At 45.7% G+C, this 57,671-nt stretch carries 49 protein-coding genes (1 of these 49 running past the window's edge); 25 read left to right on the top strand and 24 right to left on the bottom strand.

The annotated features are described in order from the left end of the window. The first annotated feature begins 797 nt into the window (after positions 1-797). Positions 798-2,702: a hypothetical protein gene (locus CUJ83_RS11625; protein WP_230742486.1), complete on the top strand. Its 1,905-nt coding sequence runs from the start codon at positions 798-800 to the stop codon at positions 2,700-2,702. Positions 2,703-2,825: 123 nt separating this feature from the next. Here the strand turns inward: CUJ83_RS11625 and CUJ83_RS11630 are convergent, their stop codons facing one another. After that, on the bottom strand, positions 2,826-6,191 hold the full coding sequence (locus CUJ83_RS11630; protein ID WP_230742487.1) for a PAS domain-containing sensor histidine kinase: 3,366 nt from the start codon (positions 6,189-6,191) through the stop codon (positions 2,826-2,828). A 525-nt stretch (positions 6,192-6,716) separates the two neighbouring features. Between CUJ83_RS11630 and CUJ83_RS11635 the strand changes: the two genes are divergently transcribed. The 4 genes from CUJ83_RS11635 to CUJ83_RS11650 all read left to right on the top strand — a co-directional run bounded on the left by CUJ83_RS11635 (position 6,717) and on the right by CUJ83_RS11650 (position 11,018). Further along, complete coding sequence (locus CUJ83_RS11635) at positions 6,717-8,018, top strand: phenylacetate--CoA ligase family protein (RefSeq protein ID WP_230742488.1); 1,302 nt, start codon at positions 6,717-6,719, stop codon at positions 8,016-8,018. Between the two features lie 50 nt (positions 8,019-8,068). Further along, the gene (locus CUJ83_RS11640; protein WP_369424288.1) at positions 8,069-9,370 is read left to right on the top strand and encodes a phenylacetate--CoA ligase family protein; all 1,302 of its coding nucleotides are present in this window, start codon (positions 8,069-8,071) and stop codon (positions 9,368-9,370) included. 27 nt (positions 9,371-9,397) lie between these two features. Further along, a complete protein-coding gene (locus CUJ83_RS11645) occupies positions 9,398-9,832 on the top strand; it encodes an ACT domain-containing protein (RefSeq protein WP_230742490.1) in 435 nt (144 codons plus the stop codon). A gap of 205 nt (positions 9,833-10,037) precedes the next feature. Next, positions 10,038-11,018, top strand: a complete 981-nt coding sequence (locus CUJ83_RS11650; RefSeq protein WP_230742491.1) for a radical SAM protein — start codon at positions 10,038-10,040, stop codon at positions 11,016-11,018. Here the strand turns inward: CUJ83_RS11650 and CUJ83_RS11655 are convergent. After that, positions 11,002-11,982 (bottom strand): YkgJ family cysteine cluster protein, encoded by a 981-nt coding sequence (locus tag CUJ83_RS11655; RefSeq protein WP_230742492.1) that lies wholly within the window; start codon positions 11,980-11,982, stop codon positions 11,002-11,004. The two genes, CUJ83_RS11650 and CUJ83_RS11655, sit on opposite strands and share 17 nt — an antisense overlap. A 280-nt stretch (positions 11,983-12,262) precedes the next feature. Here CUJ83_RS11655 and CUJ83_RS11660 point away from each other — a divergent pair, with 280 nt between their 5' ends. Further along, positions 12,263-13,297 carry a hypothetical protein gene (locus CUJ83_RS11660; protein ID WP_230742493.1) on the top strand — a complete coding sequence of 345 codons (1,035 nt, stop codon included), beginning with the start codon at positions 12,263-12,265 and terminating at the stop codon, positions 13,295-13,297. Between the two features lie 165 nt (positions 13,298-13,462). Here the strand turns inward: CUJ83_RS11660 and CUJ83_RS11665 are convergent, their stop codons facing one another. From CUJ83_RS11665 to iorA, 3 genes are all read right to left on the bottom strand, one after another. Continuing rightward, positions 13,463-14,722, bottom strand: coding sequence for a phenylacetate--CoA ligase family protein (locus CUJ83_RS11665; protein ID WP_369424290.1), 1,260 nt, complete (start codon positions 14,720-14,722; stop codon positions 13,463-13,465). A 1,467-nt stretch (positions 14,723-16,189) separates the two neighbouring features. Continuing rightward, the gene (locus tag CUJ83_RS11670) at positions 16,190-16,765 is read right to left on the bottom strand and encodes an indolepyruvate oxidoreductase subunit beta (RefSeq protein WP_230742495.1); all 576 of its coding nucleotides are present in this window, start codon (positions 16,763-16,765) and stop codon (positions 16,190-16,192) included. Position 16,766: 1 nt separating this feature from the next. Continuing rightward, the gene (gene iorA, locus CUJ83_RS11675; protein WP_230742496.1) at positions 16,767-18,554 is read right to left on the bottom strand and encodes an indolepyruvate ferredoxin oxidoreductase subunit alpha; all 1,788 of its coding nucleotides are present in this window, start codon (positions 18,552-18,554) and stop codon (positions 16,767-16,769) included. Positions 18,555-18,711: 157 nt separating this feature from the next. On the opposite strand from iorA, the gene CUJ83_RS11680 reads away from it, so the two are divergent. Continuing rightward, on the top strand, positions 18,712-19,473 hold the full coding sequence (locus tag CUJ83_RS11680; protein ID WP_230742497.1) for a DUF116 domain-containing protein: 762 nt from the start codon (positions 18,712-18,714) through the stop codon (positions 19,471-19,473). Between the two features lie 308 nt (positions 19,474-19,781). Beyond that, complete coding sequence (gene mreA, locus CUJ83_RS11685) at positions 19,782-20,156, top strand: MreA family transcriptional regulator (protein ID WP_230742498.1); 375 nt, start codon at positions 19,782-19,784, stop codon at positions 20,154-20,156. A gap of 30 nt (positions 20,157-20,186) precedes the next feature. Here the strand turns inward: mreA and fae are convergent, their stop codons facing one another. Next, positions 20,187-20,681: a formaldehyde-activating enzyme gene (gene fae, locus CUJ83_RS11690; RefSeq protein WP_230742499.1), complete on the bottom strand. Its 495-nt coding sequence runs from the start codon at positions 20,679-20,681 to the stop codon at positions 20,187-20,189. Between the two features lie 177 nt (positions 20,682-20,858). On the opposite strand from fae, the gene CUJ83_RS11695 reads away from it, so the two are divergent. Beyond that, complete coding sequence (locus CUJ83_RS11695) at positions 20,859-21,086, top strand: hypothetical protein (RefSeq protein ID WP_230742500.1); 228 nt, start codon at positions 20,859-20,861, stop codon at positions 21,084-21,086. On the opposite strand, the gene CUJ83_RS11700 is transcribed toward CUJ83_RS11695, so the two are convergent. From CUJ83_RS11700 to CUJ83_RS11725, 6 genes are all read right to left on the bottom strand, one after another. Further along, positions 21,080-21,652, bottom strand: a complete 573-nt coding sequence (locus tag CUJ83_RS11700) for a DUF447 domain-containing protein (RefSeq protein WP_230742501.1) — start codon at positions 21,650-21,652, stop codon at positions 21,080-21,082. The two genes, CUJ83_RS11695 and CUJ83_RS11700, sit on opposite strands and share 7 nt — an antisense overlap. Positions 21,653-21,656: 4 nt before the next feature. Further along, on the bottom strand, positions 21,657-22,505 hold the full coding sequence (locus CUJ83_RS11705; protein WP_230742502.1) for a triphosphoribosyl-dephospho-CoA synthase: 849 nt from the start codon (positions 22,503-22,505) through the stop codon (positions 21,657-21,659). A gap of 1 nt (position 22,506) precedes the next feature. After that, a complete protein-coding gene (locus CUJ83_RS11710; RefSeq protein ID WP_230742503.1) occupies positions 22,507-23,637 on the bottom strand; it encodes a methanogenesis marker 9 domain-containing protein in 1,131 nt (376 codons plus the stop codon). 73 nt (positions 23,638-23,710) lie between these two features. Next, complete coding sequence (locus CUJ83_RS11715) at positions 23,711-24,547, bottom strand: alpha/beta fold hydrolase (RefSeq protein WP_230742504.1); 837 nt, start codon at positions 24,545-24,547, stop codon at positions 23,711-23,713. Positions 24,548-24,865: 318 nt separating this feature from the next. Continuing rightward, entirely contained in the window at positions 24,866-26,329 is a 1,464-nt protein-coding gene (gene tgtA / locus CUJ83_RS11720; RefSeq protein WP_230742505.1) for a tRNA guanosine(15) transglycosylase TgtA, read from the bottom strand. Between the two features lie 450 nt (positions 26,330-26,779). Next, on the bottom strand, positions 26,780-27,367 hold the full coding sequence (locus CUJ83_RS11725) for a pyruvate kinase alpha/beta domain-containing protein (protein ID WP_230742506.1): 588 nt from the start codon (positions 27,365-27,367) through the stop codon (positions 26,780-26,782). A 119-nt stretch (positions 27,368-27,486) separates the two neighbouring features. On the opposite strand from CUJ83_RS11725, the gene CUJ83_RS11730 reads away from it, so the two are divergent. Further along, complete coding sequence (locus tag CUJ83_RS11730; RefSeq protein ID WP_230742507.1) at positions 27,487-28,254, top strand: DUF2797 domain-containing protein; 768 nt, start codon at positions 27,487-27,489, stop codon at positions 28,252-28,254. A 359-nt stretch (positions 28,255-28,613) separates the two neighbouring features. Here CUJ83_RS11730 and CUJ83_RS11735 read toward each other — a convergent pair whose 3' ends face one another. Together CUJ83_RS11735 and CUJ83_RS11740 are read right to left on the bottom strand one after the other, a co-directional pair. Then, positions 28,614-29,084 carry a hypothetical protein gene (locus tag CUJ83_RS11735; RefSeq protein ID WP_230742508.1) on the bottom strand — a complete coding sequence of 157 codons (471 nt, stop codon included), beginning with the start codon at positions 29,082-29,084 and terminating at the stop codon, positions 28,614-28,616. An 892-nt stretch (positions 29,085-29,976) separates the two neighbouring features. Then, on the bottom strand, positions 29,977-30,975 hold the full coding sequence (locus CUJ83_RS11740; RefSeq protein ID WP_230742509.1) for a phosphotransacetylase family protein: 999 nt from the start codon (positions 30,973-30,975) through the stop codon (positions 29,977-29,979). 369 nt (positions 30,976-31,344) lie between these two features. On the opposite strand from CUJ83_RS11740, the gene CUJ83_RS11745 reads away from it, so the two are divergent. Both CUJ83_RS11745 and CUJ83_RS11750 read left to right on the top strand, forming a co-directional pair. Continuing rightward, entirely contained in the window at positions 31,345-31,989 is a 645-nt protein-coding gene (locus CUJ83_RS11745; protein WP_230742510.1) for a hypothetical protein, read from the top strand. A gap of 252 nt (positions 31,990-32,241) precedes the next feature. Further along, on the top strand, positions 32,242-32,487 hold the full coding sequence (locus tag CUJ83_RS11750; protein ID WP_230742511.1) for a hypothetical protein: 246 nt from the start codon (positions 32,242-32,244) through the stop codon (positions 32,485-32,487). A gap of 95 nt (positions 32,488-32,582) precedes the next feature. Here CUJ83_RS11750 and CUJ83_RS11755 read toward each other — a convergent pair whose 3' ends face one another. From CUJ83_RS11755 to pth2, 5 genes are all read right to left on the bottom strand, one after another. Then, on the bottom strand, positions 32,583-32,879 hold the full coding sequence (locus CUJ83_RS11755; protein WP_230742512.1) for an MTH865 family protein: 297 nt from the start codon (positions 32,877-32,879) through the stop codon (positions 32,583-32,585). A 48-nt stretch (positions 32,880-32,927) separates the two neighbouring features. Continuing rightward, positions 32,928-33,230: an MTH865 family protein gene (locus CUJ83_RS11760; protein WP_230742513.1), complete on the bottom strand. Its 303-nt coding sequence runs from the start codon at positions 33,228-33,230 to the stop codon at positions 32,928-32,930. Positions 33,231-33,391: 161 nt separating this feature from the next. Continuing rightward, positions 33,392-34,693 (bottom strand): tRNA pseudouridine(13) synthase TruD, encoded by a 1,302-nt coding sequence (truD, locus tag CUJ83_RS11765; RefSeq protein WP_230742514.1) that lies wholly within the window; start codon positions 34,691-34,693, stop codon positions 33,392-33,394. 6 nt (positions 34,694-34,699) lie between these two features. Further along, complete coding sequence (locus tag CUJ83_RS11770) at positions 34,700-35,176, bottom strand: hypothetical protein (RefSeq protein ID WP_230742515.1); 477 nt, start codon at positions 35,174-35,176, stop codon at positions 34,700-34,702. Further along, positions 35,173-35,520: a peptidyl-tRNA hydrolase Pth2 gene (gene pth2 / locus CUJ83_RS11775; RefSeq protein WP_369424292.1), complete on the bottom strand. Its 348-nt coding sequence runs from the start codon at positions 35,518-35,520 to the stop codon at positions 35,173-35,175. Before pth2 ends, CUJ83_RS11770 begins: the two co-directional genes overlap by 4 nt. A gap of 191 nt (positions 35,521-35,711) precedes the next feature. Between pth2 and CUJ83_RS11780 the strand changes: the two genes are divergently transcribed. From CUJ83_RS11780 to CUJ83_RS11825, 10 genes are all read left to right on the top strand, one after another. Further along, positions 35,712-36,896, top strand: coding sequence for an NAD(P)/FAD-dependent oxidoreductase (locus CUJ83_RS11780; protein WP_230742517.1), 1,185 nt, complete (start codon positions 35,712-35,714; stop codon positions 36,894-36,896). Between the two features lie 132 nt (positions 36,897-37,028). Then, positions 37,029-37,847, top strand: coding sequence for a methanogen output domain 1-containing protein (locus CUJ83_RS11785; protein WP_230742518.1), 819 nt, complete (start codon positions 37,029-37,031; stop codon positions 37,845-37,847). Positions 37,848-37,934: 87 nt separating this feature from the next. Next, the gene (locus tag CUJ83_RS11790) at positions 37,935-38,390 is read left to right on the top strand and encodes a DUF3795 domain-containing protein (protein ID WP_230742519.1); all 456 of its coding nucleotides are present in this window, start codon (positions 37,935-37,937) and stop codon (positions 38,388-38,390) included. A gap of 88 nt (positions 38,391-38,478) precedes the next feature. Continuing rightward, positions 38,479-39,567, top strand: coding sequence for a tRNA (guanine(10)-N(2))-dimethyltransferase (locus CUJ83_RS11795; RefSeq protein ID WP_230742520.1), 1,089 nt, complete (start codon positions 38,479-38,481; stop codon positions 39,565-39,567). Between the two features lie 156 nt (positions 39,568-39,723). Further along, complete coding sequence (locus tag CUJ83_RS11800) at positions 39,724-40,752, top strand: hypothetical protein (RefSeq protein ID WP_230742521.1); 1,029 nt, start codon at positions 39,724-39,726, stop codon at positions 40,750-40,752. 26 nt (positions 40,753-40,778) lie between these two features. Further along, the gene (locus tag CUJ83_RS11805; protein ID WP_230742522.1) at positions 40,779-41,657 is read left to right on the top strand and encodes an AAA family ATPase; all 879 of its coding nucleotides are present in this window, start codon (positions 40,779-40,781) and stop codon (positions 41,655-41,657) included. A 1-nt stretch (position 41,658) separates the two neighbouring features. After that, the gene (locus CUJ83_RS11810) at positions 41,659-42,564 is read left to right on the top strand and encodes a vWA domain-containing protein (protein WP_230742523.1); all 906 of its coding nucleotides are present in this window, start codon (positions 41,659-41,661) and stop codon (positions 42,562-42,564) included. Positions 42,565-42,812: 248 nt separating this feature from the next. Beyond that, the gene (locus CUJ83_RS11815) at positions 42,813-44,183 is read left to right on the top strand and encodes a TldD/PmbA family protein (protein ID WP_230742524.1); all 1,371 of its coding nucleotides are present in this window, start codon (positions 42,813-42,815) and stop codon (positions 44,181-44,183) included. Next, positions 44,184-45,542, top strand: a complete 1,359-nt coding sequence (locus CUJ83_RS11820; protein WP_230742525.1) for a TldD/PmbA family protein — start codon at positions 44,184-44,186, stop codon at positions 45,540-45,542. Positions 45,543-45,648: 106 nt separating this feature from the next. Beyond that, positions 45,649-46,812, top strand: coding sequence for a hypothetical protein (locus tag CUJ83_RS11825; RefSeq protein ID WP_230742526.1), 1,164 nt, complete (start codon positions 45,649-45,651; stop codon positions 46,810-46,812). A 482-nt stretch (positions 46,813-47,294) separates the two neighbouring features. Here CUJ83_RS11825 and CUJ83_RS11830 read toward each other — a convergent pair whose 3' ends face one another. Next, complete coding sequence (locus CUJ83_RS11830) at positions 47,295-48,656, bottom strand: NAD(P)/FAD-dependent oxidoreductase (protein ID WP_230742527.1); 1,362 nt, start codon at positions 48,654-48,656, stop codon at positions 47,295-47,297. Positions 48,657-48,922: 266 nt separating this feature from the next. On the opposite strand from CUJ83_RS11830, the gene CUJ83_RS11835 reads away from it, so the two are divergent. Further along, positions 48,923-50,875 carry a pyruvate kinase gene (locus CUJ83_RS11835; protein ID WP_230742528.1) on the top strand — a complete coding sequence of 651 codons (1,953 nt, stop codon included), beginning with the start codon at positions 48,923-48,925 and terminating at the stop codon, positions 50,873-50,875. Between the two features lie 21 nt (positions 50,876-50,896). Here the strand turns inward: CUJ83_RS11835 and CUJ83_RS11840 are convergent, their stop codons facing one another. Together CUJ83_RS11840 and CUJ83_RS11845 are read right to left on the bottom strand one after the other, a co-directional pair. Then, complete coding sequence (locus CUJ83_RS11840) at positions 50,897-52,507, bottom strand: OPT/YSL family transporter (protein ID WP_230742529.1); 1,611 nt, start codon at positions 52,505-52,507, stop codon at positions 50,897-50,899. Continuing rightward, positions 52,508-53,137: an ArsR/SmtB family transcription factor gene (locus CUJ83_RS11845; RefSeq protein ID WP_230742530.1), complete on the bottom strand. Its 630-nt coding sequence runs from the start codon at positions 53,135-53,137 to the stop codon at positions 52,508-52,510. Positions 53,138-53,325: 188 nt separating this feature from the next. Here CUJ83_RS11845 and CUJ83_RS11850 point away from each other — a divergent pair, with 188 nt between their 5' ends. Further along, positions 53,326-54,204, top strand: a complete 879-nt coding sequence (locus CUJ83_RS11850; protein ID WP_230742531.1) for an ion transporter — start codon at positions 53,326-53,328, stop codon at positions 54,202-54,204. Between the two features lie 1,085 nt (positions 54,205-55,289). Here CUJ83_RS11850 and CUJ83_RS11855 read toward each other — a convergent pair. Then, positions 55,290-56,117 (bottom strand): HFX_2341 family transcriptional regulator domain-containing protein, encoded by an 828-nt coding sequence (locus CUJ83_RS11855; protein WP_230742532.1) that lies wholly within the window; start codon positions 56,115-56,117, stop codon positions 55,290-55,292. Positions 56,118-56,385: 268 nt separating this feature from the next. Here CUJ83_RS11855 and CUJ83_RS11860 point away from each other — a divergent pair, with 268 nt between their 5' ends. Continuing rightward, complete coding sequence (locus CUJ83_RS11860) at positions 56,386-57,390, top strand: vWA domain-containing protein (RefSeq protein ID WP_230742533.1); 1,005 nt, start codon at positions 56,386-56,388, stop codon at positions 57,388-57,390. 159 nt (positions 57,391-57,549) lie between these two features. On the opposite strand, the gene CUJ83_RS11865 is transcribed toward CUJ83_RS11860, so the two are convergent. Continuing rightward, on the bottom strand, positions 57,550-57,671 hold the end of the coding sequence (locus CUJ83_RS11865; RefSeq protein WP_230742534.1) for a phosphoheptose isomerase family protein. 1,042 nt of this gene lie beyond the right edge of the window; the window shows 122 of its 1,164 coding nt (coding positions 1,043-1,164); its start codon lies off the right edge, out of view; its stop codon occupies positions 57,550-57,552.

A 57,671-nucleotide genomic window follows, 5' to 3' on the forward strand; every position in this document is an offset into this window, starting at 1 on the left:
AAAAAGACCGTTTTCAGACAAAAAATCACAAAAAAACCAACAAACCCCACAACCATCCGCATACCAACCACCAAAAAACACGACCACTACCAACCAAACCCAAAAAACACAAGCACGGGAACACTGGAACCACAAAATTTTGTCAGATATTAAGGGCACGAAAGCTCTAAGAATTCACTCACTAAATCTCTAAGGCTCTAGCATCACCGTCAACGCTCAAACATCCCAAACGCCCGACTCAACGCTCAAAGTGCACAAATCCACTAACTCTAAAACAAACCCCGAACATCTCTAAAGCACGAAAGTTTAAACCGCAGTTTGTGTTGCGCCTTATTTATCGTGATTATATCCGGTATGCTTCAGTCGTGTTGAACCGAAACTGCGGTTTAAACTTTAGTGTTTTGGGGAGGTTCGGGGTTTGTTTTAGAGTTAGTGAATTTGAGAAGTTAGTGTGTTGAGTCGGGCGTTTGAGCAGTTGGTGCGTTGACGGTGATGCTAGAGCCTTAGAGATTTGGTGAGTGAACTTTTAGTGCCTTTGAGATATTAAAAAATCGTTAAAAAATTTTAGTGTTTCCGTGTTTCTGTGAAATTAGTATCTACCTGCCATCCGAAAGGCCTAATTAAAATTCCCGATAATTCAAGGCTGATCTGGGGTAAAATATTTTTTCATGATTAAAAACCGCTGATAAGAATATTCAGCCCCTTAATGATAAATAACACTCCATTTCACGTATACGCTCGCGTCTATGGCCGAAACGCGAAAAAGCTTATTACGTATGATTACATTATTAGCCATTATGTCATTTCTCGAGGGAGAGAAAACGCAGCTAAACCCTGAATATTTTAAAAAGCTTATAGATACAAGGCTTTATGCGATAAAGGAGAGAAAACACCAGGACGGGGCGATAATAACATTCTACTGTCCGGAGTGTAAACATAATAACACTATCATGAAGCCGCTGTTTTTCCAGAGCCTCACAATGGACTCTTTTATGCATACGGTCTCAAGCTACAAGTTCGAGACACATAACTGCGTGTGCGGCAAAAAACTGGATTCTAATAATATCGTCATCGCGCTGTATGCCCATTATTTCCCGGATACAAGGCTCGACCTTCAGGCGGAGATCACGGCAGGCAGCGATTTCCTCGCGTTCTATAAAATGGACCTGAAAGGGCGCAGGGAACCTCTCGAGAGCATCATGGACTTCAGGCACATGTATGAGACCTTCGGGCATGTGCTGAGCGCGAGAGAATGCTGGAAGCACATGATGAAATCGGTACAGGAGACAAAAAATATCCAGCTTTATAATGTGGAGAAGGGCTACATTCTTATCGCCATGCCGGGCGAAAAGCCTTATGCAAGGGTGAACATGAGGGAGATCGCAGGTCCGGACTGGCCCGGAGAATCTGCGCGCGTCATTAAGCTAAAAGAGCTTGAAGAAGAGACCTCGGATTTCAATGAGACATACAGGGAATGGATGCCCGAGTATAAGAACGACATCAGGAGCGGCCGTATAGACGCGACGGTGATCATTGATGTCAATGCACTGCAGGAGGTCCTTGAAAGGACATTGAACGAAGAGGGCATGGATTTCGTCATACAGGACAATAATTGCTACGTCGTTAAAAAACCATTCAAGGCGTATCTTCCAATTAAGGAGATCGTTAAAGAGATCGCCTACAGGGGAAAAAGTTTCCAGGAGATCATAGAGGAGAAAGTCGATATTGCCCTTAACAGCATATACTCGGCGGAGAATATCTACAATACGATAAAAAGGGACATGCCGTCTTATGATATTTCTGTAAATGACGACTTTTTAGAGATAACTAACCCGAGGAGCGGCCTATCCGAAAAGATCAGCTTATACAGGCCGTTAAAGCGCGGCAGTATAAGGCAGATCGTCGCTGACCTCCGGGAAAATCTAAGCAAGAGTGAAGAGTTCCGGCCGTTATGTAAATGCGGCAAAGACGCTTTTATCATTAAGTCAATAGAGCCGGCCTCATGGCTTTCCGGCACAAAGGACTCTTTCAACTATCTTTATGAAGAAAAAGAGAACGCCATAGTATTATACTACATATCCTGCGGAGAGCATACAAGGCCCATAATGAAGACAGACCTGGCGGAATGGCTGGTTAACAGAAAAGACCTTGACGAGGCATTCAAGCGGGAGCTAGACAGCCTGAGGATAAACGTCGAGGCACATGCTGGCGCATATGATAAAGACGTCATCATAGGAGTGTTAAGCAACAGGGCTTGTGACATAATGATAGACCCGGCATTCGTAAAAGGCCTGACAGTCGCCCTTGACGTTGACATGGGCAACAAAGTGATAGTATACGCGCCGATGAAAGAGCTGGTGCTTATCTATAGAGAGGACGCAACCCTTGAGAACCTGAACATGGCAGTGATGGACCTTCAAAATATCGCCATGAAAAAAGACGTGAATCAGACGGCGCTGGACTATATAGAAGTGTTCGACCTCGATGAAGCACACGGCATATTCAACATCATTTCATTGCCGGATAAGCCGATAAATGAGAACGCTGAAGAAATTGCGAGCGTAGAGGCCCCCGCATACGATAAAACCCCCGTAATGGACGATGCTGAGATCATCATAGATAGTAAGCCTTCAACGGCCGTGAAAAACACTGAACAGTCAAGTATGGACAGATTCGAGGAAAAAGTAAAGGATGACAACTAAGGAGTCTGTCTCAATATTTCTTTAATTTATTATTTAATTTATTTTTAATAAAATCCACACGAAGGCAACAAAGAGAAACTGACATATGCATCAAAGAGATTAAGGAACGGTGCGCTCAGGCTCTTATGGAATATTATTTTTAACGTTGCCGTGATCTTCCGAAGGCAATAATATAACGAACCTGCAGCCCTTACTATAATCCCCCGTGACACGGTCCTCGATCCATACTTTGCCGTTAAAGTCGTCCAGAAGCATCTTCACGAGATAAAGCCCCAGTCCGCTTCCGCGTACACCGGTATTGCCGCGGTTAAGCCTGTTGAACAGTTTTGATTTCAGGCTATCGGGAATGCCGGGGCCGTTATCCTCCACCGTCACCTCATAATATTGAACTTCATCGACACATTTCTTATTGATACGGATATCGATCGTTACCAGCCCGTTGGAGTGTTTTATGGAATTTCCGACCAGGTTCATGAATACATCTTTGATAAGCTCGTTAGCCAGGATATTTGACTCGTACTGCACCACATAATTGATCGTGACATCGACCCCCGGAAAGCCAAGATATTCATTCCTGACCTCGTCGAGAACTTTACCGATGTCTATGACCTGCTTCTTCAGGTTGCCGACCTTGGCTTTTTGTATCATTCTCACGTTATCTATGAGCCGGGAACTGTTTTTGAGCATTTCATAAGGCTTTGCAAGTAAAACACTTTCGTCGCCATTGATATCCAGCATCTCAAGAGCCAGTTCCAGGTATCCTAAGGCTATCTGGTTCATATTGTTGATGTCATGGCCCATAAGGTCGACGTAAAGCTCGGCCTGGCGCTTCGCTTCATACAGTGCCATCTCCGAAAGCTTAAGCTGTGTGATGTCCCGGGATATTCCCAGGAAGGAGTTCTTATACCCTTGCGCGTCTTTTATGGGGACCAGCCATGTACCTAGCCAAAATCTGCCTTTACTCGTCCTAACTTCTTCCTCGACATATAATGGTTCACAGCTGGCTATGACCTTGCTTAAGCTACAGAGATGGTCTTTTAACCTGTCGTTACCTACGACATCATTCCAGCATTTTCCGATCAGGTCTTTCGGCTGGCGTTTTAATTTTCTGGCCGCAAAATCGTTGATATATAAGATCCGGCCTTCGCCATCGCAGATAAATATCATATCATGGGCGGCCTCGGCCAGCGTCCTGTAACGCTCTTCGCTTTCTATTAATGCATTTTCTGCCTTTTTACGATCGGTGATATCCTCTACGAACACCAGCACTTTCCTTTTACCGTTATCGTCCATCGGTATCCCGATGAAGTTCCTTATGTTGGTCTTTTTACCGTAATGCGAAGTATATTCTACAGGGCCCTGGACGAACGGCTCACCCTGGAGAGCGGACTTGATCATTTCAGACATGCCGATCTCATCATAGGTTTCCAGCTCGAATATGTTCAGCTTTTCAAATTGCTCATACGTGTCGCCGGATATATGTATCATAGCCGGGTTGACATATTCGATATTCCCGGTCTCGCCGACAACGTAAATGCCAAAGGGAGCTTTTTCAAGGATGTTTTGCATCAGGCCGTTCTTTCTTTCGACCTCTTTCTCTGCAAGTTTGCGATCGGTGATATCCCGCAGATAGACGGACAGCCCGTCTGAAGCAGGGTATGCGTGTCCCTCTACCCAGATGTTTTGCGGCTGAAGATAATCTACAAAATCTACAGGGACTTTCTCTTTCATCGACAGGTAACAGAGATTACAAAAATTCGTCGCGGATAACTCGGGAAACTCCTCGCACAGGTTCTTCCCGGCCAGGTCTTTTCCGTATACGCTGAATATTCTCTCAGCCTCAGGATTTAAGTAGACTATCCTGCACCGGTCATCCACGGCAAAAAACGCATCGGATATGCTCTCTAAAATATTTATCATTTTAGAGTTAGCATGATAAAGCTCCATTTCTGCGACCTTACGCTTGGATATATCGGTATAGCATTCTATCCGGCCCCCTGCATATATCCCGGAACTGACAGGCTGGCTCCAGTGCTCAAGCCACCTTTCCTTTCTCTCGCCCGAAGGAATGATGTGACATTCGAATTTTTCTACATAAGTATTATCCGAGTATGTGGAAAGCACTTTACTTTCAAAGTTTTCGGGGTGCTCGAAAATGAATTTGATCCTTTCCCGGATCATTTGTTTTTTATCTTTTCCAAGTACATCTTCCCTTTTTATTCCGAAAAAGGTTTCCAGCGTCTGGTTTATCCACACTACCCGGAAGTCCCTGTCAAGAATGAAAAAGCCGATAGTCAAACGATCAAGAACGTCGTTTATTAGCGACCGGTATTTTTCTTCGTTTTCTTGTATCCTTTTTTCCGCCTGTTTACTATCTGTGATATTTCTCGCTATGGTGGATACTCCCGTTATCTCCCCTTCGGAGTTTAGAATGGGAAAAGCATCCAGGGAAATGTCGATGATGTCCCTGTTTTTTGTCATTCTGCGCGTATCAAGGTTTACAAAATTTTCCCCGCTAAGGATCCTGTGCAGGTATTTATTTACATCATGTCTACGGTCTTCCGGGATTATGCGATCTACCGGGCAGCCTACCATTTCACCGGCGGTGTACCCGTAAATTCTTGCGGCCCCTTCGTTCCAGCTTAGTATGCTCCCCGTTTTATCTAAACTTATGATAGCGTCGGTACATGACTCTACTATGGAAGCCATCTGCCTGATCTTCTCCCCGGCAGATTTTCGCTCAGTGATATCCTGAATAAAAACAGAAATGCCGTCATCATGTTTATTAGCCATTATCTCCAGCCAGATATTATCTCCGGGGATTAATTTTTCAGTTACAAATGTATTTGATCCGGACATATCTTTAAAAAAATCAATGTATAATTCGGTACCGACTATCCCGGGAAATACGTCCCATACGATATTGCCCAGTAATTCATTCTTGTCTTTGCCGATGATGCGCTCTGCAACCGTGTTAACATAAGAAAAACGCCATTCGTTATCGAATATTATGAAACCGCTTGACATACTATCGAGTATGGAGAATATTTTTCCGGTGACCTTATGCAGATCGCCTTCGGCGCGTTTCTTATCGGTCACATCGATAAACGTAGTTACGATCTCTTTTACAGAATTTGTCCCGTCATAAAAGGTCGGCTTTGAATTAAGCTGCAGCCACCTTATTTTTTTACTCGCGCTGTTTATGCCCAGGACCAGGTCTGATAAAGGTTCTCCCTTCATCAGCTTTAAGAGCCTGATCGTACTTTTCCCGGGGAAGGGAGAGCCGTCCTCATGGATCGCGTAAAAAGGCAGTTCATGTACCCTGCGCCCCATCAGAAAATCCTGCTCCATTTCAAATAGCTCGCATGCGGATCTATTCGCATAAGTTATGATGTAATTATGGTCTTGTATGATTATTCCCGAATTTACTGCGTCTAAAAGGCTCCTGAAATTTTTTGTATCTATGATCGTGGTATTGATTTCAGTCATTCTCGCAGCCACCGCTTATGTTACCCGCGCTATAGCTCATTCTTGCACATTATGCCTGCTATCTTTATCCTATTGAATTTTATACAATTCATGATAGAATTTAATAAGAGTATCCGCTTGATAGATAATAAATGTTAGGTAAAATAGACAATGTCAACGGTTTTTTGCAATCATGACGGAAATAATCTTAATATTTTTATTATTTGAACGAGAAAACCGGGCGGAGTATCCCGTCAACTTACAGACATATACGATCATCGGCTTATCCGGCGGATGTGAACTTTAAGTATATAAGTTGATGTGATGAATTCCTACCATATCACTTTCATTGGCGCCCGATCGGATAGTGAACCCATGATCTTGGAATTTCCGGGATACGGTACGAAGGATCCTTACACATATTTTATACCGCTAAGTATTTGTTCCATTTACACAAATAAACCGCCTGATATGCATCTGGTATGAATAGCTTTATATGGATAAACCGAGTTATAGGATAGCATACAACACACTTGAGGTAATTTCATGGAGTACTGGCAACCAGAGGTTGAGACCTTAGAGCGTGGTGCATTGAGGGAGCTGCAACTTAAAAGGCTAAAGAAGACGGTAAACAGCGTCTATGATAATGTACCGTTCTATAATAAAAAATTTAAAGAGTTAAACATTAGGCCAGAAGACATTAAAACGCTTGATGACATTAAAAAACTACCATTCACAAAGAAAAACGATCTCAGGGAGAATTACCCGTTCGGCCTTTTTGCCGTGCCTATGAGTAAGGTCAACAGGATACACGCGTCTTCAGGTACGAGCGGTAAGTCCACAGTAGTAGGTTATACAAAAAATGACCTGGACGTATGGGCCAACCTTATGGCCAGGTGTTTCTTCATGGCGGGCGTGAGGCCTGGCGACATTTTCCAGAATGCCGCGAATTACGGGCTTTTCACAGGAGGCCTTGGGATACATGCCGGCGCGGAAAAGCTGGGCTGTACCGTTGTCCCCAGCGGTACGGGAAGCACCGAAAAACAGATCGAGATGATTAGGGATTTTGGCGTCACGGTGTTGCATTGTACTCCTTCTTATGCATTATATATCGCCGAAACAGCAAAAAAACTGGGATATGAGCCGGGCTCGCTTCCGTTAAGAATAGGTCTTTTCGGCGCGGAGCCCTGGTCGATCAATACCAGAAAAGAGCTTGAAAGATCTTTCTGGATCAGGGCTTATGACTCTTACGGGCTTTCGGAAATGATGGGGCCTGGCGTCGCTTTCGAGTGTACCGAGCAGAACGGCTTGCACATATGGGAAGATGCGTTCATCGTAGAGATACTGGATAAGAACGATGAACCATGCGCCCCCGGAGAAAAAGGTGAGCTCGTCCTTACCACGCTTTGTAAAGAGGCGCTGCCGATAATCAGGTACAGGACCGGCGACATAACGACGATAGACGACGAAAAATGCTCCTGCGGCAGGACCTCCGTCAAGATATCCAAGTTCTTCGGCAGGGCCGACGACATGCTTATCGTCAGGGGCCTTAACGTGTTCCCGAGCCAGATAGAGCATGTGCTGATGGAAATGCCCGAGGTTGGCGAACATTTCCAGGTCGTGCTTGAGCGTGTGAACCACCTGGATGAGATGACAGTAAAGGTGGAGATGAGCGACAGGGCATTCTCGGGCGAGCTCGGCGACCTGAAAAAGGTCACCAATGCAGTAGCCGGCAAGCTGAAGAGCTCTTTGAACCTCCGTACTAAGGTAGTCCTCGTGGAAAAAGGAAGTCTGCAGAGGTTCGAGGGTAAGAGTAAGAAGGTAATCGATTTAAGGACGAGTATATAATAATAGTATTGAAAAAAGATATTAAGGATAATAAGAGGAAAAGGATGGCAATGCTTGATTATTGGAATGCTGCGGCCGAAAGGACTCCTTTCGAGGAGCTTCGGGAGATCCAGCTCAGAAAGTTAAGACAGCTCGTTGATAACGTGTACAGGAACTCGTTATTTTACCGCACGAGGTTTGACGAGGCTGGTGTGAAGCCGGAGGACATAAAAAGTCTTGACGACATTACCAGGCTGCCATTTACGTTTAAAAAAGACCTTCGCGATAATTATCCGACAAAGATGTTTTGCGCACCGCTAAACCAGGTCGTCAGGTACCATGCCTCTTCCGGCACTACCGGAAAGCCTACGGTAGTTGGTTATACAAGGGGCGACATCGACTGCTGGACGACCTCGCTGGCCAGGTCGCTTACGGCATGCGGGCTTGGCAGGGGCGACGTCATGCAGGTAAGTTACGGATACGGCCTGTTCACCGGAGGCCTCGGCATGCATTATGGCGCAGAAGAGATAGGCGCAAGCGTGCTGCCCATAGGTGTCGGCAATACCGAACGCCAGATCGAGCTTATGATGGACCTGAACACGACAGCCATCGCATGCACGCCATCTTACCTGCTCCATATGAACGAGGTCGCGAACTCCATGGGAATAAGCATAAAGGACGATACCAGCCTCAGAGTCGGTATCCTCGGCGCAGAGCCATGGTCGCTGGAGACGCGCAAACGTATAGAGGATCTCATGGACATTAAAGCATATGACATCTATGGCACATCAGAGCTTTCGGGACCGCTGTTCACGGAGTGTAAATGCCAGGATGGAATTCATATATGGGCAGACCATTTCCTGCTCGAGATCATAGATAAGAATGGCGATCCGGTGCCTGAGGGGCATAAAGGAGAGCTTGTCGTCACGACATTATCCAAAGAAGCATTGCCGCTGATAAGGTATCGCGTCGGCGATATAACGGTCATTAATAATGAGGAGTGCGAATGCGGAAGGACCCATCCCAGGATCATGAGGATCATGGGCCGTGCGGACGACATGCTGATCATTCGCGGTATCAACGTATTCCCGAGCCAGGTAGAGTCTGTGCTCATGAACATACCGGAAGTGGGAGAGCATTACCAGATAATCGCGGACAGGAACGGCGAACTTGACGAGATGACTGTGCGGGTGGAAGTCACCAGGGCGGCATTCAGCGATAAGCTGGCAGACCTGATGAAACTTGAGAAAAAGATCAAGGAAGCGCTGCAAAAAGTCCTTAACATTTCCACGAAAATAGAACTTGTCGAGACAGGCACATTGCCAAGGTCGATGGGTAAGGCACAGAAAGTAATAGATAAAAGAAAGATATGATTACTATATATTGAGGAGATATTCTTTATGAAGGGTACGATCAAGCAGATATCATTATTTGCAGAGAACAAGCCCGGAAGGCTCGCCAAGATAGCGGAGGTCCTCTCGAAGGCGAAGATCAACATACGCGCATTCAATATAGCCGAGGCAGGGGATTTCGGCGTCATAAGGATGGTCGTGGATGATGCGGATAAGGCGTTCAGGGCTCTGCAGAGCGAAGGATTCGCGGTATCCGAGACTGAGGTCATCGGTGTCCAGATGAAGGATATACCGGGATCGCTTTATGAGATCGCAAAGTCACTGGGCGAAAACAATGTCAACATTGATTATGCGTATGCCTTTATCACAAAGACCGAAATGGCACTGCTGATCCTGAGGGTTGACGACATCCCCGGAGCGCAAAAGGTACTTAATAATATCAAAGTACGCTTGGTCGATTCTTCTGAGATAAGCTCATTATGAACGTGCCGTCATGGCACGTTAATTCTTGTTTTTTTATTTGATCGTTACTGCCTGTATAAGGTCATTTATTTTTAAGGTTTTTGATTTTCCTTGAGCGGTTAAAGACTGACGACAGGGAAACATCATGAACATTATCTTATTGAAATACATTTATTTTCATGATCAGGAAAATGTTAATAATGATGTCGGGTCATAGTCTAAGCGGATGAAGAGCCTGAACATCATTAAAAGTAGGTTATTCACGCATTCTCCGCTGGTCCTTACGCATAATACCACGTCATTGTGTAATTGTAAATGCAAGACATGTGACCTGTGGAAAAAATCGCCGTACCATAAAAATGACCTTACGAAAGAAGAAGTCTTCAAGATGCTCGACGATGCGAAGCAGGCTGGTATGATCGGGTATGTCGCATGGGGCGGCGAGCCCCTTATGAGGAAAGACCTGCCTGAGCTGTTACGCCATGCGAAACAAAATGGCCTTGCCACGACGATCATCACTAACGGGTATTATCTTGAGGATAGAAGTGAAGAGATAGCCCCGTATACTGATTGCATTATCGTGTCTATAGATGCGGCGGACGAATTGCATGATGAGATGCGGGGAGTTCATGGCATAAGGGAAAAAGCCTTAAAAGGTATCGAAAAATGTAAAGGGCTAAAAATAAGGGTCATGATAAATTCCGTAATAAGCAGCCTTAATATTGATAAAGTGGACGGCCTTATCATGCTCTCTAAAGAGCTGGACGTCCCGATCGCATTTGAGCCGTTAAATGTCTATCCGGGATATAATGAGCATTTAAAGCCGGACGACGCGACCATAAAGGACGTTTTTTTAAAGATCATCGAGTATAAAAGCTCGGGCCACAGGATAGTGAACTCGAAACAATACCTGGAAATGATCAGGGAGAACTATTCAGAAAGAAAACAATACACATGCCATGCTCCTAAAGTCTTTATAGAGGTGCACCCCGAAGGGGAGATCGCCTGCTGCCTAAACCTGAGCAAGCCATGGGGGAACTCAAAGGATATCAGTCTCAAAGAACTATTCTATAGCAGCGATTACAAAGAGTTCTGTAAGGACGTGGAAAAATGCAATAAATGCGTGGTCTCGTGCGTCATAGAGTCATCGTTAGCATATTCTATGGAGCCGGTCTTTTTGCTTGACAAGGTTAAAAATCTTTTATGATCGTTGAACGTTCACCATCATTACTTTTTAGCATCAGTTTTAATTTTTTATCGCCGGTGATAATGTCATCAAGGCATGGCGTATCTATTATGAAGGATGCTATGAATGCAATATCATCCGAAGTTATTAAGATCGCGAATATGCCTGTGTCGCCGTAACGTTGATAAAGATATTCGGCGCTTTGCGTTTTTACAGGGAACTCCCCTTCGCATATCAGCGCTATACCTGGAACACTGCCCACATACGTGGCTCTCACACCGGTATAAGAAATTTTCTTTGTAGTAATGCCGGACGCCATCGCACGGGTGAGCAAATATCTGTGAAGTATCTTTTTCTCTATATCGACCATCGATCCCCTGTCCGAGGATAAGCCGGTATGGAAACGCCGGATGAGACGGTATTTTTCTTCTATGGCCCCTGTTAAGGCATTGTCCGATAGCCTGATCCGGGCAAGAAGGGAAAGCTTTTCCACGATATTATCATCCACATTATCGTGAGATGCAAAATAATGCCTGTCCGTATCCTCTTTTATCCTGAACTCCACAGTCGCCTTAATATCTCCTTTCAATATCGCATCATCAGGGATGTCCCAGACACCGCATCTTGACAGTCCTTCCTGCCCTTCAAGAAAAGTGTCTTTTAGATCATCCTTTAGCCGGCGGGCAACAACATATCCGTCGCTGTCCGGAAATATCCTGCAGACCTCAGGCTTGAAATCATGGATAGCGCACATGTTCCCCGAAAGGAAAGGGCACACACCATCAATGCCATATATAAAGAGACCTCGCCTTCCGTCATTTGTCGTTAAGGCACAGTAGCGGGATAAAAATTCTTTAATGCCGATACCAAGATTAGATGAGATATTACTTATGTCACTTGACGTGACCGGGTACAGGCCATGTTTTTTGCAGCAGTCGGCGCATTGTTTGCACGAGAATCCATAGAGCCTTGTATCGTGTTCCATAAGACGGTCCACGCTATATGACCTGTATGATATAAAGTTTATCCAAAACTACTTTTCCGATACAGTAGATTCGCATGATAATAATGGTATTTTTTTCATAGCCTTATTGACCTATGTTTATCCGACCAGTACATGTGTCTTTATATTTTGTGCCTTCTCTCCGGGCGTATAGAGTTAATATTGCTGTAAAACGTGCTATTTCCCAATAAAATCTTTGCATTAATATTTAGGCATTAGAATAGAAAATATTATTCCATAGAGTGTTGAGTGGAGGGTAGTAATGAAAAAGATCTTTTTAACCATTTCGATGGTCTTATTATTAATAGCCTCGGTCACCATTGTCGGGGCATTTAGCTTTCCGGAGGGTTTGCAGACGTCGAGCCTGATGTCTTCAGCCCCTACATCGGTTACGAGCTATTTATCTGATGCACAGAGTCCTGTATCAAGCTATTCAATGCCTGCCAGTTTACTTCAATCCGGAGGCATGACACCGGCTACACAGAGCCTTTTGGGATCATATACCCCGATACAGAGCAGCACGCCCCAATCAGGGTTCATGACATCGTATCCGGCAAGCACAGGCGGATCATTGAGTATGCCCTCGTCGACTTCGCAATCGTTCCCCACTGCATTTTCGAACGGCGATTGGGCATTGAATAATATGCAGTTCTTCAGTAAACCTGCGCCCCAGCCTGAAGCCAAAGGGTCTCTTTCACAGGAAGAGATGATGGCGATCATGGATTACATGTCAAAGCTCCCGTCACCGGACCAGATGACCCCGGTCACGAACGATACCATCACAGGAACGGACGATTCGCAAGACACGGCTGAAGACGTGCATGCGCAGTTCATAAGCGTCTCACCGGCTGTCCCGTCTGACAGTGTGATATTCATAGAAGTGACCGACATGACGCTGCCTCTTAGCCCGGGAATGGGCTTCCAGGTACCCAAGGTCGATATGGGCTATCAGTTCAGTGACACGAAGAAGAACCTGCTGCTAAGAAATAAGGCTGGCGTAGACGTTAACACGTCAAACATCGTCATAGGGAAGTTCATAGAGGACGATAATACGTACACGTACAGCTATGACTGGGATGCCGGGAATGCGCCTGACATAACACTATACGGATTAGAGATATTGTTCGTCGGCGTGGACGGAAGGGTCGCAATATCTTACGACGGTAAGATAATAGACATGATGCCCGGACAGAAGTATGAGTCCAACAATAAGGATTCGACCAATCAAAAGGTATTCAAGATAGTGAATTACGGTCTTATCCCGAGATCCGGCGTACAGGTAGTAGATGAGATATAGATGTTTTATCCGGGGCTTATGCTCCGGTAACATTTTATTTTTATTCATTTTTGACCGGTGAATAATGGTCCGCTATTTTCTACAATAAGACCGTAAGACCACGGACTTCCGGGACGGAGCTAAAGGATATAAAATAGAAAGAATGCGTCCTGCGACACATTCCATTCAATAATTTCTTTGATCTATGAGACGCTTTGTCTTCTTTTCCTGCCTCGGGAGCGTACCGACCGGCACGAACTCCAGCTCAGGCTTCAGGCCCATCAAGGTAGACGTCAGGTCCCGGATCATGACATCGCGTATCTGTAAAAGCTCTTTCGTTGACTTCTGTGCCTCGACTTTAATTTTCAGATGATCAAGCGAGCTGTAATCGGTCCTGTAAGCATATGCATACCATTCCGGCCCGATGTCAGGGTGGTTCATCAGCACCGACTCTATCTGCCCGGGGAACACATTAACGCCTCTGACTATTATCATATCGTCAGTCCTGCCGTGTACACGGTCGATAATCCTGTGGGTCATACCGCATGAACATTCCCCGATGATACGGCTAAGGTCCCTCGTCCGGTACCTGAGAAGCGGCATCCCTTCTTTCGTCAAAGGCGTCAGGACTATCTCGCCGCGCTCGCCTTCGCCGCAAGGCTCGCCGTTCTTATCGATGACCTCCAGCAGGAAATGATCTTCCCATATATGTATGCCTTCATGCTGCCTGCAGTCGATCCCGACGCCGGGGCCGCACATTTCACTCAGGCCATATATGTCGAACGCTTCAAAGCCGAAAATGTTCTCTATCTGGTTACGCATAGCGTTCGACCAGTGTTCCGCTCCGAAAACCCCTATCTTTAATCCGAGGTCTTTAGGATCTATCCCTATATCACGGCACACTTCAGCGATACGTAAAGAGTACGTGACAGTACCGCACAGAACGGTCGTGCCAAAGTCCTTCATCATCTCGATCTGCTTGCGTGTGTCGCCGGGACCTATAGGTATCACCATAGCACCCAATTCCTCGACACCATAATGAAAACCGAGACCGCCGGTGAATAATCCATATCCCGGTGTGACCTGGACGACATCTTCCTTAGTGACGCCCACGACATCCAGGCACCTGGCGAACATTTTTGCCCATACGGCAATGTCATTCTTTGTATAGAAAACTGCAGTTGGCTTGCCCGTCGTTCCCGAAGAAGCGTGCATCCTCACGATGTCCCTTTTAGGGACTGAAAGAAGGCCGTAAGGATAATTGTCCCTGATATCCGTCTTGTCGGTGAAAGGCAGCTTATGAACGTCATTGATACTTTTTATGTCGTCGGGAGTGATCCCTTTCTCATCAAATTTTTTTCTATAAAATGGATTGTTGTCGTACACCCTCTTTACGACAGCCTTTAATCTTTTCCCCTGAAGCTCCTCTAGTTCCTTTCTGGATATTTTTCTGATATCGCTATGGAGGGGATCTGCATTAGCATTATTGAATGCGGGTGTAAATGCGCTCACTGTAAGCCTCCAATGTATATATTTGTACATAGATGTATAAGTATAAGTATTAATACCTTTCTATAATCATTTTACTACTTTTGTTATACACCTGTGATGTTCTGATATAGTGACCATGTCCCATATATAACGATTTTGTCGGAAACCGGATTCCAGTATATATACACAATACATTGCAGGAAGATACCCACCATAGCAGGTGATAGGACCTTAAATTGATCAAATAAGAGGCATAATAAAAAATAGCCTATAAATATCATACTGAAAGGCGATTATTTATACACTGCGACGAATGTTTTTGCGTATGTAATAATTTTTCATTGCAGGGTTTTATTCTTCCTGCCGGAAGAAGATGTATCTACAGTGTCGTTTATCCTCTGTCCTGTGAGTTTTTTATGTATTCGTTTATTCATGATTTATAAAACTTAACACAAAGGCGAATAAGGGACGCCAGTTTCCACCACAAAGCGCACGAAGGCGATTAAGGTCCACAAATTTTTTAGATATATGCCGAATTTCTGAAAAAGTCCTTTGTGTACCCTTGTGTTCCTTTGTGTGCTTTGTGGTGGAAACTGGTGTACCTTATTCGCCTTTGTGCGCTCCCATGAAAAACTTTTTGATGGTCTCAGTTAAAATGGACATATTACATCTGTTCCGTGATCGATGCTCTGGCGTTGTGCCTGTCGGATGGCAGGTAGACACGTAACCTCACAGAAACACGGAAACACAAATTTTTTTATATGATTTTTTAAGGTCTCTAAATCACAAAAAATGCTCACCAAATCACCAAGGCTCTAGTATCACCGTCAACGCACTAACACCTCTAACGCTCGGCTCAATGCTCGAAGCGCTCTAAGTCACCAACGCTAAAACAAGACCCGAACATTCTCAAAAAACACTAAAGTTGAAAACCGCGGTTTGTGTACCCCTGATCCATCAAGGATTATATCGATCATGTAAGCGTCAACCGTGCAGTTAAACTTTCGTGCCCCTTGGAGAATGTTCGGGTCTTGTTTTAGCGTTGGTGAATTAGAGAGGTTAGTGCGTTGAGCCGAGCGTTAGAGGTGTTAGAGCGTTGACTGTGATACTTGAGCCCTTTGTGGTTTGGTGAGTAAGTTTTTGGTGCTTTTTGAGCTCTTAAAATATCATATAAAAATTTTTGTGTTTCCGTGTTTCTGTGAGGTTACGTGTCTACCTGCCATCCGACAGGCACAACCAAAAAACTTCATCTCAAAGACAGGTAGGTACAACACGTTCTTTCATTCTTAAAACCTGGGCAAAACACCGCTCATCAAAGATTTCGTGGTGAAAAATAGTGGCCCTTAGTTACCTTTGTGGTTAACATGCGCAATCTTTTTTGTCGTCAGATATAAATTAATTATCAGAAAATAAAAAAAAGTATCAGGCTTCCCGACCGAGGTCGAAAGCCTTTAAGTTCACATTGACAGTCTTGGGAGGAACTGACGCTGCGATGATCTCCCTTAAGGTTTCGGGCTTTAACGGCAGATACCGGGATATCGCTCCGATCATCACCACATTCAAAGCCTGTATAGCCCCTGCCTTTTTAGCAAGTTCCGTGTAATTCTCGGCTTTCACTTCGGAGCACAGTCCTCCGATAGTGTCGATGATCACATCCACATCCGGGTATTTTACCTTACCTGTAGCCACAATAGGCGGCACTATGCGTTCGGTATTGATCACGGCAATGCCCTTCGTGCTCAGATATTTTGCGAACCTCAAAGCCTCCACGGGTTCCATGCTCATTAGACAGTCAGCCTGACGTACCGGGATAAGGCTGCCATGGGTGCAGCCTAAACGGACGTGGTTCTCCACTGCCCCGCCCCTTTGCGCCATGCCATGCGTCTCTGCAGCCCTTACCGGAAGACCCTCGGCGACGGCTGCCTTTCCGATAATGTCGGAAGCAAGTATTGCTCCCTGTCCGCCTACGCCTACGATAATGAGGTCATACTTGCTCATTTTAATCACTCCTTATCTTTATGGCGCCGAACTGGCATATTTTGGTACATACGCCGCAGCCTGCGCATGCATCGGTGATCTTTGCCTTCCCGTTCTCGAACTCGATCGCAGGGCATCCGAACTTGACGCATCTCCTGCATCCTTCGCAAAGGTCCTCGATCACTTCCATTGGCTTCCTCTTTATACCCATCTTTTTAGCGGTTATGATGCAGGGCTGCCTTGCTATGATGACATTGACGCCGTCTGTCTGGTAAGCTTTCTTGAAAGCCGCCTTCGTAGTCTCCGGATCGAACGGGTCGACGACCTGCAAGAGCTCTACTCCGCATGACTTGACCAGCGCTTCCAGAGAGACCTCTGTAACCGGGTCCCCCAGGATCGTCGCCCCGGTACCGGGATGAGGCTGGTGGCCCGTCATTGCCGTCGTACGGTTATCAAGTATCACCACGGTGATATTGGCCTTGTTGTATACGGCGTTTATCAATCCCTGTATACCCGTATGCAGGAAAGTCGAGTCGCCTATCGTGCATGCGACCTTGTTCTTTATGCCGGAATGGCTCAGGCCTGACGCTATGGTTATGCTTGCGCCCATGCAAAGGCATGTATCGACGGCCCCCAGCTGAGTGCCGAGCGTATAGCACCCGATATCGCTAGCAAAGATAGACTCGTCCTTAAAGACGCTCTTCATGATATAGAAAGTGGAGCGGTGCGGACATCCCGGACAAAGTGCAGGCGGACGCTGCGGTATCTCGATGTCCACATTAACATCAGCCGGTTTCTGGACCGGTAATCCAAGAGCCTTTTTAATGATGCCTGACACAAGCGTTACGTCGAACTCGCCCTCGTGCGGCACTGCTCCGTTAAGCTTACCCGAGACCTTTTCAAACGGAGCGTACATCCTTACCTGCTCTTCAACCAGCGGCATAAGCTCCTCGATCACAAGGACTTTTTCTACGCTGGTCACTAATTCCCGGATAAGCGAGTCATCGACAGGATACGCGCCTATCTTGAGATAAGATACAGGGATCCCGATACCGTCCAGTACCTCTTCTACATAAACGCTGGCTACGCCTGAGGATATAATACCAAGTTTGGCCCCTTCCTTCAGGCTCAGTTTATTCCAGGGCGAAGAAGCAAGCTCCTTGCTCATCGCTTTCTGTTTTTCGTTAAGCTTTTTAAGGAGAACGCGGGTATGTTTCGGAAGAACGACAAAGCGCTCTATGTCCTTCTTAAACTCATATGCACGATCCCTGGACTGAAGTTCGTATACGTCCACATCGGATTTCGCATGAGACACCCTTGTCGTAGGACGCAGCATTACCGGCGTCTGGAACTTTTCAGAGAACTCGTAGGCATATGCGAGCATATCTTTTGCTTCGCCCGGTGACTGAGGGTCAAAGCAGGGTATCTTTGCGAACTTCGCATACATACGGCTGTCCTGTTCGTTTTGTGATGAATGGCAAAACGGGTCGTCCGCAGAGATCAGCACAAGGCCTCCGACGACGCCCGTATGCGAAAGCGTCATGAACGGGTCTGCAGCAACGTTCAGGCCTACGTGTTTCATGGTGCATACCGAGCGAGCTCCTGTCCACGCCGCCCCTATGGCCACCTCTAACGCTACTTTTTCATTGACTGACCACTCAATATGAAATTTATTCTCTTTAGCATATTGTGCAAGGGCCGTCAGTATTTCAGACGATGGTGTACCCGGATATCCTGTCGCAACGTCAACGCCGCACTCGAGCAGCCCCCGTGCGATAGCTTCATTCCCTAAAAGATAATGCTTGCTCAAGTATCAAACCTCTTATTTCATTCTAGATGCATTTTTAGTATATAAAATTACATGGGCGATGGCCGCCTTAAAAATTGATATATTTAATATAATCATATAGATATTTTTCGAGTGCGCGGAAGATATTTATAATCGACATTTACTTAAATTAAGTATCATGGACCTGATAGAGACTATAACATCCACATTTTCATTTCTTGCCACGATACTGGGGTCATTATTATTGATAGCCCTATTATTATCGATAGTTATCATTGTTATAGTCCTGATATTGCTCGCATATTCGTTCAAGACAGGCAACTTCCTGTTCCCGAACGTCATGATCATCAGCCTGGTTTTCTTTGAAGGTCCCATAAGGGCTGTGCTCAGGCTTTTGCGCATAGATGACTCGAGGATGGACAGGATAAGCATATACCTTCGGAATAAAGCGATGTGCCCGACATTCAGAAAGATACCGTATACGGAGAGGGCAATATTCATACCACAGTGCGTCCGCTCCATTAATTGTCCGGCAAGACTGTCCCCGGAGGGTATAAAGTGTAAAGATTGCGGACAATGCAGAGTATCCGAGGCGCGCAAGTTCGCGGAAGGCCTTGGCTATAAGTTTTTCATTGTTCCGGGGTCCAGTTTCATAATAAGGATGATAAAGCAATATCAGCCTAAAGCCATAATAGGCGTGGGATGCCTGTGCGAGGTCAAGGAAGGGCTCGACCTTATGCATAAGTATAAGATACCATCCATAGGGGTCATGCTGGACCATTCGGGTTGCGTCGCGACCACTTTGAACTGGGACAAATTATTTGACGTCATGAAGGTCAGCGAGAATAAGGTGGGCATCATGAGCAGCATCGGATCAAATATGCCGATGGAGGACAGCATCTGTAACACCTGCGGTGAAGGATGCCGGAAGATACCCTGAGATCATGATGGATCAAATAAGTACTTATTATTTAAAGAAAATAAATGTGCATTATTATTAATGTATAATCAGACATCATAAGTATAACTATTAAATAAATGTAATAATGTCATTTTTACATTCATAACAAAAATACATGTTACAATAAAGAGTAATATTTATTTTGTATAATGTACAAATATGTTCTCATATGGCCTATTTTTTGACATGAAAAGTATCAAAAATAGCATATCGAGCAAAAATGATATATGTATATAATTTAGTTTTAAGTAACAATTTATTTTAAGGAAATTTGAAGGGTAATAAAAATGAGACGCGCTGAAATATGTGTATTTGACGAACAAGAGGAAGAATTCATTAATTTACTTGCTAACTCGGGAATGAATAAAGCGATGGCAAAGATACTTGTATGCGTCGCTCTTTCGAAGGAGACCAGCGGTCGTGACATAGAGATCATGACGGGTATAAAATCATCCACCGTTAGCGTCATGTTAAAACAGCTAAGAGAGCAAAACCTGATAATCGCCAATAAGAAAAACATCGATGATGGTAACAGAAGCGTGTTTTACTATTCACTGGCAGGGACATTCGAAGACACAATAGTGCGGCTGGAGCAGAAAAAATTAAGCGAGACATCAAAATATATGGACCAGATAAAAAAGGTCAAAAAATATGCAAGTTGATCGCAAAAAATATTGATAGAGAGCTTATTTTTAATGCATAAAGGGGTGCTTTGATGTTTGCCTTTTTGATAAGACCTCTTCAATTTTTGGTTCTCTGTGATATGCCCTTTTAATTGCCAGTTTAGTGGCCTCATAATTATATTCGTAGATCTTTTTCTTATCCCTGGCGTTCCAGTGAATAAAAACAGATACGATGATCAAGATGTTCTCGACGTCATTTTTAGTTATGATCCCCTCTGCGACACTATCAACGACAGCTCTGGCGACAGCGGCCTGTGCCGGGCCAAATATGAGCGTTGCCTGGTTCTCATTCTTGATCGAGACCTTGTTAACCATCAATGTGGCCGGTTTAGACATCATGTTAGGTTCCAGGACGGCAAGCAATGGAGTATGCTGGCTCGACGGAGATGCAAGTGCCGAAATAAAAGCTGTTTCAAACGCGCTGCCTTTAGAGCCTACAGCAAGATCGATGTGAGCGACCTCAACTCCTTCGCCGATTAGAGCTTCGCCTATTAGCGTATTCATACTACCACAATAATATATATGCCAGATAATTATATTAATATAACTATAAATTACTTTATAAAAAGGTGAATTAAATCAAGAATTCATCAGAGTAATAACAATATACGTAGAATACATATTTATACAACTAAATATGAGAATATTTGAAGATCGACTTATCAGAAGTCAGGTGTTAAAATGGTCTTAGGAGTATTGCTCGGCGCTGTGTTCGGCGCAATTTTCGGTTATATTTTAGGCTGGATAGTTGAATTATTCCCCAACTTTAATGCGGCGCTGCTGGACGGGATCAATCTGCTTACAGGACTTGATGTCTCCGGACAGACAAGGGCCCTGTTCACAGCGATAGGCTTTATCTGCGGCATATTGTTCGGGATACTTAACGAGTTCAGAAAGAAGAACTATTGAGGATGTCCATCAAAACCAAGGATCTCCTTCAATTTTTTCATCGCCTCTAATTCTTTTGATCCGCCGCACTTATTCACTATAACGTCATATTCATGGAATTTTTTCCGGGCCTCGTCTTCCTTGAACAAATGCATCCTTGTGCCCAGTATGGCAGCATCTATCACCGCTGCAAAACCCCTGCTGAACCTGGGCACCCTGCGCTCGACGACTTTAACGTCTACAGGTTCAAGCTCGACGACACCTTCCGTTTTACACTTAAAGTACACCCAGCCGAAAGCATCTTTTAACCTTGGGGGAAGCATGCCCTGTTCGAACACAAAGAACCCGCAGTTCAAGTCTTCGAAAGCGGATGTGACATAGATGAGCGGGTCAAGGGTAAAGTTCGCGACAAGATATCCGGTCTCCTTAACATTCTTAAGTGTCCTGGTGCCCGGATACATCCTTATCACCATCCGGTCCCCTCGCCTTACTATGCCCATGGGGGCGGCATTGGGGATACCTTCGCTTGAGATGGTCGTGACAATGACTTCCGTTATTCCATCCGGCAACATTTCTTCCAATGACATCAGTTCACACCTTCAACCCGCTCAATAAAGCGATGAACAGGCCGGCTATGATTATGTCGGCTGTCGAGCCCGGGTTTATCTTTTCCATATAAAGACGGTTTGAAAGTTCGTTCAGCGTCATTCTGCGGTCCATCACATCGATCGCAAGTCTCTGGGTATAATGAGCTTTCTCCAGGTCATATTTTTTAACTATGAACGTATCAGGCTCCTCAGCCAGAAGTTCCAGATATGTCAGCACGGTAGCGTCGTTCAGTGAGCCGGTCTTGCGCTTCTCCAGTATCGACCGGCCGGCCTTGAAGCATCTTGCGAAACCGTTCACCCATTCTTTTGCCACCATATCGTTCTTCGAGGATATTTCCATTATATCATACATGGTAAGCCCGCGTTCGCGAAGCTCTTCCAGCGAACTGTCATCCCTGACGTCCAGGTCTTCGGAGTCTTTCATCCTGACAGCGACTTTGCTGAAAGCCTTATAAAAATCAACGGCATCATTGACCGTTGTGTCCCTGACAATGTCTATGGCGTTCTCCTTAAGATGATCGGTCCCGGACATCGCGGCTTTTATGAGCGGGAAAAGAAGGATATAAGCTCCAAAATGAGTGTTACCTCCCGATTGCCATTTAACGCACTCATCAGAGGCCTCGAGTATCAGTTCGCCTATGCCTCCGCCAGTGCATGCCTTTTCCATGACAGGGAACACGCCTATGGCTGCCGCTATAAAATCTTCATACTTCGTATCAACGTAATCATGGTCGCGGTCAATGTTCCCGGGTTTTGGCGTTCCGGAAACTTCAAGTGCCATGGCAAGGACCGCGCATCTGGCTATATAGGGAGGATCGAGATTCGGGCTCATATCAGGTGATAACCTTATCCTTGTCAATATTCTTTATTATCTCTTCGGAGAGCTTCTTCTTTAAAGCCACATATTCCTTAGAGTCCATACGGTTCCCTTCCATAGAATCGTCCCTGAGATAGCATGGCTTGTTGAATTTACAGCACCATATCATGCTCCCGAAGCATGTGGAATGAGCCTTATCGAGCTTTGTGTCCTTTCCGAAACCGATCTTGATCCTTGCGAACTGTTCGGGATCCAGGTTAGCGCGATTGAGCGCGGAGTGTATCGGGCAGTCCTTAATGGGCGGGCAGCACCATGTCAGCCCCCGGAGATCGCCTCCGCGGCATATATGGGAAGGCGCGTTATACCATCCGGTCTGCCTCTGCAGGTCCGCGACATAACCGGCAAGGCCCTTTATCACGCGCGGGTCGGACATCGCAGCCCTTGCCACCGATATCATATCGGAGCCCGCCGTGAGCATAGCCTGCGCCGTCTCATAGTTCTTCACAGAGTTATTGCCGATTATGAACAGGTCAGTCCCGTCCCTGAGCCTCTTGATGACATTAAGGTTAGCACCTCTTAATCCCATGGCATCGATATGTACGACGTCAAGACCGGCCTTCCTTAGCAGCCGGCAAAGATTTACCTCGTCAACGACCCCGGACCTCATCTTAAGAGAAAGCACGACGCCGGTCTTTTTAACCTCGGATACGATCTTGGCAAGCCCCACGCGGTCCTTCAGCATGATCTCCCCGACGCCTATGGCGGCCATTTCATCCTGCCTGCAGTGTGCGTTTATCTCAAGCATTGCCCCGTATTTTTTTGCAAGTTCGGCAGCCCTGACAAAAGGCTCGACACTCGTCGCACGCACGTTCAGCCCTATTGCGACGCCGCGTCCGGACACTTTCTTGAGCTCCGACTCCATCAGTTCAAATATATTATCAGAAACAAACTCCTTTCTGCCTCTTTTTACGATCTCGGCCGAAGCGTTCATTGTCGCTTCGTCGATGCTGTATCCGCCGAGGATGTAAAGACCTGCATCCAGAAAATTTTCGAAAAACTCACTGTCAGTGATACCTGCCATGGAAGCGACAGCCACCGGATTACTGAAGTTCATATATCCCACTTTGAGGTCAAAAAGGTCTGACATATCCAACACCTTGATTTTTCAATATAATATCCCACATATTGACCGCATCTAAAAAAGTACTTTTTGGTTGATGTCAGGCTTCTTCCTGGTAGTATATATCGACCTCGCCCAAAAATGTCAGAAGCGCTTTATTATAATCTTCCTTTTTCTCTATCGGCGCCATATGCCCGCATCTATCCAGCATCACAAGCCGTGAGCCCTGAATATAGCCCCGGTACCTCTGGGCGTCCGACACAGGCATTATCCGGTCCTCCTTACCCCAGATTATCAACGTAGGAGAAACTATAGCCTTTAAGGTGTCGACGTACTCCGGATGAAGCCGGGAAAGATATCTTGCGTTTTTCTGTAACGCTTTTCGATACCGCGGGTCTTTCATCATTGACCACTGTTCGTCTATCATTTTGTCTGTGATGAAGCTTTTATCATAGAACGAGTCCTGTCCGAAACTCTTGAACAGGTTCTTGTTTTTAGAGAGCAGCCAGTAAGTGACGTTCAACACGCCATCAGAAAACGGTACGCCCTTGACTCCCGCAGGCATCGGTGTCAGCCCCATGGGAGAAGTTAATACGAGCTTGATGACGTTTTCCGGATATTTAGATGCGAAGGATGCAGCGACATAACCTCCGAAAGATACACCGGCGACGTATGCTTCCTCTATTTCCAGGGCATCCATGAATTTTTTGATATACTCGACATAGTAGGGTATGCCGTATTTAGCGTCAGGCTTATCCGACGACCCGAAACCCGGAAGGTCGAGAGCTATGACCCTGAAGAAGCGCGACGCTGCTTTAATGGTCTCTTTCCATATCTCGCCGGACATTCCCATACCGTGAATGAGTAAAAGGTCTTCGCCTTTACCTTCCACCTCGTAATAAACGTTGATGCCATCTACAAGTACCGTTTCTTCCATATTAGCCACCGATCATAACATACATACCTGTATGCCGTTATTCAACCCCGTCACTTATTGCGCGCATCGATCGCTCCTAAGACCTTATTCGCAGGCTTACTTGATGCAGGTTTCACCATCAGCAAAGGCCGCGGCCCCAAGAACGGCAATAATCATAATGATGTAACTCCTCATGATATAAACGTTTGTGTCTCGATTAACACTTATGAAAAATACGCCTGTGGATGTCGTGTAATGATCGGACTGCGCCTGTAAAGACGCAAATTTAAAAATATTGTAATAAAAAAAATTAAGAAGCTTTGAACTTTAGAGCTGATGTTATCCCAGGTGAACTACCTTAGCCGCCTTTTCAATATCCTTTATCCGCGGGCTTTCCCATACTTCATCATACGCGAAAGTATGTTCCGCATCGGGATGGTCCCTGATAAAACTCAGTATGTTCTCCAGTGTCGAATCCCTCTCCTCCGGGCCCAGTTCGCTTATCGTCTCCGACTGCCCGATGGGATAAGTTTCTTTTAGCTCTTCCGGGAATACCCCGAATGGCATTTTCACCATGTAAAAATTATCATAGCCCTCGCGGCTGACGTCCTTTCTGGTAGATATAAGGATCTTTCCATTCACTGTAAGATTCTTAAGATGCCTGTTGTGCCTTATGACCTCAGGCCTCTTCGCGGACTCAGGTCCCAGGTAGAAGAACGTGGATTTTGTAGCGGGGTCGAACCTCTCGATATATGCCGAATGGTCCATCATGCGCTTTAATCCGGAAAGCATCTTTGGATGGCTTCTGCAGCGCCTCTCCACAAGCTCCATCAGGTCACCGTCAAGTATACTCTGCTTTATGAGCCTGATCTCTTCGAACGTAACGTACAGGTTATGTTCAGCCAGCAGCCTTGTACGGGTCTTTTCATCTGCCGATGCGATGTCTTTTGCGGTGTGCGACATGCACACAGGGCACGAACACGGAAGATGCTGTAACTGGCTTATGTGATACGTGCCGTCCACGGTAAGATACCTGCCGTCCTTCGCGTACAGCGCATAAGCGGCGGAGTCGAATAGATCGCACCCGAGCGATACCGCAAGAGCCAGCATCATCGGATGCCCGGCCCCGAAGAGATGTACAGGCGCATCAGAGCCCAGCCCCGTTTTGCACCTTACGATGACATCCACCAGGTCCTTATAGCGATAGTTTTCCATTAAAGGCACTACGGCCCCCAGAGGGTAAATATCGAAGTCCATGGCATAGACACGCCTGGCCGCCTCCTCCCTGAGGTCCATGTAAGTCGAACCCTGTACCGGCCCTGCAAGCATCATATTACCCGAATACTGCCTTGCCTCACCCAGCCTTTCCAGCGTTATCTCAAGCTCTTCTTTTGCCCTTTCATACGGCACGTCCGGCGCGGTGGGGATATCCAGAGGCACTCCTATATCCGTGCCGATATCCCTCTCGAAAGAGATTATTTCACTGTTGTTCACTTCAACGGAACCATAAACGGATAGCTGGAATGATCCCGAGTCTGTCATTATCGGACCGTTAAAATCGAGCATTGCATGAAGGCCGCGCTTTAAGGCATCCTGCCTGAATTTTTCTGACCGGTAAATGATATATGAGTTAGTGATGAGCATCTGGGCCCCGTACCTCTTTAGTTCTTTAGGCTCTATCAGCCTGAGGTTCGGGTTTATGACCGGCATGACCGTGGGTGTCTCCACGACGCCGTGAGGAGTGTATAATTTCCCTATCCTGCCCAGCAGGTCTTTATTGGTTATCTCGAAAACATCTGTCATCCAAATCACGTACGCGCTTAGATAGTACCTATATAATATTTAATAAAATCGATAAACAGGGACCAACGATATTACAATCGGTTGTAACAGGATGTTTTTCCATAATGGTATATCAATAAAAGTATATTTCGTTAGTTCATTAGAAAATACCAATCCATCTTTGATAAGATCAATCGCATAGTAGAAGCGATGATTTTTAAACCACACTGCACACAGATGCGAACAAAGACCACTAATTTTTCACCACAAAGCGCACGAAGGCGACCGAGGTACACAAATAACTTTTTCTGAAGATAAGTATATACTTAAACAAATTAGTGTATCCTATTCGCCTTCGTGCACTTAGTGGTTAAAAAAATAGTGTACCGTAGAGGTGAATATAAAGATAGTATAAAATAGCAGATATAGAGACATCTCGCTAGATTTTGTAAAAAAATAAAAAAGTTAGATTCACTCCCTGGATTTGTCCCTGGGCATGCAGATTATCTCTAAGATATGCAGGTCAAAGAAATTGTTCGCATGTGCAGGCTTTATCACGCATGCCGTATCCGCGCCGCCCCATGTGCCGCCTATGGCGATGATCTCATCGTCTACGGGCACATATCCGCCGTCAGCGGCCATAATGCTGATCTCCACGCACACTTTAGCGCCGACACTCACGACGCTCCTTAACGCGTCCGCAATGGACTCGACACGCGATGCGCCGCCGAGTTTCCTGCTTATTGACCGCTCTACGCCGGAAAGGGCATGTGTCTGCTGCACGTACGGCACACCCCTGGATCTTAGCTCATTGACATATTTCTCTTCGGCATCGCTGACGCCGGGCTTTGAAAACCCTACAGCGTGCCCGACAACGATCACCTTCGCGCCCGTGCCTTCGAACGCTTTTGCCGCCTTAACCCCGGTCTCGCCGCTGGAACTTGCGACTACGACATATTTAATGCCTGCCTCCTTTGCCCTCTTCACGGCAAGGGCGATAGTATCATCAGTATTCCTGTCTCCCGCTTTCTCAAAATATACGATCTCCATCTTTATCATAATAGATGTTTTAGTCGGGTGTGAAAATAAAATTTACCGGAGAATGTCTTTAAGAAAGATGTTCCATTTATTTAAACAAATTTTATATAAGTTTAGTTTGAATGAATTAATTAACGACAATGAGGATCATTGGTTATTCATCGATAGATAAGTCCCTGATAGTCTATCCGAGGCTGAAGGAAATTGACATTTCTAATGACATAGCCATGGTGCTGAAAGAGCGTGGATGCGCGGGCAGATGGGCAGGAGACCAGTATATCCCCTGTGAAAGCCATGATCATCCGTACTGTAGCAGATGCGCGGCCCCGGATCCCTGTATCATATGTAAAGGCGAGTGCCTGAAATCCATTAAGACGTGCTGTATCGAGCATTCCGTATATCTCGCGGTTTTCGCCCCCGATATTCTGAAAGTAGGAGTGTCAAAGACACACCGGCTTGAGACAAGACTGAAGGAACAGGGCGCTGATATCGGCTTTGAGATAGTCAGGCTGCCCGACGGCGAACTTGCCAGAAGAAGAGAGCAGACCATGGCGCAAAGCATTCGGGATAAGGTCTCATATAAAGATAAGCTTAACGGAATATCTAAAAGAGTGAGTGAACGGCTGTTACAGGATATCTACAGGGACTATGACGCGGAACGCGTCATGAGCTTTAAGTATTTCAGGGACGAGATCAGGATGAAGCCAATTCTGATCGAGCCTAAAGAGGAGATGGCCATTTCCGGTAAAGTCCTCGGGATCAAAGGCCAGGTACTCGTGATCGAAAAAAGGAATACTGTGTATGCCGTTAATCTTGACGACCTCATCGGCTATGACATGGAGCCCGGAAAAGGATCGATCAACCTGCAATCTTCACTTTTCGAATTTTCTGAAGAGGAGACTGTATAAGAACTGTTTTTATAGAAACTAAGTAGACCATGTCATATTTAGTCGTCTTATCAACCACAAAGCGCACGAAGTCGAATAAGGAACACTAATTTGTTAACCACAAAGCGCACGAAGGCGAACAAGGAACACAAAACTGTCAACCACAAAGCGCACAAAGGCGAACAAGGAACACAAAGGACTCTTTTAGAAGATGGCAAATACTTAAAACAAATTTGTGGTCCTTGTTCGCCTTCGTGCGCTTCGTGGTTAACAAATTTGTGGTCCTTGTTCGCCTTCGTGCGCTTCGTGGTGAAAAATAGTAGGCCTTAGAAGCCTTCGTGGTAATAATAATACTCAAAAACTGATCAGCGCATGAAAAGTCAGCGTAGGGGGGGTACGTCTGACTTTTCTGCGATAGTTAATTGTGATCCTTCGTCAATTTCGTCGAGAATACGATATTCCCGCGATACTCTGTTACCGCGCCTTTCGAGGAACCCTTCACTGTGAAGGCGTGAAAGGTATGTTGAAACTGTGCTGAGCTTTATCTCTTCCCCGTATTGTCTCCCATAACGCTCTTTCACATCGATAGTGTTAAACCATCTGCTGCGGTACTCAAATTTTAAAAATAACTTGAGCCGTTCCTTGATTGTAAGCTTATCCTTAGAAAGGTCGGCGATATCCTTTGACATCACTGATGGCCCGGGAGCCGGTGTTGACTGAGCCTCAAGGCTCTCTTTGATAGACCGTATAACTTTTGCTAATACATCGGAACCGAAGTCCGTGTTAGATCCTGAGATGGTAAAATCCTTAACCTTGCCGCTATTTTCATCCAGACTAAATTTAATTTCCATCGGCATCCATCCCTTAACTCCAATCCAATCCATCCCCGTTTTTAAGTTTTTCATACATGGACAGCCCTTGCGGACCGCCAGCGCGGGTTCATTGCCGCGATATCGTCCAATCCATCCCCTTTTTAATTGCCGTTCCTTATGATAGCGACATCCATCCCCATAGTTGCCGTCATCTCGTTTTTTCGTTTTTAAAAATCGTTTTTATTATCCAATCCATCCCTTTTTGCCGTTTAGATGATCGTAAGCCACCCGGAAGGGCAGCACGATGTTTTTGCCAATCCAATCCATCCTTTGTCCATTGCCGCTTTTCGGTCATGATGAACCCATCCATCCCCATAGACAGGTATTATCGTCGTTATCCAGCTTTCTGTTCACAATCCGAACATTCAGCTGTGAATTACTGCCGCAATTGACAAGTGAATTGTAGTATCTCTTAATATTTAAGCCTTTTGGAGATTTTAACAATTTTTATCTGTATTTAGCACTTAAACACAGATTAACACAATATATTACACAATATATGTAAAATTTTCAAGTATTTAATTGTTTACTATTTCACTAATATTTTTTATTAGGATAATAATTAGCAATATTACGCCATTTTTCTAAAAAATAGCGGTAAATATACATCCGCATCATAATCCATTTCAATTTTTTATCCTAAAATCAAATTCAATGTAAAATATGTATTATTCATAACATAAAAAAGGCCAGCTCAAAACAGATTCACAATTATTCAAAATAATGTGAACCATAGTGAATGAGAAAAATGCCCGGAAATAAAAAAGACGTTAACACTCTGTGTTTTTAAGATAATGGTAAAATAGGAAATAAATTTGTTAGTAAAAGAGTGAAATCTTAGAGTGAAATCTTATACACATCAGGCCCGATATTAACCCCATATACGGCTGAGGTCAACGTTCCTGGCGACCTCTTCTTTGATCGTCTTGATCTTTTTCTCATCCGTAGGGTCAATGCGCGCGATCATGTTATCAACAGCCTCGGACGCGGATAATGTATCTTCTTTCACGGATATCATCGGCACCCCAAGGAACCTCGCACGATTAATGACTTCCTGTGACGGCAGAAGCCCGCCTGTCAGTATGATACATGACGTGGACGTGTTAAGGGCTGTCATTAATATGTCGCTGCGATCGCCGCCTGTTATGACCGCCTTGTTCGGAACCCTCTCGAAATACTTCAAAGCAGATTCTTTTGACATGGCGCCGATAAGCGTCTTTTCCACCAGGTTGTTCAGGTTATCGTTGCCCGTAAGTACTATCCCGTTCAGCTCTTCAACTATCTCGAAAACATGGAGCGTCCTCAAGGACGGAGTATAAGGCATGGAGCCAATGACTGGTATACCCTTACCTATTAAGAAGTTTTCAAGTCCCACGTCATTACAAAGGTTCAGGATGACACCTTTTAGCGGGATATTCCTGTAGTCCAGGTAGTTCTTTATCATCGCTACCCTGTCAAGTGATTCGGGGCGGGAGTCCGTCAGCAGTATCAGGTCGGACTTTAGCGTCTCCACAATGTCATACGCGGAGATGCCATAGAGAAAACCGGTCGTAATGTATTCCATGCCCTCTATTATCATCAGTTCCTTATCCTTGCTGACCTTTTTATACGCGTCGACTATCTGGTCCATCGTTATGTTCGGAAGTTTTTCGCGAGGGAACGGACAAAGTTCGTTCGGGTTGGCCTCAAAGTCGACAAGAGATTGCATAAGGTATGCATCTTCCTCTATTTGATGCCCGTTCACAGTGATCATCTTTTCCTGGAACGGTTTAAAAAAGCCCGTGTATACCTTTGAGTTCAACGCTATGCCCAGCGTTATGACCGTCTTACCGCTTCTTGCATTTATCGAGGCAATGAAAATCGATTTCATTTTTATAGTTCACAAAAGTTAATGGGAATAATTACTATTAAACATTTTCTTGAAGCTTATGCTTTTGATTTTTGCCCTGATCCCGACGTGTGAACACAGGATAGTTGTGAAAGGTGTGTAAACACTGGCATATTAACAATTATTGACAGATCATTTTTAGCAAGCAATATAATAAAGATAATAAATGATAAAATAATTACAGAATATTTACTCATCGTAAAAGTTCCTGTTTCATATAATTACTCTTAATTAGCGCCTATTTTAGATAATCACATTTATTTTATTTTATTTCGCATTTAAAAATGATAATATATTTATCGTTATTATTAAAACATCATTTCGAATGATTAAGGAGGCGTGGTTCTAAACATGTTAAGAAAAATATTATTCGTAACAGCGGCTGCAATTGCTGTGATGATGATCGCGGCCCCCGCATTAGCATTTGACGGATGCGGTATCGGAGGGTGCGGTCTCGGATACGGAGGATATGGACTCGGATACGGAGGATACGGAGGATACGGAAGTGGCTGTGGTGCTGCTGCCAGCGCAGTAAGCTATGGCGCGCCTGAAGACTGTGTCGCTACAATATCATGTAACATCCCTGCTACGCAGATGGTGCCATACATGACCACTACGACCCAGATGCAGACATACACGTATCCTGTCACCGTCCCGCAACAGTCCGTGGTGACCGTTCCTAAGGCGGTAATAGTACCTGAACAGGTACCTGTGACAACATACAGAACAGAGTGTGCTCAGGGCGTATGCCCGGTACAGGTGCCGGCGACGGCTTATGCTCCTGTCACGTACAAGATCCCGCAGACCTATACAGTCTGCCTGGGAGGCATGGGACAGGCTGGCCCGAGCCCGGGTATGCAGTATGGACAGGAACAGTACCAGCAAATGCCACCTCAGCAGATGCCACAGGAACAGTACCAGCAAATGCCACCTCAGCAGATGCCACAGGAACAGTTCCAGCAAATGCCGCAGCAACTTCCTCAGCAACAGCAGTAGTATTGCTACAGTCAAGACAGTATAATGACCCGTAAAATGGTTGATATAATAAAAAATGTCGCTGATCATTAGTGGACATATGACCGATAGGATCGTATCAGCCATCACCCGGTAAACTACACCTGACTGCAAATGGTTGTACGGGGTGATATCGATAAAGCGTATCACCCTTCATTTTTTATTTTTTAATTTCATGTATTACGGAAAGTTATAAAAACCATGACGTATTTTAGTTTTAAAAACAGGGTCGTTATGTATATCCCAATAGCAGTACACAAGAACAATCTTGTCCTCATTGAAGACATGGATACGTTTGCGCTATACTTTTGTTCAAGCGTCAAGCAAAAAATGAAGCCGACGATCGATGACGTTAATACGGATTACGAAGGAATGTCACCGGAAGGTATCGGAGAAGGTGAGGATGAATTCAGTCCCGGTTACTCGGGGGAGGATTCTTTCGGCGGCATTGACATGCATGATGAGGATGATGACATCTAAGTCATCCCCCCTAGCCTTTAAAATAATAAAATAGTATAGTCAACTCTATTTAATGCGCATGACACATGGCGATTAAAGAGTGACTATATCTCTATTTATCTTAAGCATTTACTAGTCAGAAGCGTCGCGGCGTCCCCGACATTATTTATCGGGAAGCTGCTCTCTTCGAGTGATTCTATAAGGTCGTGTATGGAGACCTCTTTACCTTTATATATGCAGGTCTGCGGCGTGCCCATAGGGTAAATGCGCTTCAATTCATCCTTGTTCCTGATCGGGAATTTGACCTCGGCCTTTCTCATCTGATCCACTAATAATATCTTAAGCTCATCGATCTCCGCAATTTCCTTAGGTGCCGATTCCTCTCCAGTTATCAAAGAACTCTTCTCAACCATAAAGTTCACCAGTATTTATGTATACATTTGTTTTTATATTATATAATATTATTTAACTACCATACACTTGCTGGTCAGCAGTGTAGCGGCGTCGCCAGCATTCTTTACCGGGAAGTCGCTGTCATCGAGCATATCTATGAACTCATGGATGGAGATCTCTTTACCTTTGAACATACAGGTATGCGGCGTGCCCTTAGGGTAAATGCCCTTCAGTTCATCCTTGTTCCTGATCGGGAACTGGACCTCCGCATCCCTTAGCTGATTCACTATCCTGATCTTTAAGTCCTCGATCTCTTCAAGTTCTGCCGGAGCATGCGGCTCTCTTCCAATCATCGCGCTTTTCTCAACCATATCGTTCACCAACCTATATATCTGTCATAATATTATATTAAATAGCATATAATTAAGATTATTTTTCAATAAATGCCACTATTGATAAAATAGTGAAGAAAAATGCAAATAATAAAGAAAATACGGACTTTTTAAGTAAAAAATTAATGGCAAGAGTGCTATCAGTCCATCCTTTCCGGGTCCGACTTCATATACTCCCGCAACACGGTGGTCGCATAGCAACCCTTAGGCAGGAAAAACCGGATGTCTGCCAGGCCATCCTGGGCCGTGAACGACGGCGTCACCTTTAACAGCACCTCACGTCTTAGCCCTGCCGACGTCAGTTCGGGTATCTGCCCGGCCACAAAATCATCCGTAGTTATGCCTTCCTCGTCAAGGACGTTCTTCTCGATCTCACCTATTTCGCCCTCATCGAACTTTGTGTCCCTTCCGATCAGAGGCAAAGTGATGAACGCCCTCTTTCGTTTCAACAGGTACATGATGTCGGGCATATTTTTACGAGTGACCACATCAGTCCTTGACGTATCCGGCTCCATCCGGTCGTTGACGAAACATACGACATCCCCTACGACAGGAACTACAATAGATATGCCCTTGATTATCCGCCTGCTCAACACTTTATTAAAGAGATATGACTGATACGCATGCACAAAAAGCTTTAAAAGTTTAGGGGATAGCGACCTGAAAGCCCCGATATAATCACCGGGATGCTCTATCAGGTGATGCATCATGGTGCGTTCGTATCTCAGGTTAAGAGGATATAGCTTAACGCCTTCCTTAAAGTCCCGCGTATCCATCACTACATCCCTTATCTGTCGATTCTCCTCGTTTTCCCAGGGGAAAGATCGCGCGATATATGTCATTGCAGCGCCCTCTATGTCGCCCTTTACAAGCATTTTGCCGACCAGATGAGTGACGGGACGTTTAATGCCAAAGCGCTGATAGCCAAAATAATTCGGGACACCGCCCCCGGCGTTGATTTTAGAAGTTATGGATGCGAGCCTTTCGTTGATTTCCGTACCCGTGAGCCCGATATTCCTTATCGTAATGTCAAACTCATTGCCGAAAAGGTCCCCGAGACCGATGTTCTTCCCGGACCGGCCGACAGGGGTCAGCTCTAAGCGCGGCAAATTTACATTATTAAGTTCTTCCTCGGAGATACCGCTTATGCTCATCAACTGGGTCGTCACTGCCCTCTTGTCCTTGGTCCCGGCTATGCCGATCCTTCCTTCGCTTATGCCAAGCTGCCTTGACAGGTCGCGGATCAGATGATGCGTCTCCCAGTTCTCTTTTTTAACCCTGACGATGAGGTGATCCCCGGTTTTGCCCGCCTTGATGTCAGATATCTCGTTTACCTTAAAGTCATCAACGTTAACTCTCAGGTCTCCGCCGATACCATCTTCATCCGTGAGGTATGCCTCAATGCCCATGAGCCGCTCAAGCTCGAATTCACTCTGCCTCACTGAGCATCACGCGTGATAGAAATCGAATTTGTCATCTTTGGCCCCGCCGGCTTCCGGTTTCTGGAAGTTTATAACGGGCACGGGCACCGCGGGCGGAAGGTTAAGGTTCTGGGAAAGCAGCATTGCCAGCGGCGTGATCCTGACCATCATGTTGTTGGCGACCTCGTTCTGGATGCCGGTATCCGCTTTGCCTGATTCCCAGTCCTTGAAGGCTTTTTCGGCATCCCCTCCGGCATGGTCGCAATATCCCTCGAACCTTATGTAGCCGATGGACGGGTTAAGATAATTGATCGTCACCGTGTATTCCACCCTTAGAACCTTTTCGGGCACTGCCGGGCTCTTTACCACTGAAAGGTTTCTCAGGTTGAGATCATAGTTAACGTTAATATTCTTATACTTGGACAATTCTTCCAGCGGGACATGCCTCGCTGACTCTATCTTGTTAATAGTGAAACCTATTATCATGTTATTACCTTTGATCACATCAGTTTTAAATGGCCGACGATCTTATCAAGCTTGATAGATTCCGCAGGCCCCATTCCGAGCGCGGTTATGGTGCCGGGCGGCACGCACGTCAATCCTGCGTCCTGTATGAGCGCGGTCGGGATGTCCATCCTGCGAGCCTCTTCCTTATACCGGAAAAGCTCTTCCACGGAATTTACCTTCAGCACGATCTTTTTTTGGCCTTCGCGCTTCCACTCCTCGAGAACCGATGGCCTCGCCCACTCAGAAGAGGATAAGGCCGCGTGAGCCACCTGGACAGCCATCTTGCCTTTTGGCAGCTTCAGGTCTTCCCTGACCAGTATGCATTGTTTATACTCCGTCATCATTATTACCGTTTTAAGCTATGAACCCAATATTGCGTTTAAAGACTATAACTTCATCGACACATGCCAGATACTAATTATATAATAATAGTTTATATTAAAAGACTTAAAGCTAGCGTACGGGTTACTTTAAGATACTTTAAAATAGTAGACACTTACTAAGGATAAGAGGCTTACCCCGGGTTGAAAAAATGGAATATGACGTAGTCGTTGTAGGTGCGGGCCCCGTGGGGTCGATGGCGGCCAAATATGCTGCAAAGAACGGCGCAAGGACCCTGCTGATCGAGGAACATAACGCGATAGGATCACCCGTATCATGCACAGGCCATATCAGCACCAGGGCTCTCGAAGAGTGTGAACTGGCCGAAGGCCCGTTCATCAACAAAAAAATAAGAGGCGCGTTCGTTTATGCCCCGAATAACAGGTCAGTGGTGATCGATGGCCGCCGAACGATGACATATGTGATAGAAAGAAAGATCTTCGACAGGGAGATGGCTAGGAGCGCTGCATCAGCCGGAGCCGAGATACTATTGAAGACAAGCGCCAGGTCCGTCAAAAAGACACGTGAAGGGACTATCCTTTATGCCAGCGGCGAAGGAGGGGACCTCGAGATTAAAACAAAGATCGTTATAGGGGCCGATGGCGTTAAAAGCAAGATAGCAAAATATGCAGGATTGGGGCGAGTGCCGCATATTTGTTCCGGGGTCCAGGTCGAGGCGAGCTATGAGCCCAGAGATCCGGAATATGTGGAGATATTTACGGGACGGAAGTATGTCCCCAACTATTTTGCGTGGTGCGTCCCTACATCGGGAGATTGCTGCAGGATCGGCCTGCTGACCGATACGGATGCTCATATGTACCTTAACAGGTTAATAACCGAACACGGTATCGTCTCGAAAAAAGCAAGGTCTTCCGTAGACATGATCGTCGGGGGAGTTCCTGTGGGAACGCTTAAGAAAACGGTGACTGACGGAGTTATGATCGTAGGGGATGCGGCAGGGCATGTCAAGCCAGTATCATATGGCGGAATATTTACAGGGGCCAGATGCGCGAAAATCGCCGGAGAGGTGGCCGCGAAAGCCGCCGCGGAAGGCAATGTCGGCGAGCAAAGGCTTATGGAATATGAAAAACGCTGGAAGGCCGAGATCGGCCGCGAGTTCATGTTCGGCATGAAATTCCGGGACATATACAGAAGAATGAGCGACGATGACATCAACGAGGCCGTAGCCATGCTCGATGATGAGGAGATACTCGAAACCATCACGAGATACGGCGACATTGACAGGCCGTCCATACTCGCGCGGGAGCTTTTCAGGATGTCCGGGAACAAGAGACTGTGGCAGTTCATGAAATTATTCGCCCGTGTCATCTTTTGATACAATAATGATATTATAGTACGGTATATCCAAAAAAAATTTAATAATGAAGACCTCATAAGTAACTAGAAATATCGTCGGTGCCTTTTGCGGTTGTTTTTTAAGCCGTACTTTACATTGTAGGGTCATATTATGGATAAAAAACAAGATGATAATGAATATGACAGATGCATGATCGCGGAGCAGATAATTGAAAATCTCCCGTTTCCGGTCATAGCTATCGGCCTGGACAAGAGTATCATATACTTGAACGGCAAGGCAAAAAACATGATAGCAGGGCGGGACCTCCCATGCTATGAATCGCTTCTAAAAAATACGGCCCCGTGTATTGATTGCCCGATGGATAACGGATATTTTGATAAAAACCATGATCAAAAGACATTATACATGAAAAGTGATAGCCCGGGACATATTTTTAGGTCAATTTCTCCATTATATGCTGACGGGAAGCTCGAAGGAGTCATCGAGCAGATCGCTGAAATGACAGCTTCGGCACACATCGGGGTCGAAAAGAGCGATGTCAGTGTCATACAAAAGAAGCAAAGCGAGATGAAAGACATTTTCATGAGCATTATACCTGTGTTGACGCGAAAGGTGTGCCAGGGAGATAGAAACCTTGTCATTAAAGATATAGGGGACAGGGTCGAGGCATACATGGAGTCCGTGATCATGGAAAACATGCCGGATGACCGGACAAGATTAGCATGCGTCTGTGAAATTTTCAATGAGATGGGAGGGAACTTCACTGCGGTCAACAGGGAGGACCACATAGAGATATCAGGCACAGTATGCCCCTGGGGCGACGATGCAGTTAACAATCCGATATTATGCAACATAACTAAGATGATATTCTCTCGCTCGTTATACAAAGAAAAGTTACATGTCGACCTTGTGGAGTCGATAGGCAACAGAGATGACAGATGCCTTTTAAGGGCATATAGAAAGTTATGAACATGGAAAAAGTATTATTAGTGTATATCCTTGACCAATATTTTTGGGAATAATGATTTATAGGGATCGGATAATTCTATGATCGATATGTCAGGCACTAATGATAGATCATTGGTCGGCAAGTGCGGGATCTATTGCGGCAGTTGCCCCATCTATAGGTCGTATAAGGACAGGGATGATAAGACGGCTTTTGAATTATCGTTCGCGACAAGATGCACGATAGACCAGGTAAGATGCGAAGGCTGCGGATCAGATGACAGATTCGTGCTGAGCCAAGGATGTTTCTACAGAAAATGCGCTGTGGAAAAAGGTTTGGCAGCGTGCGCGGAATGCGGCGATTACCCGTGTGAGAAGCTATCGTGGTTCTATGATGACGGCATAGCGAAAGAGAAGGAAGCCTCAAATAATTCGAACCGCATGAGGGAGACATCTATCGATGCATGGCTGGAAGAAGCGGATGATAGATGGCGATGCAAAAATTGTGACAGCCCTGTATCCATAGGAATTAAAAAATGCCATAAGTGCGGCCTGCCGGTTCAATGACCCATTGTACTTTGGGCGATCTCACATGATCATTATTTTTTAGCATTTAACAAAAAATTCTTATGTGAAGCTATACATTTAGGCTCTGATGACGTCGGTCAAAGAGGGTAAGGTCACTATCGAGATGGGAGAGGACGTTTTTTATAATCCCCGTATGGAAATGAACAGGGATATTAACGTAGCATGCATAACGGCCTTACCGGAAGTCTCGTCATACGTGGACGCGATGGCGGCCTCGGGCATACGAGGCATAAGAGTAAAGAAGGAAGTCCCCCGGCACATTGATGTGACTGTGAACGACCTTGAGGTATCGGCTTACGAGCTTATAATGGCTAACGCCCGGAACAATGGCGTTAGCGTGAACGCTTCAAACATGGGAGCGAACACGCTGCTTTCATCGACACAGTTTGATTTTGTCGACATCGACCCGTTCGGAACTCCCTCGCCGTATATAGATTCTGTCTGTAGATCGGCAAAAAAGGTGATGGGAATAACGGCAACGGACACTGCGCCGCTTTGCGGGGCTCATCTAAGGTCCGGTATGAGAAAATACGAGGCGTATCCGCTGAAAACGGAGTATCACTCCGAGATGGGCGTAAGGGTATTGCTGGGAAAAGTTGCCCGTGAGCTGGCGAAATATGACCGGGCTTTTAAGCCCTATCTATGCCATGCTACGGAGCATTATGTCAGGCTCTATCTTGGCGTTGAGTACGGCGTTGTCAGCGCGGACAGGATGCTGGATGAAGTGGGCTTCATAGTCCACTGTTTTAAATGCCTTAACAGGTATAGTATCAAAGGCCTTGCGGTACAAGCGCCTGAAAGATGCCCCGTATGCGGTAGTAAAGTCCAGATAGGCGGACCCATGTGGCTGGGCAGGACCAGGGACAGGGAATTCGTCAGCAATGTGATAGAGATAATGGAAAAAGGGGAATTCAAGAAAAAAGAGCGCGCGATACGGATGCTGGGGATCATCAGGGAAGAGACGGAGGTCCCGACGTTCTTTGACCAGCACAGGATATGCAAAGACCTTAAAGCTACGCCTACGGACATCAATACGCTGGTCGAAGCGCTGAAGGCAGAAGGATTTAGCGCTTCAAGAACGCATTATTCGGGCACGGGATTTAAGACTGATGCCCCAATAAATGTCGTTAAATCCATAATTACCAAATTTTCATAAATTTCTACATTTTCTTAGAATAATATCGAAATTTTTCAATTAGTAATTTCAAAATTGCATTTATATTCGCCTTTTCTTATATCTTTATATACACGAAAGTTTATTTACTCTTATACTGATTATAATAAAAGCTATCAGTGATTAATCGGTGAGCGTATGGAAATACTATCGAACATATCAGCGCTATTCCATATATTCCTGCTTGTGTTAGTCTTATTGCTATCTATACTGGTCGTATTGCTAACGCCAAAGGTCAGAGAAATTGAGAACAACATGATAAAAACGATCTCATATATCATACTTGGTATATTGTCGTTCTCCCTTGTAGGGGTGGCTTTTAATCTATGGCAGCCTTCCGGCAGTGTTGATGCAGTGTCATTGCTTCAGCCGTATATGCAGTTTTATCCGATATTCATATTATCGATAGCCCTGTCGGCAGTCATACTTGTCACATATATGGAAAAAGAGAGATACGGCCATATCTTTGCGGGCGCAGGATTTGCCGTGCTTCTACCAGATATTCTAACTTATATTCATTATGGAAGATATGACCTTGTATTGCTGGGATTCGCACTGTGGGCGATAATCCCGACCTTATGGGTACGAATGTGGAAGGATAATATCTATGAGCCGACAACATTTAAGGAAAAAGCGATAATAGCCTTAAAGGCGGCTATACTAACATATCCGGTATACATCACTACAGGACTTGTCGCGATATTCGGAGAAAGCCAGAGGAGCATCGACCCGGCGGTCATGTCCTCGCTTACCACGAACATGCAGAACATTGTCTGGTTCGTATTGATCACGTTATGGCTATACCTGCTGATCAATACATTGATCGTATCCATCATGTTCGTCATACACGACCTCGCTATCCACACGTTAAATATCAGGAGGGTGGTCACTCCAAAGCAGGACATCCAGTATATCAAGGAACAGCAGGTCATAATAAAGCGCCAGGAGAAGAAGGAAAGACCGGACGCATACAAGGGCCTTATAGAGGAAATGAGCGTATTCCATAAGTATCTGGACCAGGTCGACAGGCTCAGGGCGGCATCGACGATAGCCAGGTTCAAGAATGAATACCAGACAATAGCCGCAAGGTACAACGATGGGTCAAAAGCTGAGGCGGAAAGGATAATAAAATCACTGGACCAAGAGTTTAAGAGAAGGTATGCTTAATAAAGCATATTTAAGAAGGAATAAAAATGGCACTGTTGAAACGCGATGACCTGATCAAAATAATTGAAACTTGTCAAATAAAGGGGCAGGACGAAGCCATTATCAGAGCTTTGATGTATATCAACCTCGGTTATCCTATCATGCTTTACGGCCCCCCGGGGAACGGTAAGACAACCATAGCCGAGCATATATTACGCTATATATCAGGCGGGGACAACTATCACCGTATCGAAGCCACTGAAGGCATGACAGAATACCATACCATCGGCGGTTTCCACCCGCTCTCCATGTCAGGTAACCCGGAGCTGTCAAAACAATTTGTCTATAAGGACGGCGTTATAACCCGTGCGCTTGTCGAAAGTAAGAACTTATTGATCGACGAGTTCACCCGGGCGCCAACGACAGCTTATTCCGGTCTTTTCATGCTTTTATCCACAGGAAAACTTCCCCTGGAATACAGGGAAGAGATCCTTATGAGACCCAACGACTGGGTCCTTATCGTAACGGCCAACCTTGGCGATGAAGGTACCTTTAAGATGAGCGCCGCGTTAAAGCGCAGGTTTATCCCGATCTTCGTGGGATACACGAGCAGGTACACGGAAGAAAAGATAATAAGAATGTATACGCCCGACCTCGACCCCATGATCGCAAACTCCATACTTGATTTTGCAGAGGAGACAAGAAGGCTATGGCAGGAAGATAAAGCGCTGCCGCAGGGTCTTTCTACGGACGGTGTCATCAAGATGGCCAGATATTGCGACTTATCCATCTCAGAGGGCCTTGACCCCAAGACAGCGTTTACCGATGCAGCGATGCACCAGGGCGTCGTCATTGCGGACGAGACCGATTATGTATCGCTACAGACAGTGAATGAATTAGCCCTAAAGATAGCAAGCAGGCTGTAGTATGATATTTGCGGACGAGCAAAAGCTGCTCGAGGCATGCGCTTACTGTACAAAGGATCCGAATGATGTGCATGCTTACGAAGATTTCTTGAACGGCTGCCGTTCGATAGGCAGGAATTTTTTAAGGCTATACCAGATTATGCCGCCGACAATAGAGCGGATGGTATATACAGGTTATTGCGGGAATGGCATCATCAGCCAGCACAAGACAATGTCAGGTTTTTGCAGCAGCGGCAGAAGCCTGGACAATGTAATTTCCAGGTACAGGGTAAGGGATATAAAAAAGATCCATCTTGCGATAATGTACGATGACTCGAACTCGATGACAGCATGGTGGAGAAACCAAACGATGGCGGCCACGATCCCAGAAAGCAGGTCGCCTCAGACATATTCTAAGATCGCGTGCATATCGCTCATGGAAGGCCTATCCAGGAACATGGACATGAACCTGTGGACTTTCGGAAGCAAAGCGGACGGGCCTTTTAACATAGATAACAACATGTATAAGGAGCTTTTAATCAGAAATGGCTCGGGCGGCACCAGGCTTGATCTTGCCCTTGAATCCGTCATTGATTTTGGGTGGGATAAAAAATCGGGCATCAAGATACTTATCGTGCTTACGGACGGCATTCCAGAGATGGGAAGGAGCGTTTACGACGAGGATGTCATGATAAACATAAAAACCCTGGACCTGCTGCAGGACATGTTGAACAAGAAAGTGAAAGTGCTATACCTCCAGCTGTTGACCGATGAGTCGCGGAAATTTAAAAAGAGCGGCGGCTACACGATGAAGGAGTTCGGCAAGAACCTGGAAAAAATGGGCTGTAACGTTATCAATGTAGATACGGCTTCCAGGATCAGTGATTCGCTGTTTAACGGGCTTTATTCGGTCGTTAAAAAGTTATGAAAAAACTTCATTTTAAAAAATCTCTTTTGAACAGGCATCGTATTTTATGCCTGACCGGATTTACATAAAAGCGCCTCTTTATAGTATACTATCTTTTAAAATAATACCGATAAGTAAGATAAAATCAATGTGAATAAATTTATTATAAATATATTGATATTCTAAAAATAGACTGGCAGTTACGGCTTTTTTATAAGTGCAAAGTTATAAATGATTTTATGCCAGATTACTACCTGGTGATATTTTTGATGCGCGTTGTCCAAAACGCATTACAGGGCAGAGCCGATTATTTTGACATAAGGATCACTGACGTGACGAACACGATCCTTGAGCTAAAGAAAAACGAAGTCTCTAAGGCTATCTCGGGAAAAGATACCGGAGCCTGCGTACGTGTTTTATATGGCGGTGCATGGGGATTTGCCAGCACACCGGATATTAGCGAGGAGTCGATCAGGGACGCTGCAGACAAGGCCGCCAGGATCGCCAGGGGAGTGAGCGAGAGCGTAAAAGAAAAGACAGAACTTGCTGCCGTTAAGCCTGTGATCGATGAAGTCACTATAGAAATGAAAAAGAGCATCATGGACACTTCTATTGAAAAGAAACTTGACCTGTTATTATCCACGTTCGACGTCGTGAAAGATTATGATTTTATCGTGAACTCGACAGCATCCTATAAGGACACGTATACTGTCGAAGAGTTCTATTCATCCGAGGGAACTTCACTTGTCATGCGGAGCCCTAACGTCTTATGGTCTCTGGAACTTGTGGGCAAAAAAGACGGCCAGCTACAATCCGTGAGGCGCCGTATAGGTAACACGAAAGGATTCGAGGCTTTTGACGGAGATCATCATTTAGACTGTTCGAGAGATGCAGTGGCATCGCTTGTATCCCTGCTTAACGGTAAATCCCCGCCATCTGGCAAATTGCCAGTGATCGCTGACCCGGAGCTGACCGGGGTGTTCGCGCATGAGGCGGTCGGGCATGCCTCCGAGGGTGACCTCGTCACCACAGGGAACTCATGTTTTGAGAATAAGATCGGAGAGAAAATAGGCAACTCGATAGTGACGATAAAGGACGATGCCACCATCCCGGGCCTTTTCGGCAGCTATGTCTACGATGATGAAGGTGTCAGGACAAGGACCAAGGTACTTATCAAGGACGGCATACTGAACGAGTTCATACTCAGCAGGGAGACGGCGAAAAAACTGAACATGGAGCCAAATGGCGGCGCCAGGGCAGAATCATACCACGGAAGGCCTCTTGTCAGGATGAGCAACACGTTCATCGAAAGGGGAGACTCGTCGTTCAGGGAAATGCTGGAAGAGACAAGGCATGGAGTTTACTTAAAAGGCACAAGAGGCGGACAGGTCAATACCTCTCAGGGATACTTTCAGTTTAATGCCCAGGAGGCTTACCTGATAGAGGACGGAGAGTTGAAAACCCCGTTAAGGGATGTGTCCCTTTCAGGCCATACGCTGGAGATATTAAGCCTTATAGACATGGTCGGGGAAGACCTTAGCCTGGGTCATGCAGGGCTTTGCGGAAAAGGACAGACAGTGCCCGTCGGGGACGGCGGCCCGCATATAAGGATATCCGAATGTGTCGTAGGAGGCCGTTAAATGAGAGAGGAATTGATCAGGATAGCAAATCGTGTCGTCGACCTTGCGATAGAGTCCGACATAGAATGCGAGGCATTCGTTCAGAAAAAGAGGTACAACAGCATCACAGTCGAAGGCGGGAAGATAACATTCGGATCCCAGGACGGCGACTACGGGATAGGCATAAGGATAATTGAAAAACACCGTACAGGATTTGCCTATTGCACTGAAAAAACCATCCCGTTCGGTCTTAAGCAAGCCCTCCAGGTCGCAAGGTTCAGTAAGCCTGGCAAGTATGAGTTCCATGATAATACCGACTACAAGGGGACCAGGTCAATATATGATAACAAGATCGCAACGCTGGTCTCAGAGGAAGGCATAAACCTTGCACAGGACATTATAGACGGCGCATCTTTCGATAAGAGGGTGCTCCCTTCGAGAGGCGGCATGAGCTTCGGCGTCATGTCATATGCCATAGCGAACTCGAAAGGCGTCTCAGTATATGATGAGGGCACGGTCATAGGCGGATATATGATGTCAGTCCTTAAGGATGGCGACGTGGTCACGAACGGCGATGAATCGATGGCCTCCAGAGAGCTTGACTTTAATTTCGAGGAGATAGGCCATACCGCTACGGAACGGGCGATAGCGCAACTCGGGCAAAAACCGATCGAGACCGCTACGATGACGGTCATCATGAAGCCGGACGCCGCATATGACATACTGGCAAATACGGTCATACCGGCGCTTTACGGCGGCGCCGTCAAAAAGAATGAATCTGTTTACGCGGAAAAGATGGGCGAGAAAGTCGCATCGGAGTCAATAGACATCGTGGATGATGCCACACATCTTAAAGGCCTTAATACGTTCGTGATGGATGAAGAAGGGTATCCCAGCCGGCGTAACGTCCTTGTAGAGGACGGCATACTCAACTCTTTCCTGTACGACAGCTTCACAGCCATAGAGTGCGACGCGAAGCCGACGGGCAACGCCATGCATGCGGACAGGTTTACATCGGGTACGACATATAAGGTCGCGCCTTCCACCTGCGCGCGTAATTTTATCCTCGAAGGTGAGACGATGCCTGAAGAGGAAATGATAAGGGATATAAAGCACGGCATAATAGTCGAAAACGTGCTTGGAGCCCATACGGCGAACAAGGCGAGCGGGGATTTCTCGGTAGCCATATACTCAGGATATATGATAAAGGATGGCGACATAGCCTATCCGATCAAGGGCGGCATGATAGGCGGAAATATGCCAAACATGCTTCTGAACGCGTTCCTTGCTGACAATTACAGGGTCGTGGAGTCAGGTGTCTCGCCTGCAAGCGGCTATATACCGAGCATAAAGTTCGAGAATGTCAAGGTTTCCGGCTAAATGCCGGCATCCGCCTTTTTATTTATTTCTTTTTCTGACCGCGATATCTTAGTGAATACAAAACATTTTATATATACTCATTATATATTAATATGGGGAAGCCATCATGGGTTATACGCTAAGGATAGCGGTCACTGTATTAGCATGTTTGATATTGATCATATCACTTCCTGTCGCTATGTGCGCAGACAATGGCGTTAAAGTCTATATGCCGACGACAAGCACCGTCACCGTGGACCAGATACCTTTTATTTATAACGGGTCCTTTGTCGTCCTGAATGACGGCCACAGGGACGGAGTATATACAATAAGGGTCTCGGTGGATTACCCTGACTCCATAAGATGGGTCAATATCAGCAGATCGGTATTTGTTCTAAAGCCCGGAGAGACTGAGATCGTCCATTTCAGCATCGGCATATTGCCCGACCAGGCGCAGCCCGGATATTATGACTTTATCTTTACTCCGACACTTCTTCCCGACCAGGTCGAGCCATATATGGACCCGTTCGCTAATTATGTATCCATCATCGATAAGTTCAGGTTCACTGTCATCATTCCGGATACGCTCGGCGCAAGCCTGATGTCATATCCTGAAGAGGCTCCGCCTGGCACACCGGTCGTATTTGAAGAAGACGCTGACGGCAGGAAAGATCTCATACAATATCCCGCACCCCTTGATGAAGACAGGACCGTGACCCTGATTGATCGGGCCATAAGGCTGAATTCACCGGGGAATACGGTCGTAGGCGAAACAGTGCCTTTATCAGTGACAATATTCAGGGAGATGACCGACGCAGGCATAACGATAATGTGCGTGTCCCCGGACGGTACTTTATATCCCGTAGAGGATAATAGCTTCACCTTTGATAGAGAGGGTAAATGGGCGGCCATAGTGCTCGTAGGCAACGAGATATTACTGGGAAAGCCCATTGATGTAGTAAGCGGTCGTGCTCTTTTCACAATTCCCGATATGGGCACTTTGATGGCGGCGTTAGCGCTGCTACTCCTGTTATCAGTCATACCGATATGGATATTCACCGGACGTAGAGAAAAAATAGTAACTGAAGACCCGTATTCGGATATATCCTATAAGGCATACGTAGTAAAGAAGTATATGGGCAAGTTTGATAAGAGCAGGCTAAAAAGGACCATAGACTTCCTCTGGGATGAATACAATGACCTGCTGAAGCAGGGCGTGGAAGGCAGGAAGGAAGAGGCCAGGGCATCACTGGAAGAGCTGAGAAGGCTGGCAAAGCCCGAGAAAAATTGATGCCGGTCCAGTATATGAAAGCGCACAAAGGGTATAAGGGTTGACTTACTCTAACCACGAAGCGCACAAAGGCGAACAAGGAACACAAAAATGCTAACCACAAAGCGCACAAAGGCGAACAAGGAACACAAAGAACTTTTTTAGAAGGTTATCATATACTAAAAAATTTTTGTGTTCCTTGTTCGCCTTTGTGCGCTTCGTGGTTAGCAAAATTAGTGTTCCTTATTCGCCTTCGTGCGCTTTGTGGTTAACAATTTAGTGTACCTTCGTGCGCTTTGTGGTTAACAATTTAGTGTACCTTCGTGCGCTTTGTGGTTAACAATTTAGTGTACCTTCGTGCGCTTTGTAGTTAACATTTTGTATACCTTGTTCGCCTTTGTGCGCTTCGTTGTGAAAATAGCGGTCCTTAGAGCCCTTTGTGGCGGACTTGATCATAGATGATCGAAATACACTAAAGAAATTACTGGACACGCTATTTTGTATCATTTTTGTATTTTTGCCAGTATGCCTTCCGCCGCCACTATCCCGGTAGCTGCCGCGGATACGATCCCGCGGGTGATACCTGCCCCGTCGCCGCCCACATAGAGGTTATCGATCATCACTGTCTCGAAGTTTTCCCTGGTCTCCGGCCTGACCGCCGCGAACTTTATTTCCGGCGCATAGAGGAGCGTAGCGTCGGAAGCTACTCCGGGGACGACTCTGTCGAGCATATCCAGGCCTTCCAGTATGTCGGTCACGATCCTGTGCGGAAGTGACATGGATATATCTCCCGGAGTGACAGATTTTAATGTCGGCTCCACATAGCTCCTCTTCAGCCTTTCCCAGGTAGAGCGCCTGCCGCTCTTAAGGTCGCCCAGCCTCTGAAGTATCGGCTTTCCGCCGCCTATCGTCTTTGCGAGCTGGGCAATGGTGGCGCCATACTCGTTTGTGTTCTCAAGCGGCTCTGTCAGGGCGATACGGGAGAGGAAGGCGAAATTAGTGTTATTCGACCTGCAATATCGCTGGGAGTGCCCGTTCGCGCCCACGCCGGACTCATATGTGTCCTGCACTACAAAGCCATACGGGCACGTGCAAAATGTCCTTACCAGGTCATCATATGTCGGAGTATACATGCGGAATTTTGGGTCCCAGTTAGTGCGGACTGCTTCCTCGTAGACTAACGCTGGCACCTCGACCCTGACGCCGACGTCAATAGGCATGTATTTTATCGGCACGCCAAATTTTTTCATCTGGGAGCCGAGCCATGTGCTGCCCGAACGTCCTGGGGCCAGCAATACAAAATCGGATTTGATGTTCTCCCCGTCAACGATGACCCCTGTGACTTTTTTATTATCGGCCGTCACGCCTTCCACAGTTCTATTGAGAAGGAATCTTACGCCCCTTGATTCAAGGTCGCATTTCATGGAATCGATGACCTGCGGAAGCATGTCGCTGCCAATATGCTTTTGCTTTATCGGAATGAACTCTATCCCGTTCGCAGCCGCCCGCGTCGCGAGAGCCGATGGCGGGACATGCGCGTCTTCCGGAGGCGCTCCGTGCTTGATAAAATACTCGTCCACCTCATCGATGAGCATGTCGGCCTTTTTAAGCCCCACGAAGTCTATCAGGTCTCCGCCTATCTGAGGGCTCAGGTTCAATTTGCCGTCGGACATGCCCCCTGCGCCGCCCACTCCTGCGGTTATGCTACAAACGTTACAGTAGACGCAGCCGTTGCCCTGCATCACCTGGCAGGTCCGCTGGTGAATGTCCCTGCCCTTTTCTATTATTGTCACATTCGCATGCCCGGCCAGCTTATGAGCTGCCATGAGGCCGCATGGCCCGGCCCCGACGATGATAACATCCATGTTTATGTGCACTTCCCATCAATATATTAAATATCAATTATTTTTATTTGCTTATTAATAGATCATATTACATTTAAGCAATTAATCATTATTAAAGACATATAACACATAATATACAAAAACATAAATAATTTCTTAAATGAGCAGATATTTATAATAAAGTTTTTTAAACAGTTTATGTAAATCTAAGAGAATTACATAAATAACAATATTTTACATAGATAATAATTATATTATTAAAAATCGAGATATGGAAGGGTTTAATTTTGCATACCGAAAAAATAGGATCTCATCCGGTCAAAGATATAGTTTTAACTTCTTATGAGTGGGATCGGGACCAGCTTGAAAAGATCATTGAAGAGCTGGAGAGCATTCTGCTTGAAATGGTAAAGCTTGAGACGAGCTTTAATGAATTTTTAGAGAAAATACATCCAACTTACAGAGATAGTGCCATTAATTTCTTACATTATCTTGCATTAAGGCAAAAAGACATAAGGGAACTACAGGAAAACCTCGCGCACCTTGGAATATCCTCGCTGGGCAGGGCTGAGTCTCATGTCATGGATAATATATCTTCCATCTTAAAGATCCTTTATTATCTGAACGGGCGCCATGGCCGTTCTCCCATGATAAGCAAGAACCTCATAAAATATGAGGACGGTAAGAGACTGCTGGAACACCATACGAACGGGCTTATAGGAGATAGGACGGCAAAAAGGGATACGCGCATAATGGTCACGATGCCAAGCGAAGCGGCAAATGATTACAGGCTTGTACGGGACCTTCTAGCCAGCGGCATGGATTGTATGCGGATAAACTGCGCTTACGACGATGTCGATGCCTGGGCCCGGATGATATCCAGTTTACGCCGGGCTGAAAGGGAGCTAAAAAAGACCTGTCGGGTCAGTATGGACCTGGCAGGACACAAGCTCAGGACAGGCCCGGTGGAGCCGGCTCCTGCAGTCATCAGATGGAGCCCCCGTCAGGACGGTTACGGAAGAGTCATGGCCCCGGCAAGGATATGGCTCACGCCTATGGAGTACTGCGCGCAGGCACCTACAGATACGGACGCAAGCCTGCCCGTCCCGGTAAAATGGCTTTCGGGTATAAATATAGGGGACGTTGTAAAATTCAACGATACCAGGGACAGGTCAAGGCGATTGAAGATCGCTGACTCGTTTGAAGAATGTAAGCTGGCAGAATGTTATAAAAGCGCATACGTGATCGAAAATACAGTCATGCACCACTATGTGTCAGGGGACGAGGACAGCGAACCGATAGATGCGCAGGTGGGAAAACTCCCTGAGAACGAGCGTTATATTGTCCTTAAAAAGGGCGAGACCCTGATCATGACGGAAGACCGGACGCCCGGTACCGCCGCGGTGCGTGATGAGGCCGGGAACGTCGTGATACCAGCGACAATAGGCGTTACGATGCCGGAGATATTTTCACGCGTCAAGCCCGGCGAAAGAGTATGGATAGACGACGGGAAGATAGGCGGGATAATAAGGCACGTTAATAAAAACCATATGCACGTAGAGATAACCCATGCGCGGCCCAGAGGAGAGAAACTTAGAGGTAGTAAAGGCATTAACCTTCCTGACAGCCGTCTTGACCTTCCCCCGCTTACGAAAAAAGACGTGGAAGACCTGGCGTTCATCTCACATAACGCAGACATCGTCGGATTCTCGTTCGTGAACAGTGCGTCGGGTGTCTATGAGCTGCAGAGCCGGCTCAAGGAGCTTGGCGGCGATAACCTGGGAATACTTTTAAAGATAGAGACAGTGAGCGCGTTCGAACATTTGCCGGAACTGCTTCTCGCCGCGATGCGAAGCCCGGGCGCAGGCGTCATGATAGCCAGAGGAGACCTTGCTGTAGAATGCGGGTACGAAAGAATGGCGGAAGTCCAGGAGGAGATACTCTGGTTCTGTGAGGCGGCACATATGCCGGTCGTGTGGGCTACCCAGGTCCTTGAAAAACTTGCGAAGAAAGGGATGCCGTCCAGGGCGGAAATAACGGATGCCGCCATGGGAGTCCGCGCCGAATGCGTGATGCTGAACAAAGGAGCGTACATAGTCGAGGCTGCCAGGACGCTTGACGATATCCTGATGCGCATGCAGGTCCATCAAAAGAAAAAAAGGTCGATGTTAAGGAAACTGGACCTTGCCAAAAGGTTCAAGGTACTTAAAGAGAACGTCGAAAAGCCGGACAGGAACTGACAGCAGCGATGACGGCATAGATCATAGATATCTTAATGACAACAGGATGTTCACGAGCACGTCCCCGGCGATCAATCCGGACGCAGTTATACCGTTATCGTCCTTAAGGTAGTTTTTCTTTTCCAGACACCATGCTATAAGCCCTCCGAGTATTATCGTTGCGCATGTCGAAAATGGCAATATGAGCCCTATAGAGAACGTTATAGCCGATATCCTCTTCCGGTACAATATTAAGGCGACCAGCGCGCCGGCAGCTATTAAGAATATGTTGACGGACGGCGGCACGACTTTTGTGACCGCCGACTGTGCCATTTCCAGCCACATAATACTATACGGCGCGGGCAATAATTCGGTGCCTATCCCGTAGATGCTGTTAAAGAACTTTATGCACGGGACACAAATGACAGACCCGACAAAACATCCTAACAGGAGCATTTTTATCAGCCCTTGTGATGATGCATTACAGAATTCTGCCTGCTTCAGCACATAGAAGGTCAGTGAAAAGCTGAATATCATCGCAAGCACGAATCCCTCAAGTATCAGCAGCGGCACAATATCACTGAATGCAAGGCCTACGAGCAATATGATCACGAAAGATGAGATGCCGACGCTCATGGACGTTTCCGCCCTTCCCCGGGATTCTATGATCATGAAGAGTAAAGAGATAGGAAGGCTTACGAGGAAGATCAATACGGGAACACCCGGAAAGTAGTATAGCAGCATTGACGCTGAGATCACAGCCAGAGTAAGCAACAGCGTTCTATTATTTATTTTGAAGAATGTGCTGTTAAATGCAATATTATTCCCGCCGTCCCTCAAAAGGCTATTTGCGCCAGCCTTTTTACTTTTATGGCCGGCTGATGACCTCAACACGACATATAAAGATATAACAGCCGTAGTCACCAGCATGGATATGGCAGTGGAAAATACCCATGGGTTTCTCATATGTGTGAAATAGTCAGTCGAGGCCCCCTCCAAAAATATCCATATAAGCAGGGAGATAACAGCGCCTCCGGCTATTTCCAGGCAGGCCTTTGTTCCTATCAGCATGCCTATGCCGGCAAACATAGGCGATGTGCTTAATCCCAGATTTATAGAGCCTAATATCTCGGGGCGGATACCGAACCCCTTAAGAGAAGTGACCAAGCCGGATAATATGCCGGCAGTGCCCATTCTAACCGCTGATGACCTGAATGACGTATTTTTATTCTCCTGCGAGAAAAGATTGATCAGCGATGAATTCACCCTGGCACCGGGCCACGGAAAATCCGCCTTCAGGAAATAGTCCGTGAAATAATAGGATAGAAGCACTCCTATAATACCAGAAAGGAGAGGCAAAAGGATCATAACGGGATCAGGTACGTCAAAAGGCTTGCCTGAGATCATGATCGCTCCGAGCCCCTCTGTATATGAGATGACTATGCCGGTCGACCCCGTACCTATAGCCACCATATATAAAAAGCCGCGCGACCGGACATTTTTAAGAAGTGCGAAAACAGCGAACGCAGCGAACAGGAAAAATATCTCAAGCCCGACGCTTATCCCCGCTTTCAGTGTCAGAAAGACCACGACGACAGCATTTATAATGCTAAAAAGTATCCCCATAACGACAGCGAGGATACGCTCGTCCATTTAATGCCCCCTGGCATCGGTTAGCAGTTCCCTTATCTCATTTCTAACGGCATTTAGCTCCTCGTCCTCGATCTCGCGGAGAATGATAGCCACATGATATGCGTCGCTCACTACCTGACCGTCCTGCTCGACATTTTCTAAGCCGGCCTGCTGTATCTCCCTGAGTATCTCCTTCTTCCTTCGGTCATATTTTAATAGAGATGCCTTAAGAGCTTCTGATCTTTCATCCGGCAGGTCATATCCAAAATGGGTAATGGTGCCCATCAGCCTATCGATAAAATCCTCCATAGGGTTTATATCTCCGGGCGACGCTACGTTAAAACGAGAGCCGTCAAGATAAAAATTCCTGGCCGTTGCCCGGTAATACTTTTTAACGATATTACCTTTTACCTCTTCCCTTACCTGTATTGCCAGCCCAAGTCTTTCCATCTCTTTTAAATAGTAATGGATAGAGCCGGGATTTACACCCAGAGCTTTTGCAAGTTCTGACACGGATGATTCTCTCGCCTGCAGTATCTCGATGATCTCAATGAAACGGTCCTTGAACATCAGTTTTATAGCATCCGGGTCATCGATGACCATTATCTCTTTTATTTTACTCCCTTTGCTCTCCCCATTCATTTGTGGCATGAACATATGTTCTTGCCCTTTTTATTTAAATCTTATTGTACGTTTAAATTGTTTTAATGGATATAGTATGCCGTTTATTACGCCAGGATAATTCATGAGAGCATCGATCAAAAAATATGCTCCAGAAAATTTTAATCTATGGACATAACATAGGGTAGAGCATATAGCTTTAAGGGTGTATTCGCAGGGTGTATCATCGAATAAAGTCACGAGTATACGAGATCCTAGAAAACTCGTTACAAGAGGATGGATTCGGAAAAGCGTTCAACATATTCATCATAGTACTCATATGCCTCAATGTGACTGCTGTCGTCCTTGAGACGGAAGAAAGTCTGGCATCACAGTACGGAGATCTTTTCTGGAACTTTGAAGTGTTCTCGGTCGCAATATTCTCGATAGAATATATTCTCAGGCTATGGACCTGTAACCTTAATCCGGAGTACACAGGAATGCTTAGAGGCAGGATTAAATATATATTCACGCCGTTCGCCATCATTGACCTGCTGGCTATTATGCCGTTCTACCTGCCGATGATACTGCCGGCAGACCTGCTGATAATAAGAGCCCTGCGTCTCTTCAGGCTTTTCAGGATATTCAAGCTGGGAAGGTACTCGGAATCGATGCAGACGTTCATAAACGTCATCAATAATAAAAAAGAAGAGCTTACTATCACTGTCGTCATGGGATTTTTACTGCTGTTGATAGCTTCAGCGCTGATGTATACGGTCGAGCATGACGTCCAGCCGGATAAATTTTCGAGCATACTTACATCGATGTGGTGGGGAGTTATCACCCTGGCAACTGTGGGCTATGGAGATGTTGTGCCGATGACGCCGCTCGGAAAATTCCTCGGAAGCATCATAGCTTTGCTCGGGATCGGGCTTTTCGCGCTGCCGACGGGCATAATGGGCTCAGGGTTCGTCGAAGAGCTTCATAAGAGAAAAGAGACCGAAAAAAGAATTTGCCCTCATTGCGGAAAGGATATGGATGAGCCTCCCGAGAAGCATGTCCCCATAGAGGTTCCTGAGCCGTTAACGATCAAGATCATCGAAAGAAAGAATAGATAGAACTGGCCATGGGTTTTCCATGGGCGATCCGCATAATTCTATGATCGATTCCATCACTAAGGCAACGAAGGTCCGCTATTTTCACAACGAAGCGCACAAAGGCGAAAAAGGAGCGCAAAAGACTTTTTTGTGAGGTCATTTGGTTCCGTCCAGGTTTGTCCGTAATATTATCATCCATACACGTGCTTTAAGGCAGTCATATCGAATTTACTTATAAATAAAGATAATTCCTGAGATGACAGATATATTTAAAAAAATTTGTGTAATTTGTTCGCCTTCGTGCGCTCCCATGAAAAACTTTTAGATGGTTTCTTTAAAAATGGGCATATAACATCAGTTCTGAGATCGATGTTCTGGCATTGTGCCTGTCAGATGGCAGGTAGACACATAACCTCACAGAAACACAGAACCACAAAAATTTTTTAGAATTTAAGGTCACGAAAACCCTAAGAATTTACTCACTAAATCACGAAAGGCTCCAGTATCACCGTCAACGCACTAAAGTCTCAAATGCACGGCTTAATGCTCGAAGTGCTCTAATACACTAACGCTAAAACAAACCCCGAACATTCTCCAAAACACTAAAGTTTAACTGCACGGTTGACGTTTCACGATCGATATTCATGTTGATGGATCAGGGGTACACAAACCGGGATATTAAATTTTTGTGTTTTTGGAGAATGTTCGGGTTTTGTTTTAGCGTTAGTGACTTGGAGAGGTTAGTGCGTTGAGCCGAGCGTTAGGGATATTAGAGCATTGACGGTGATACTGGAGCCCTTCGTGATTTGGTGAGTAAGATTTTGGGGTCTTTGAGCCCTTAAAAAATCATAAAAAAAATTTTTGTGTTTCTGTGTTTCTGTGAGGTTATGTGTCTACCTGCCATCCGACAGGCACAAACATAAAAAACTTCATCTCAAAGACCGGGTAAGTACGACACGTTCTTTCATTCTTATAACCTGAGCAAGACCCCGCTCATCAAAGATTTCGTGGTGAAAAATACATATTAAAACTATTGTTAACGGGACACATCACTAATTTTACGAAAATATAGAATCACAAAGTTAAAAATTTGGAGCTGATACCCCCTAGTTACCTCCGGCGTAAGCGAATAGCTCTCCTGCGCGAGTAAGGCTTATCTTCAGCTCTTTCTTTTCCCTCTCGGTAGTTATAAGCCCCTGCTTTTCCATGTTGTCTAAATAATATTTTATGTTTGAACGGGGAGTGACGCGGCCTGTCGACATATCCAGAAGCTCTTTCATCTCTTTGATCGAACTGATAACCTTTTTCTCATTAATTATCTTTAACATATCATATTCGATGTCCGTGAATTGGGCAAGCGGGAAAGGCGGAAACTTGTAAGTATCCTTTTTGCCAGACGCCATGCCATGGTCCCGGATCTCTCTGGCGATGTCCTTTAGTTTTTTTATCGTATTTTGTTCATCCTCATCCTTTTTCAATAGTTCAAAAACAGTACCGATAAGCTCTCCTTCATAATATCTTTCCGGCTCGACGTAGAACAGCTGGACGGCCGGTTCTTCCGTCCCGGGCTTATTATTCAGGAATGCAGCCATTGTCAGGGCAAGCTGGACGACCTTTGATGCGGATGATATGTTAATATATACTGGATTCCCCTCACCGACCTCTTTTTTAATGATATCGTACGATCTTTTAAAAACATCATCAAAATTGTAAATATTAGTCGAGATAATTTCCCATTTAAAGGGGATGTCCTTGATCTTTCTTATGTACCCGTTAACTATCTGTGTCTGCTTATCATGATCCTCAGTCCTTTTCTTCGTATCATGAACAAGCAGGTATGCCTTTTTAACAGTAAAGTCGTTTATCAAAGGCTGTATTACCCGGTCATACTCAAAACCGGTAGGTACTATGTGGACTCCAGGTTTCATGGTCATTATTAAACAGTTGTACCTATAATACTTATAATTAACTATTGTAAATGTTATACAACAATAATATACGATACTTAACAAAATACAACTAGCATCGGCTTTTATGGCAGCATTCACGACAAATGAAAGTTTTTTTCGTATAAGATAAGTTAAAGATAACTTTAAATAATAACATGTATCATTAAATTATGTTATAAGTTATAAAAAAAGGTCATAATTAAGGTCAGTATTTTGCCGTTATATAATAGCGCTTCTGGTGGGAGAGTAATTTATGGGGGAAGTTCATACGTTATGTAGCAGAAAGAAAGCTCATGTACATGCTTTTAACAGGATATACCTGTTAACGGATATCAAAGCGCCGGAGATCGGGCACATATGGCGCCCGAGGCTGAACCTGTGTATCCTGATAGATAGAAGCGGCTCGATGTACGGGGACAAATTATTATTTACAAGAGATGTCGTAAGCCTTATGATAGATAGCCTGCTTCCGGAAGACATCGTATCCATAGTCATGTACGACGATGTAGCGGAGAAGCTCCTGTATCCCGCGAACCCCCTGAATAAAGATTTGATAAAGGACAGGTTACAGCGGATAGTGTCCAGAGGGGGTACAGACCTATTCGGAGGGCTGTCCAGCGGCATCAAGGAAGCTGAAAGAGCCTCGGAAAGAGATACGATTAACCACGTAGTGCTTATATCAGACGGATCTCCCTCCGCAGGCAGCTTCGACCTTGCGGAAATATTAAGCCTGTCGGAGGATGCGCTTAAAAGGAATATAAGGATATCTACGATAAGCGTCGGTGACGATTCCGACAGGGACGTGTTGATCAGGATAGCGGAAAAAGGCGGAGGCACGCCGCATCATATAAAAAGTGACCGGGATATTCCCGCCATAATAGAAAAAGAGCTTGAAGACCTCTTTTCAACTTATGCTTATGCAGTGAAACTGAATTTATTTGCTCATGAGGAGGCATGCATTACGGGTTCCCCGGGACGTGAAAACAGGAAATTCATGACCGGAAATGATCTGACAGTCGAACTCGGCAATATTCGCAGTATGGAAAAAAGGTCTGTCGTCACTGAGCTTGTGATCCATAAAACATTAAAAGGTAAGAAAAAAATAGCGACCGTCACGGTCGAATTTGACACATTTGAAGGAAAAGTTACACATAGCCAGGATATTTATGTCGATATTGTCGACGAAAATATCGAAATTGAAATACCGGACACCAGGATAATGGAGACGGTTAAAAGATTAATTTCCTGCTGTCATTGACGCGGCACATGCCTGCCGGAACCGCTTCCGGCAATATGGATACATAAAATGCCGGTTTAATGAAAAGAAAAATAAATTTTTCCATAGTATGAAAATAGGAATGTGCGATGGCAATATCAACAAAAATGGATATATGATTCATGACCGGGCGACCGGCCATTATACATGTATCCTCTTGAGATATTGTTCGCTCACTCCGAGTATGTTCATGGATAAGGATATCACTCCGTTCGTGAAGATATAGGCGTTTATTTCGGAAATAGATGGCCTTGTCTGAACGG

The organism is Methanooceanicella nereidis (assembly GCF_021023085.1).
Lineage (GTDB): Archaea > Halobacteriota > Methanocellia > Methanocellales > Methanocellaceae > Methanooceanicella > Methanooceanicella nereidis.

What these genes read in the sequence shown, in the direction of transcription:
- CUJ83_RS11740 (WP_230742509.1), bottom strand. Translation starts at nt 30,975, where the DNA reads ATGAAATCGATTTTCATTGCCTCGATAAATGCAAGAAGCGGTAAGACG.
- CUJ83_RS11820 (WP_230742525.1), top strand. Translation starts at nt 44,184, where the DNA reads ATGAGAGAGGAATTGATCAGGATAGCAAATCGTGTCGTCGACCTTGCG.
- CUJ83_RS11670 (WP_230742495.1), bottom strand. Translation starts at nt 16,765, where the DNA reads ATGAGCAAGTATGACCTCATTATCGTAGGCGTAGGCGGACAGGGAGCA.
- CUJ83_RS11700 (WP_230742501.1), bottom strand. Translation starts at nt 21,652, where the DNA reads ATGTCATTGGAAGAAATGTTGCCGGATGGAATAACGGAAGTCATTGTC.
- CUJ83_RS11840 (WP_230742529.1), bottom strand. Translation starts at nt 52,507, where the DNA reads ATGGACGAGCGTATCCTCGCTGTCGTTATGGGGATACTTTTTAGCATT.
- CUJ83_RS11710 (WP_230742503.1), bottom strand. Translation starts at nt 23,637, where the DNA reads ATGTCAGACCTTTTTGACCTCAAAGTGGGATATATGAACTTCAGTAAT.
- CUJ83_RS11810 (WP_230742523.1), top strand. Translation starts at nt 41,659, where the DNA reads ATGATATTTGCGGACGAGCAAAAGCTGCTCGAGGCATGCGCTTACTGT.
- CUJ83_RS11830 (WP_230742527.1), bottom strand. Translation starts at nt 48,656, where the DNA reads ATGGATGTTATCATCGTCGGGGCCGGGCCATGCGGCCTCATGGCAGCT.
- CUJ83_RS11780 (WP_230742517.1), top strand. Translation starts at nt 35,712, where the DNA reads ATGGAATATGACGTAGTCGTTGTAGGTGCGGGCCCCGTGGGGTCGATG.
- CUJ83_RS11760 (WP_230742513.1), bottom strand. Translation starts at nt 33,230, where the DNA reads ATGGTTGAGAAAAGCGCGATGATTGGAAGAGAGCCGCATGCTCCGGCA.
- fae (WP_230742499.1), bottom strand. Translation starts at nt 20,681, where the DNA reads ATGAATACGCTAATAGGCGAAGCTCTAATCGGCGAAGGAGTTGAGGTC.
- pth2 (WP_369424292.1), bottom strand. Translation starts at nt 35,520, where the DNA reads ATGACGGAGTATAAACAATGCATACTGGTCAGGGAAGACCTGAAGCTG.
- CUJ83_RS11845 (WP_230742530.1), bottom strand. Translation starts at nt 53,137, where the DNA reads ATGCCACAAATGAATGGGGAGAGCAAAGGGAGTAAAATAAAAGAGATA.
- CUJ83_RS11785 (WP_230742518.1), top strand. Translation starts at nt 37,029, where the DNA reads ATGGATAAAAAACAAGATGATAATGAATATGACAGATGCATGATCGCG.
- CUJ83_RS11725 (WP_230742506.1), bottom strand. Translation starts at nt 27,367, where the DNA reads ATGATAAAGATGGAGATCGTATATTTTGAGAAAGCGGGAGACAGGAAT.
- CUJ83_RS11795 (WP_230742520.1), top strand. Translation starts at nt 38,479, where the DNA reads ATGACGTCGGTCAAAGAGGGTAAGGTCACTATCGAGATGGGAGAGGAC.
- CUJ83_RS11650 (WP_230742491.1), top strand. Translation starts at nt 10,038, where the DNA reads ATGAAGAGCCTGAACATCATTAAAAGTAGGTTATTCACGCATTCTCCG.
- CUJ83_RS11825 (WP_230742526.1), top strand. Translation starts at nt 45,649, where the DNA reads ATGGGTTATACGCTAAGGATAGCGGTCACTGTATTAGCATGTTTGATA.
- CUJ83_RS11635 (WP_230742488.1), top strand. Translation starts at nt 6,717, where the DNA reads ATGGAGTACTGGCAACCAGAGGTTGAGACCTTAGAGCGTGGTGCATTG.
- CUJ83_RS11680 (WP_230742497.1), top strand. Translation starts at nt 18,712, where the DNA reads ATGGACCTGATAGAGACTATAACATCCACATTTTCATTTCTTGCCACG.
- tgtA (WP_230742505.1), bottom strand. Translation starts at nt 26,329, where the DNA reads ATGACAGATGTTTTCGAGATAACCAATAAAGACCTGCTGGGCAGGATA.
- CUJ83_RS11695 (WP_230742500.1), top strand. Translation starts at nt 20,859, where the DNA reads ATGGTCTTAGGAGTATTGCTCGGCGCTGTGTTCGGCGCAATTTTCGGT.
- CUJ83_RS11750 (WP_230742511.1), top strand. Translation starts at nt 32,242, where the DNA reads ATGTATATCCCAATAGCAGTACACAAGAACAATCTTGTCCTCATTGAA.
- CUJ83_RS11715 (WP_230742504.1), bottom strand. Translation starts at nt 24,547, where the DNA reads ATGGAAGAAACGGTACTTGTAGATGGCATCAACGTTTATTACGAGGTG.
- CUJ83_RS11860 (WP_230742533.1), top strand. Translation starts at nt 56,386, where the DNA reads ATGGGGGAAGTTCATACGTTATGTAGCAGAAAGAAAGCTCATGTACAT.
- CUJ83_RS11800 (WP_230742521.1), top strand. Translation starts at nt 39,724, where the DNA reads ATGGAAATACTATCGAACATATCAGCGCTATTCCATATATTCCTGCTT.
- CUJ83_RS11735 (WP_230742508.1), bottom strand. Translation starts at nt 29,084, where the DNA reads ATGGAAATTAAATTTAGTCTGGATGAAAATAGCGGCAAGGTTAAGGAT.
- CUJ83_RS11745 (WP_230742510.1), top strand. Translation starts at nt 31,345, where the DNA reads ATGTTAAGAAAAATATTATTCGTAACAGCGGCTGCAATTGCTGTGATG.
- CUJ83_RS11815 (WP_230742524.1), top strand. Translation starts at nt 42,813, where the DNA reads ATGCGCGTTGTCCAAAACGCATTACAGGGCAGAGCCGATTATTTTGAC.
- CUJ83_RS11640 (WP_369424288.1), top strand. Translation starts at nt 8,069, where the DNA reads ATGCTTGATTATTGGAATGCTGCGGCCGAAAGGACTCCTTTCGAGGAG.
- CUJ83_RS11630 (WP_230742487.1), bottom strand. Translation starts at nt 6,191, where the DNA reads ATGACTGAAATCAATACCACGATCATAGATACAAAAAATTTCAGGAGC.
- CUJ83_RS11625 (WP_230742486.1), top strand. Translation starts at nt 798, where the DNA reads ATGTCATTTCTCGAGGGAGAGAAAACGCAGCTAAACCCTGAATATTTT.
- CUJ83_RS11755 (WP_230742512.1), bottom strand. Translation starts at nt 32,879, where the DNA reads ATGGTTGAGAAGAGTTCTTTGATAACTGGAGAGGAATCGGCACCTAAG.
- CUJ83_RS11660 (WP_230742493.1), top strand. Translation starts at nt 12,263, where the DNA reads ATGAAAAAGATCTTTTTAACCATTTCGATGGTCTTATTATTAATAGCC.
- CUJ83_RS11730 (WP_230742507.1), top strand. Translation starts at nt 27,487, where the DNA reads ATGAGGATCATTGGTTATTCATCGATAGATAAGTCCCTGATAGTCTAT.
- CUJ83_RS11645 (WP_230742490.1), top strand. Translation starts at nt 9,398, where the DNA reads ATGAAGGGTACGATCAAGCAGATATCATTATTTGCAGAGAACAAGCCC.
- CUJ83_RS11855 (WP_230742532.1), bottom strand. Translation starts at nt 56,117, where the DNA reads ATGACCATGAAACCTGGAGTCCACATAGTACCTACCGGTTTTGAGTAT.
- CUJ83_RS11705 (WP_230742502.1), bottom strand. Translation starts at nt 22,505, where the DNA reads ATGAGCCCGAATCTCGATCCTCCCTATATAGCCAGATGCGCGGTCCTT.
- mreA (WP_230742498.1), top strand. Translation starts at nt 19,782, where the DNA reads ATGAGACGCGCTGAAATATGTGTATTTGACGAACAAGAGGAAGAATTC.
- CUJ83_RS11655 (WP_230742492.1), bottom strand. Translation starts at nt 11,982, where the DNA reads ATGGAACACGATACAAGGCTCTATGGATTCTCGTGCAAACAATGCGCC.
- CUJ83_RS11805 (WP_230742522.1), top strand. Translation starts at nt 40,779, where the DNA reads ATGGCACTGTTGAAACGCGATGACCTGATCAAAATAATTGAAACTTGT.
- CUJ83_RS11790 (WP_230742519.1), top strand. Translation starts at nt 37,935, where the DNA reads ATGTCAGGCACTAATGATAGATCATTGGTCGGCAAGTGCGGGATCTAT.